Here is a 42,427-nt window from a genome sequence, read left to right as displayed (position 1 = left end):
GAAATCCCCCTTGGTGGAGCATCATTAAAATATCGGCCACCTCTTTGGGCAGGCCTAGGTAATAGTAACCAATATGGAATAGCACACCTGTGGCCGCAGTCATGACCTAGGGCGCGGCAAGCCTCGCCGTACCACTGCGCGAGAGCAAGCTAACAGGCCGGGGAGGATGTCAAAGGTTACTCACGGGACACTGAGTTTTGCAATTCAGTTCGCAGTTGCAAGGAAGCAGCCACCATATTTTTCAAAGCAGGGATGACTTCTTCCCAGCGGCGCGTTTTCAGGCCACAGTCGGGGTTGACCCAAATTTGCGCCGCCGGCAGATGTTCTAAAGCAGTTTTGAGCTGGCGGACGACTTGCTCCACAGTGGGTACAGCGGGACTGTGAACGTCATAGACACCGTTCCCCACTTGGTGGCGATAGCCCGCATCGGTAATTTCAAAGAGGGTTTCGTTGTTACTGCGGCTATTCTCAATTGAGAGGACATCGGCATCTAGACGCTCAATGTGTTCGATAATGTCTCCAAATTCCGAGTAGCACATGTGGGTGTGGATTTGGGTCTGCGGCTGCGCACCTCCTGCCGCCAAGCGAAAGGCATCCACTGCCCAACTGAGATAGTCTGACCAACGTTCAGTCTTGAGGGGGAGGCCTTCTCGCAGGGCCGGCTCGTCAATCTGGATGATTTTGGCGCCGGCTGCCTCTAAATCTGCAACTTCTTGGCGCAAAGCTAGGGCAATCTGAAAGGCTTGCTCTTGGCGGGGCAGATCACAGCGGGGGAATGACCAGTTGAGCATGGTCACTGGGCCTGTGAGCATCCCCTTGACCGGCTTGCCCGTGAGGGACTGGGCTACTTTGAATTCCCGCAGCGTCATGGGTTGAGGACGGAAGATGTCGCCGTAGATAATGGGGGGGCGCACACAGCGACTGCCGTAGCTTTGCACCCAGCCGTGCTCCGTCAAAGCAAAGCCGCTTAACTGCTGGGCAAAGAATTCCACCATGTCGGTGCGCTCAAATTCGCCGTGGACAAGGACATCAAGGTTAGCCTCCTCCTGAAGGCGAATACATTTGGCAATCTCGGCGTCAATGGCTGCCTCATAGGCCGCTTGGGAAATTTCTCCCCGCTTGAGTTTAACCCGCAGTTGGCGCACCTCCGCCGTCTGGGGAAAAGACCCAATTGTTGTGGTGGGCAGCAGGGGCAGTTGAATTTGTTGTTTTCGCCGTTCTTCATAGGGCAAAGAGCGCTCAAAATCCTTGGCGGTGAGTGCCTTGAGCTGGCTTTGAACCGTGGAGTTGGCGGGGCTAAAAGCGGAGAATGCAGTCCATTGGCTTGCCCGTTGCTGGAGAGCGTCAACAGCACCGGCTTGTCCTTTTAGATAATCCGCCAGCAAGCGCACCTCCTCGAGTTTTTGCTCGGCAAAACTGAGCACCCGGCGCAGGGGGGCGGCTAGCTTGGTTTCTCGGCGGACGTCGTAGGGGACAAATTGGAGGGAGGCGGAGGGCTGTAATTGGATTTGTGAGGTGACTTGGAGAATAGCCTCTAGGGTGGTCAAAACCGACTGGGGCTGCAAAGCCCAGACATTGCGGGCATCCACTATGCCTACGCCGAGGGTTTTGTCCGGCGGAAAGCCGTGCTGCTGTAGCAGGGCTAAATTGGTGCCACGGGTAAAGTCTAAGCTCAGACTGGCTACAGGCAAGCGCACTGCCCAGGGATAGGCGGCGCCGAGGTCATCGAAGTAGGTCACCAGATGCAGGGGCAGACCCACGGCACTCAATTGCTGATACAGACGTTCATAGAGGGATTGAAAATTCACCGCGTCGCTAAGAACCAGCGCTGGCTCATGGAATTGAACTCCCTTCACACCTAAGGATTGCAGGGTTTCTAGAAGAGCTTGGTAGCGATCGCCCAACTGGGCTGCCGCCTGCTCTAGGGGGATGGATAGGCGACTTAGGCGCAGAAAAGTGACCGGGCCAATGACAATGGGGCGAGCCGAATCCCCCAACAACTGCTGCGCCTGCTGCACTGTGGCAACAAAATCGCTAAAATCTGGCTCTTGCCAGCGATCGCCCACCTCAGGCACCAAGTAGTGGTAGTTGGTATCAAACCACTTTGTCATCTCCAGAGCCGGTATTCCCTCGTAACCGCGTGCCATGGCAAAGTAGCGCTCCCAGCCACTCAAGGCGGCAAAGCGCTCCGGCACAATGCCCAGCCGCAGACTCCAGTCCAGCATTGGGTCGTAGAGGCTCATGTCCCCAACGCCAATGTAGTCAATGCCCGCCGCCCGTTGAGTGTTCCAGTTTTCCTGGGCAATCATCTCTGCGGTTTGTTGCAGCCTATCTATCTCTAACTGACCCTGCCAGTAGGCCTCTAGGGCTTTTTTCAGTTCGCGGTTACGGCCAATGCGGGGAAAGCCAACCGTTGCCGTTGGCACAGATAGGCAGACTGTTGGTGCAGATAGGGGCTTGCTCATAGATTGTTGTCCTCTTGTGGTCTTCTAGGAATGGCTCTCAATTGCTCAAATGGGGTGCTGCCGTCTAGGGCAAGACGGCTAGGAAATATTCGGAAACCAAAGACTGTGCTTCCCTCGGAATGGCTCACGCCATTGGGGAAACTGGGGCTAGAGTTCTCTAGAGGGTTTTACAAAATTCCTTGGAGATGAGGGGGTGCGATCGCCCTTGCCCTGTGCCCTGACAAATCAATGCTCTGGCCGAGAGAGTATAGATACACCGGAAAATTGCTATTCATCCGTACCTCGCAGATGAAGTAAAAGGTGGACTATCACCTTCTGGCGGGCATCCTGACTGAGAAGAGGAGCCTCTTCATCACAGTTGCGGGACAGCGTCGGATTTGCACCGAACTTTCCCCCTTGCGTTTGTCGGCTGCTCCCCGACAAAACCAGAATTAGATAGAGTGTAGCACACGACCCACCTGTCCCAATGGTGCAAGGGGAACTCCATTGACCGGGCCTTACAGGTACCACTGGCCATCTTCAAGGAATACCCCCGCGGCTCCAGTTTTTCCCTAAGGCGGGCAGCTACCCTTTGAAATCAGTCGGGAAACCTTTCTACAAGTTGCCGACAAAAATACCAGTGTCGAAGACGCCCGTTGCATCCAACTGTTGCTTGAGCAACCGCATTAATTTGAAGGCATTGCCGCGATAGTCCCAGGCGTCCAGTTGCTGCTTGAGGCTCAGGGGTGCCCCCAGGACGGTGACATAGCCTTGGGGAATCCTTTGGCGCAGCCGCAGAATTAATTGGCGCAGGTGTTCCTCTTTCCCCTGAAGATAGACATAGCCGACGCCTGCGCTCATTTCACCCCGACACCCACAGGTCAATTCTGTTGCCAACCGGTGCAATTGGTTGAGCGTGGGCAACATCTCCTTAAGGGGTACGCCAATCTTAAGAATGACTTGTTCAGGGGTAGGGTTGAGGACAATCCCCGACGGGCTTTGGGATTCAAGGCGGAGGTTGTGGGTCCGCGCAATTTCACTTAGGCGATCGCCCAACATGCCCAGGGCAAGCACTTCCCGTAGGGTGTGAAACTCCAATTCCAGTAAAAGTCTTCCCGTGGGTTCAAGGCGCAGGACACAGCGGGCAGGGGCAAGGGAACTGCTTAAAATTGCCGCTAGGCCGCCCCCTAGGGCAGTGGTCTCTCCCTGGAGCTGCCAAATTTGCACTGCATCGGGTAGCGGATACACCCGCAGTGTCACTTCCGTTAGAATGCCCAGCGTGCCATAACTGCCAATGAGCAGTTTCATCAGGTCATAGCCGGCAACATTTTTAACCACGCGCCCCCCGGCTTTAACGATTTGGCCATCACTGCGAATGAACTTGACCCCCAAGAGTTGATCGCGCCATGACCCATACCGCTGCCGCAACGTACCATTACTTTGGGTTGCCAAGCAGCCACCAAGGGTGGCCGTTTCCCGAAAGAGGGGGTCTGCTGCAATCCACTGCCCCGCTGCTGCTAGGTGCTGCTGGAGTTGTTGAAAGGGAATGCCCACTTGGGTGGTGACGGTCATATCCGCTGCCGCATGATCTATGAGCTTGTGCCATGCGGTGGTGCGCAGAAAAATATCCGCCTTCGGGGTGTTCCCCAGCCAGTTGAGTTTGGTGCCTGCGCCAATGGGCAATACCCGCCAGCCTTCGCGCTGCGCACAGGCAACCACGGCTGCCCCCTCTGCAGGGGTGGGCGGAGTCACCAGCAGGGCACGCTCAGGGAGATAGGGGCGCAAGTGGGGGGCGCGATCGCCCAATTCCGCGAGGGAGTGAACCGCTGCCTCCCCCAACAGGGCGGTCAACGTTTGTTTCATGGATTACGGGTGGGCAGTTCAAAGACAAACCCTTCGTAGTATAAAAGTTGACCGTCCTCACTTTTGACAGGGCGGGCGCATTCACAAATCGTGGTGATTGTTTGATCAGCACGATACACTTTGGAGACCAAGTTGCGCACAACGCCGTGGGATTGAATTTGCTGTTGGAATTTTACCCAAGAGCTGTCGTCAACATAGGGACGTTTGTTGTGGTGTTCAATATCTGCTAGCCAGTCTTCAGCATCGGCATAGCCATAGATACGCGCCAAGGCATTGTTGACTTTGAAGTAAACCCCCTCCGGGGAACTTTGGTAAATCCCAACCACGGCTTCGTCAAACATCTGCCGATACTGCTCTTGAGCAGCTTGCAATGAGGAGACCAAGTCCCGCCGCTCTTCAGCAATTTCCTGCAACTGTTGGTTTTGCTTTTGTAACAGGGCATTCTTTTGCCGTAGCTTCCGCTGCAGGAGGGCAATCGTCAACTGGTTTTTTACCCGTGCGAGCACTTCTGCCTGCTGAAAAGGTTTGGTGATGTAGTCGGCGGCACCCATCTCAAAGGCCTTGACTTTGTCAAACACGTCATCGAGGGCACTAATGAAGATAATGGGGATATGCTTGGTCTTGGGATTCGCCTTGAGGGTTTGACAGACCTCGTAGCCATTCATATCGGGCATCATGATGTCCAGCAGGATTACATCTGGCGGTTCGGCCTCAATGCCCATAAGTGCCATTTGGCCACTGATGGCACCGCGCACATCGTAGCCCTCAAGTTGGAGCAGTGTGGTTAAAACTTCCACATTTTCGGGGGTATCATCGACAATTAAAATGCGACCAGCCCCTGAGTCAAAGAGGTCGGTGGTCATGCACGGGTCTCCCAATGTCAATCGTTCGTCAGCGCCCTGACATTCCCCATCCTATCAAAGTCTTTTCTGAGTGTAGGCGATCGCGGGTTCACTAGCTGTTGGCAAATTCTCAGCGCGGGATTCTCTTTTTTCTATAGGATGGGAAGGGGATTGCCGAGCAAGGGGAACAATGACAACCAACTGGGAAAACTTTCGCAAAAACCTTGGGGAGTGGCATGGCTCGTTTACGGCTGTCAGCCCTACGGGAGAAGTGGGAACCTCGGTGCCGTCAATTTTGATCCTTGCCGATACAGCGGACGGGCAGCGGGTGCGGTTTGAACTGCGACGCTTTGGCAATGGCCTCGATCAGCCCCCCACCAGTGAAACGGTGCAGGAGTATGCCACGATTGGCCGCCAAAATGTCTTTTTTCCCACGGGCGCCTTTTCTAAGGGGTCGTTACAGGTGGCGCCCTTTGCGGAGTTTGGGGCCGAATATGGATTTGTGATGGGCGATCGCCGACTGCGGTTTGTCCAACTCTTTGACAAAAATCAGCACCTGCAATCCATGACCCTGATTCGCGAGTTTCGTGCCCACAGTAATGCCGTTGAACGTCCCCCTTTAACCGTGGATCAACTCCTAGGCGAATGGCGCGGTACGGCCTACACCGTCTATGCCGACTGGCGATCGCCCACGGAAACTGCCACCCATCTTACCCTCTGGCGCGAAGGGGACTGTCTCCACCAAGTGCTGCAAACCCCCGACAATCGGGTGGAAACAACCGCCACAATTGCCGGCTCACGCCTTCTCTTTAAGGAGACGGATCAACCCAAGCAGCTTGTGTTGCTACCCGATGGCACCTCTAGCCTAACCCCGCTGCAAGTCTCCTTTCGTCAGTCCTTCTTTGTGGAGGTAGGCTGGTTGTGGGCGCAGGGGCAGCGGCAGCGCCTCATTCGTACCTATGGCGATCGCGGGGAGTGGGTGAGTGCCACGCTCGTTGTCGAAGAACAGATACACTGAGCATCCCCAGTAGGAGGGGAAGCAACCAATCCCCATAGCGGGTGTAGAGAGTTTGGGTCTGGCGACGGAAAATTCTTGCTGCATGAATCACAAATTCATCGGTATCTGAGAGCCAAACGGTCTCCCCCGTCGGTGCAATCACCGCAGAAAGGCCGGTATTGGTGGCACGGACTAGCCAGCGATCGCCCTCCACGGCGCGCAATACATCGTGGCCATGGTGTTGACTCATGAGTTGACGGCGGTAGGGGTCATTGTTGGCCAAACTGAGGATAAACTGTCCGCCGTGAACTAGTTGCCGGCGACTGCGGTGGGAAAAGGCGGATTCAAAGCAAATCAGGACAACGGCCTTGCCCCAAGGGGTGGCAAACACTTGCTCAGGGTTCCCCGGCAACAGGCGCGATCGCAACGTGGACAACCGCTGCACCACCCCTGAGAGCCAATCGGGAATGTATTCCCCTAACAGGACAAGGTTAACTTTGCTATAGCGACTGTAAATCTCACCGTTGCTATCGAGCGTTAAAAGCACCTGTTGATGTCCCCCCGCTGTCTCCATAAACGTCCCCAACCACAGGGGCACCCCTGCCTCCCGCACTGCGCCAGTGAGGGGATTCATTTGCCGGGGGCGCCAGAGAATTGGCAGTGCTCCCTCAGGGGTTAAAACGGCATCCACTCCCAAAGTTACCAGTTGGCGATAGCCACGGACATAGTCCTGCCAAGCACGGCGGATACCCTCTGGCGTGAGCTTTTGTCGGGTCGGGATGTTGCCTTGGATCAGACCCACCCGCAGCGGTTCCCCTTGATCTGCAATGACCCTAGCGCCTAGGACACTATTGAGGCCGATCGCCCCCGCAAGCGTAATCGCAAGCCAGACCCTTGCTCCTACTTGCCGCTGCAGACTGAGGGTGACCAAGCCATTCACGGTCATGATCACCGCTGTAATTGTGGTGGGTCCGCCAAGCCGACCCAGTTGCATTAGTCCCCTTGGACTTTGGGTCAAGGATAAACTAATCCACCACAGGGGCGAATAGCTCCAGAGGGCTTCGAGGGCACACCAGAGCGTTACCCCCCACAGGAGTTGCTGAAGCGTGGATTGCCGCCCACCATAGCGGGCCATCAAAAATGCCCAAAGACCACTGAGGATTCCCCCCCAAACGCTCAAGAAAAGCCAGATTCCCCGTGAGATTAACCAACTGGGCACAGGGGCAATGCCAATCCATGTCAGGGGATGCAGATCCCATACCCAGACTAAGCTGCTGCCGTAGAACCCCAGTCCCCAGCACAGTCCTGCGATCGCTGCCCCCAGGGGAGATAAGACTTGACACTGACACCACAGGGGCACAATTCCTAAAAAGGCTAAGAACCACCAACTCACCGGCGGTAGTGCCAACTGTGTGCCCCAACCCGCGATGCTTAAACCAACGAACAGCAGCCACCTAGGCAATACTTTGGCGTTTGCGTTGCTCTTTGGGGGAAGGAGCCACATGCCAGTGTCCTGCTTTAATGAGTTCCCGTTCCAGTAAAGCAAAAAAGCGCTGGCGATCGCTGCCGCGCACAACGGCTAAATTGTGGGCTTCCGCCAATGCCACAGGATAGCCGTGGCCTTTTGCAATCTGGGCTGCGGTCAATGAGACCGCCTGTTGCCACAGCTCTGCATCCTCCGCCACCCATTGGGGAACTTCCAAGCGCACCACTTCGGTGCCCCCATGGAGATAGGCAACACAGATGCGGTGTTCACCGTAGTGCTCCAGAATACGACTGCGGCTGCGCCAGAGGGGGCTGTACTGTTGTGGCTGCAGCTGAGCTTGCCAAAGGAGAACATCCCGCAATGGTTCAAAGACCTGACAGGGCAGGCGATCGCCCGCCGCCGGCGGACTGAGGGGATGGCTCTGACCACAGTGGCGACTACAGTTGGGTTCAGGGTAGGGGCAAACCCCCAAACGCAGAAAATTCACGGTTTCATGGCTGCGGGAGGCGCTGATATAGCCCACAAGGGGGATCCTTTGGGCGCGCAATTGATCCCACGCAGCCAAAATGGGAGTCAACAGTTCCTCGCGCCCCATTGGCGGCAGTGATTCCCACATCCAGAAAATGAGTGACCCATCCAGCAGGGCCAAACTAGGGGTGGTTGGGGGATGAGTTTGAATCAACTCCCCAAGGGCAAGAATTTCCGCTTGGGTGCGGCGGTAGCGTAACCAGTCCTCAATGGTGAGTCCCCAGCCCCGCGATCGCCCCAATTCATTGGGGTCGTAAATCAGTTGGGGCACGCTGTCTAAATGCGGCCGCTGTCCTTGGCCATAGGCGATCGCCACCCGTCCCACATTAATTAAATAGCAGTAGGCAATTTCATGGTGACTGGGGGCAATTTGCGAGCCATCAACTGCAAAGATAGTGTGCTGGCTGGGGGCAGGGGAAACAGTATGCCGAACCGTTAGGGGTTCAAGGGGTTCGGCCACACTAAAGGGAAAGGCCTCCCCCCACTGTTCAATTGCTTGGCAATAGGTGTCTAAAGTTTCGGCCATGGCTGTGAGCACCTCACGGGCATGGGTCTGTTTCTGTTGGCTGGCGATCGCCCCCTGACGGATAGCTTGACCCACCCTACCCATTTGGGCAGCAACTTTGACCAAGTCCAGCACTGTTTTCGTCTCTAGGAATACAGATGTACAAAAGCCTTATTCCAATACTAAACCTAGATAACATCCCAATAATTGCTTCCTGTCAGCAGTTTGGCTGACGCATTTTTCAGTACCGGCAGAGAATCTCTCTTTGTCTTTGCCCTTTTCCCCGCGGACTGACGAGCCAGAACTGATTCAGCGATCGCCCCAACAACTCAAGTCTCCGCAGTTTCAGCAGCAATTCTGGGGTTGTCTGTGGATGCTCAATCACAAGCCAAGTATTAACTAGGTGTTGATTTCCCATCGGCCTATGGGCTGGAGCAGTTCATTTATGTAAGTCAATTCTAAGATTTATTACAATTGGCAATTGTAAGGAAGTTTGGTGGTTGCGAGGGGTACACTCAACAGTAGCCCTCTATATTCACTACAGTCTTTTGACAAGAATTGAAGATGCTTAAAACTCCCATAGAGTAAGATTTAGATAGCCTACACCTTAGAAAGCTGCCCTATCCTTTCCGCAGGACATTAGACATTAAAATTCACCTATTAACGTCCCTTTATCATTGAAAGTTCAACCATTTTCTAACAGTAAGGGAAGTATGAAGATTGGCGAACTACTGCTGAAAGCAGCTCTAATTAACCTTGGTCAGCTTCAAGTGGCCTTGATGGAGAAAGACATCTACAGTCACCTGCGCCTCGGAGAAATTCTGGTTCTCCACGGTTGGCTTTCACAGAAAACCGTTGACTTTTTTGCTGAAGAATGGCCTAGGCTGATCCAAGATAAAGAAAAACATCCCATTGGTTTTTATCTCAAAAAGGCCGGTTTATTGACCGAGGAACAAATTCAGCAAATTCTCAAGGAACAGTGGCAGATCGGCTATCGCTTTGGCGCTTTGGCTGTCCTCAATGGCTGGGTAAAACAGGAAACGGTGAACTTTTTCCTGCAATATGTGAACCCCGCCGCTCTCCAAGAAAGCAGTCGCATCGAAAGGGCACGGCGGGAGAATCCAGGGAAATCGAAGGGGTCTTCGCAACTCCCTTCGTTGAAACCAGTTCATCAGCAACTGAAGCAGGAGTGGATTGATCCAGAGGATTTAGCGGAATTCGACCTACACTTTGATGAGAACCAGTGGTTAACTCCGACAGAAACACCACAGCGGCATCCAATAAAAACTCGCACGAGAGGTCAACCCATGCGAGGCTAATTAATTATTTTTTTAATCATTGTTGGAAGAGGACACCCATGGGTCTGCCTTAGCTCATTGTGGCAGGACTGCGGTCATAGCTTGTCCATAGCTGGGGCTTAATTTTGCCCTGAATTTGGTTCCAGTAATGACCTGCAGCTGCAGGTAATCCCATTTGGGCAATCATCCGTGTCAGGAGGGACTGTTCGCGGTTCTTGATCACTTGGTGGTGATGGGTGAGAATCACCCGCGAAAGTTGATTGAGATCAAGGGCTGGCATGTTCACTTCAGTAGCTGTGTGGGCACCGGGAGTTGACATGGTATTCTCTACTGCTGCTGGGTTGGTACGGTAGGCAACGCCACGATAGATCAAATCCTGCACGGGCTGCGCCGGGGGATTCACTGCATGGGTACAGTGGTAATTCCAACCCCGATACTTTGCAACAACATCGGTTGCTTCCGTGCGTACTGCCGGCGGAACGTAATCGTATTGAACGCCGCGATAGGTAAGTGTGGTTGTCATGGTTATCGCCCCAAATTGTTTACGAGGTGGTTTTTGTCCACTGAGGCGCGTTCCTTCGGGACAACTGCCCTACTTCCGTCTTCGCTCCTCCCCCAAATTTTGGGAAGCTCTTTAGCGAAGATGAACGATTTATTTCTGTATCCAATTTAACATTTTTGCCACTATGAATGCAAGTTTTTACAAAAATTTACACTAGCAACCCTCCCCTATGTTCGAGGGGGCCTAAATAGGGGGGATGGGGATGTACTCAAGTCTCAGCAGTGTTGATCAGAATGATGTGGCGATCGCGATCGTAGGTAAGCCACTGCTCCTCTTTGAGCTTGCCCAGCAGGCGAGTCATCGTCACCCGACTTGTCCCAATGGCCGTTGCCAGTTGCTGATGGGTCAGGCGAACACTGTAGCGCGTACCCAAGGGATGGGGTTGACCAATTTCTTGTTTCAACAGCAAAAGTAAATGGCGCAATCGATCCTCAATGCGACGATGGCTGGTAATTCCTAGGAGACCTTCTGCTTGAGATAGGCGACGGGCAAGACCGCGTACAAGACTTTGGGTCAAGTTGGGAGAGGATTCCACTTCCATTAGGGTAAAGAGCATCAGCTCTACTTTAGACAGTGCTTTGGCTTGGTAAGCGGTTAGACGGGTCAAGGGTAAACCAAAGGCGGTTCCCGGTGTAGCCAGCCCAACCACCACTTCCTCGCCCTCAGGATGCAGCAGATTTAACAGGACAACGCCACGGCTGACCAACCAAATTCGCTCCGGCTCCATCCAGATGCTCTCACCCATGCTAAAGGTGTGGACTCGCGCAGAGGAACGCCAGCGTTCCTCCACAGGGGGAGTGATTGCAGCAGTGGAGACGTTTGCCATGGCAGCAGAACCTCAAGCAAAGGAACCAATATCCGGGTGCAAACCCAAGAGATTGGTTGTTTTTCCAACATTCCCAGTGCCTGTGTTCTGGGTAACGTTAGTCGAAACTGCCTATTAGGCTAAGGGGCAAACGTAAAGATGAGATAATCCTTAGCTCAAGAGAGGGTTAAGGTTTTATTGCCAAGGCAGAAATTGCCTCCAGCACTCCCCGTGCTTTATTCAGGGTTTCTTCGTATTCCCGTTGGGGATCGGAGTCCGCCACAATGCCAGCACCCGCTTGCACGTGAATGAGATGTTCGTCCTCAGTAAGGGGTTGCACCACCATTGTGCGAATGGCAATGGCCGTGTTCAGCTGACCTTCAAAGTCATAGTAACCATAGGCACCCGAGTAGGGGCCACGGCGGCAGCCCTCCAATTCATGAATAATCTCCATCGCCCGAATTTTGGGGGCACCACTCACTGTCCCGGCGGGGAAACAGGCTTGAAGTAAGTCCCATGCCGTTTTGTGGGGGAGTAGCTCTCCCACCACATTGCTGACAATGTGCATGACATGGGAATAGCGCTCAATCACCATAAACTCTTCAACGGTGACACTCCCTTGACGACACACGCGCCCCAAATCATTGCGCCCCAAATCCACCAGCATGACGTGTTCAGCCACTTCTTTGGTGTCAGCGAGGAGTTCTGCGGCAAGTTGCTGATCTTCGGCGTGGGTGTGCCCCCGCCTACGAGTGCCGGCAATGGGACGCACAGTGGCAAGAAAAGACCCGGTTTTTTCAGGGTGGTGCTCGGCCTTGACCATTACTTCTGGGCTGGAGCCAATGATCTGCCATGGGCCAAACTGAAAGTAGGCCATGTAGGGAGAAGGGTTAATCAGGCGCAAGGAGCGATAGAGGGCAAAGGGATCCCCCCTATAGGTGGCACTGAGGCGTTGGGAGAGCACAACTTGGAAAATATCACCTGCCCGAATGTAGTCTTTGGCACGCTCCACGTTGGCACGGAAGGCTTCAGGGGTAATGTTGCTGGTGTAAGGGGGGGGTTGACGACTGGGCTGCCAGCGGAGTTGGGTCGCCTCGGCGGGAATGGGAGTTTGGAGTTTACTCAAAAGCCGCTCTAGGCGATCGCTGGCGTGGGTATAGGCCGTTTTCAAGTCCGTGTCGCGGGTATCGGCATAGACCACGGCCCAAATTTTCCGCTTTACCTGGTCAAAAATCAGGATTTGATCCACCTGCATCCAGACGCCATCGGGCAAATCCCTTGCGGTGGCAGGATGAATGGGCACCCGCGGCTCAATCCACTGAATGAGTTCATAGCCCCAAAAACCAAAAAGTCCGCCGATGCCCCCCGGCAGTTGGGGGAGCTTCACGGGCTGATAGGGGGCAAGACAATCGGCCAAAATCGTGAAGGGGTTGCCAGTAAATGTGGTTACGGAGCCATCGCGATGGGTTTGAGTAGTTTGGTTGCCCCGTGTTTCCAGTACCCACAACGGATCACAACTGAGGAGGCTATAGCGCGCTAGTTGTTCGCCCCCCTCAACGGACTCCAGCAAAAAGTTGTAGGGGCGATCGCGACAGACCCGGTACCAAGCCGATACGGGCGTATCCATATCCGCCACCCACTCCTCGTAAATAGGGATGAAATTCCCCTGCTTGGCAAGCTGACAAAAGGTCGAAAAATCGGGGTACATGGTTGCGTCAGTAAAAACCTTTTTATTCTCTCTCTAAAGGAGGGAAAGAGCAATCTCAACACCAAGGGTGAGGTGCTGCTGGAGTGGCACGTGCAGTAAATCAACCCCTGCGAAAAGCAAAGGGATACCTTTGGCGCGTGGTGGGCGTATCTTGCAGTCGCGGTTTCAAAAGATGTTCCTGTTGATCTGGCACCTGCCATGGCAAATCCCGCGCAAAGCCATGCTGCTTCAGCCGATAGGCTTGGCGATTGGAGTGGAACGTATCCTCGGCCAAATTGCCACGGGTGGGAAACAGGAGGGGAATACCGCCGCGAGCGCTCAACTGCGGGTCGGCAAAGCGTTCCCAATCCGAGTACACCAGTCCATGTCCTCGCCACTGCCAGCGACTAATCAAGCCGCCGCGCTCTGGGATGATTTCGAGGCGAATCCGTTCGGCGTGGAGAGTATAGGGCATTACCATCGCTCGATGGTGCGCTTACTTTTTAGGATACAGCCCCGCCTACGCTAGAATAGCGGCAATGCCCTTGGAGGGAGGCCAATGTCCCTGAGATTTACCCTAAACCCCACCCTACGCTTTTGGTTCAGTGTGTTGCTGGTCACTTGGTTGCTGGGGCTACTGGGGCTAGGCTGGTTAGTACAATCCTTTTTGGTGCTGTTTTTAATCTTAATGTTGACCCCTGTGCTCTTTTTTGTGGGGGTGCAACTTTGGTTGCGCTGGAAGCTGGTGACGGCGGCCTGTCCAGTGTGTGGTTTTGAATTTAGCGGTTTGAACAATACTCAAACCCAATGTCCCGCCTGTGGTGAAGTCTTGAGGGTGCGCGATCGCCAGTTTCAACGATTGGCTCCCCCCGGCACCATTGATGTTCAAGCAGTAGAAGTCAGTCACTCGGTGATTGAGGACTAGCCACAATGGTATGATTAGCCCAAGATTGTTGGTTGCCGGCAAGATGCCCGGTGCAACAATCCCTATCTATGACCAAATTTGTTACAGGATGCCCTATGCGACAACTTAACTTTGTCATGATATTTGTCATTGTCTTGGGCTTGGTTCTCTTTAGTATTCAAAATACAGATCCCGTTAGTATTAAGTTCTTTGAAGGAAAGGTGATTCAAGCCCCATTGTGCATTGAACTCATTGTGGCCATGGGCATTGGTGCTCTCTTTGCTTGGGTCTTTAACGTCTGGGTACAGGTGCAGCGCATCTTTACAATTCGGGTGGAAATGCAAGCCCGCGATGAGCAAATCGCCCACCTTGAGGAGGATGTGGAACGCTACAAAGCTGCCCTTGAGGAACAACAGCGCCTCTTGCCCAGTGTCAGCAGTGCCTCGACAGAAAAGTAGTCTAGAGCCTTAAAAATTCGTTAGGCTAGGAAGTGATTAACTTTTGTTATTTTGTGTTAACTCGGCGTGTCCTATGGCTGCATCTCTGGCTGTTGAAAAGAAAAAGTTAAAAAATCCGCCCCTCCAATTGCACTATTTGGGCGATCGCGTGCTGCGTCAGCCCGCCAAACGGGTCACCAAAGTTGATGAAAGTATTCGCGATACTGTGCGGAAAATGCTGCAAACCATGTACAGCGCCGATGGAATTGGCTTGGCAGCGCCACAAGTCGGCATCAATAAGCAGATTCTCGTCATTGACATCCATCCCGACGATCCCGAAGCAGCGCCATTAGTGATGATTAACCCCGTCATTAAGGACTTCAGTGAAGAGCTGGAGGTATGCCAAGAGGGGTGCTTGAGTATTCCGGGGGTTTACCTAGAGGTGCGGCGTCCAGCAATGGTGGAGGTGGCCTACAAAGATGAGTGGGGACGTCCCCAAGTGATCATGGCAGGGGGGCTGCTTGCCCGTGCCATCCAGCACGAGATTGATCACCTGATGGGCGTAATGTTCGTAGATCGCGTGGAAAACCAAGCGCTGCTGCGCCACGAACTCAAGGAGCATGGCTTTAACGCCAGTGCGGTGCGTCCCATTGCTGCATAAGAAACCTTGGGGGTCATCGTCTGTGGCCAAGAGTTATCTATACCTATTGGGTGCCTGTGTGGCAGCGATCGCCACGGTGGGGAGCCTTTTTGAACTGAGTTCTGGGGAGGCTCAGTTGGGCACTGTACCGACCACTGTGATTTTGCTCCTCAGTGCACCCCTTGGTTTAGCGGCCTTCATAACGGCTGTGCGCCTTGCCCGTGCCGGCGATCGCCCTTAAAACGTTAGTCCGTAGAACTTGCTATGACACTCATCTACCCTGACGATCTCCAATATCTCGACAGCCATGAGTACCTGCGCCTTGAGGGTGAGACGGCCACCCTCGGCATTAGTGCCTTTGCTGTCGATCAACTGGGAGACATTGTCTTTGTTGAGTTGCCCGCTGTTGGCGATACCCTAGAAACCGGTGAGCGCTTTGGCACGATTGAATCCGTCAAGGCCGTTGAAGATCTCTATGCGCCCTTAACGGGAACTGTAATTGCCGTCAATCAGGCGGTCATTGACAATCCAGAGCAAATTGCTGCCGATCCCTACGGCGAGGGGTGGTTGGTGAAGGTGCAAGTCAGTACCCCTCCCACAGGACTTCTCTCAGCAGCGGATTATCGTGCCCTTGTGGAAGGAGCTTAGGTGGCAACGAACGCTCTGCAAGGTCTTGTGGATGGACTGGCCACAGGCGGTGTTTATGCCATTTTTGCCCTCGGCTACACCCTTATCTTCTCAATTCTAGGCATCATTAACTTCGCCCATGGCGCCGTTTTTGCCATTGGGGCTTACCTCACCTATGCCCTTTTGGGAGAACGCTTTGGCTTTAATGGTCTTTTGGCCAATGCACAACTTCCCTTTGCCCTGCCCTTTGTTCCTGCGTTAGTGCTAAGTGCCCTTGGCTGTGGTCTGTTGGGAGTGGGCATGGATTGGGTGGTCTTTCGTCCTTTACGACAGCGGCAGGCGGATACCCTCTTGACGGTGGTGGCCAGTCTGGGGGCTGCTATTTTTCTCACTCACTTGATTCAATATTTGGTGGGAGCCGAAGTCTATACCTACCCCGATCAACTCTGGGGTGGGTTGCCCCTCACCCTAAAACTGGGAGATATTGCCCTGCGCACCAGCCAGTTAATTATCTTTACAGTAGCTGTGGCCTTGATGATTGCCCTGACCTATTGGGTGAAAGGGACGCGCCTGGGCAAGGGATTGCAAGCGGTGGCCGAAAATCCCACTGCTGCTACATTACTGGGGATTGATGGCGATCGCCTGATTCAAGTGACATTTTTTATCAGCAGTGCGCTGGCGGCTGTTGCCGGCACCCTTGTTGCCTTAAGTGTTGGCATTACAGGACCGCAGTTTGGGGTGATCTTTGGCCTCAAGGGATTAGCGGTGATTGTTCTCGGTGGTCTGGGGAGCTTGCCGGGGACAATGCTGGCAGGCTTTTTGCTGGGACTGGTGGAGGCAATGGTACCTGCGGCTGCATCGGGTTTTCGGGATGCTGTGGCCTTTGCAATTTTGTTTCTTGTGCTGCTTGTGCGCCCCCAAGGACTCCTGGGCCAGCCGCCGGTGGAGAAAGTCTAAGGGCAGCTAGCAATTCCCTGCGGTTGCTAACACAGGGCTACCAGAGGATACCAGCTCCACCTTCAAACTGACGCCAAATTGGGTTTCAAAGGGGTCTTTTTTGTAGTTAACGCTCCAAATTTCTAGCTCACAGCGATCGCTGGGATCCGCTGGATGCACCTGCACACAAAACTCCCGCTGGGGGGCACGCCACTCACAGCTAATGTGATCTACGGCTCCGATTTGCCGCCGATCCAACGCCGAAGCCAACCGCAGCATCGCACTCAGTTGCTCAACAATTTGCCGTTCTCGCCGTCCCACCAACTGGCGGAAGTTTTCATGTTTTTTCTTGGGGGGACTCTTGCGATGATAGCGACAGAGGTTGGCAATGATTTCAATTTCCGTATCGGTGTAGCCGAGCAGGCCGCCGTGGCGCACCAGGTAGTAGGAATGCTTGTGGTGTGCAGAATGGCTGACGTAGTGCCCCACATTGTGGAGAATAGCCGCTGCCCAGAGCAGCTCTCGCTCGACCTCTGTCCAGTGGTGGAGAATCCCTTGGGTGTAATCAAACAGAGTGAGGGCAAAATCGGCAACCCGTTCACTGCTGGGGAGATTGACGTGGAACTTTTGCGCCAGACTGTAGATACTGCGCTGCCGCACTGAGCTTTGATAGCGGAGGCGGTCTTCAATCAGGCCATGGGTGAGCATCCAGTCCACAATGATGCCTTCCCGCAGGGCGCGATCGCAGGTGATGAGGCTAGTTTGGCCAAGCATCTCCATTGCTTCAGCAAGAATCACTGCTCCCGCAACAATAATTTCTGCGCGTCGCTCCGACATCCCCAGGAGTTGACAGCGCTGGCTAAAGTTGAGCCGCCGCAATTTCGCCACCAACGCCTTTAAGTCCGTCAGTGTGAGTTCATAGCCCCGCAGTGAGGGGGGACAAGCGCCGAGACGATCGCAGGTGTGAATCATCATCAGACTTTCAATGGTGCCCGAGGTGCCTACCAATTGGGGCTTCTCATGGGGGCCAAGGTGCTGTCGCAGCTCTTCCACGGCCCGATCCAACATTCCCCGTACATAGGCGCGCAGGGCGGCGTAATCTTGATCGCTAATGGGATCACTCTTAACAAATAAATCTGTCAGGCGTACTGCCCCCACTTTGGTACTGCTGAGATAGCGGGGTTCGTGGCCATCCCCCAAGATTAACTCTGTGGACCCCCCTCCTATATCAATGATGATGTGGGGTTTGCCGTTAAATTCCAGCCCCGAAAGAACCCCCAAGTAGATGCGCCGCGCTTCCTCTTCCCCAGAGATTAAATCAATCGTAAGGCCAGTCTCCTTCTTAACCCGCTCTAAAAACTCGCGACCATTGGGGGCTTCGCGCACAGCACTGGTGGCTACGCCAATAATTTCTTCCGCCTTGAGACCCTTGGCCAGTTCACGACAGCGGCGCAGGGTGGCGATCGCTCGATTCATGGCCTCCTCTGTGAGCTGCCCCGTGATTTGGCAGCGCTCCCCCAACCGCACCATATCCTTTTCGGCGGCAATAATTTTGAAGCTGGGTAAACTGGGCTGAATTTGCACGACCACCATGTGAATTGAGTTTGTCCCAACATCAATTGCCGCCAGAATGCGCTCGCCGAGATGCACCGATCGCCACAGGTGGAGATGTTGTTCAGCCGTCATTGGACTTGTTATGAAGGGGACAAACACCCCCTATGGTACCCTAACTACAACCCTTTTCCCGAAGATGAAATAGACTCAAAAAGACTCAAAACAAGGAAAGCGGGTATCTCCCATTTCAAAAAAAGGCTGTATTTCCTGTTAAGTGATCCTTAATTTTGGCGGCAATCCGTGAGCCTAAATAATCGGGAATGACATTGCCATTGGGGCCGAGGAGATAAAGCAACAATCGCACCCGTCCCTGCCAAAGCATAAAGTTGATATTCACCACCAGCAGTTCCTCTTGCCAAACGGCGTGCATCACCTTGTAAAGTAGTGCGGGATGATTGGTGGACTCCACCAACAGCGCCGGCAGATGAAAGACCTGATCCTGATAAAAGCTGGTAGTAACTTGCGGTAGGCCTTCGTTGAGGTTAAACTCCATCGCCAGCATTTCCTCAACGGCAAACTCGCCACTGAGGGTCTGTTGCAGGGCACGGCGCACCCTTTCACTGCGTTTTTTGGTAAGGGCTTTGCCCTGCTCTGAGAGGATCAGTTTGACAAACACCAGCATCGGTGGTCGTACATGGCCGTAGAGTGAGACACTGTGAATCGTCAGCTTATAGGCGGCCATCACGCCAAAGAGATCACTGAGCAGATAGGAGTGATTGCGGTGGGCAAAGTGGAGAACAGAGCGATCGCCCTCAGGGACAATCTGAATCACTGCCTGATTGGTTTTGTGAATTTGAAACGCCAGTTTCAGGTTCTGCAATTGGACATCCCGACCTACAAATTGCTCATAAAACTCTGGAAAGGAGCGGTTAAACCGCTTCAGAACATCCAGGTTGCGCAGTTGAAAATCGGAAACCATGGTTGAGAGTCGCTATACTATAGCCTAGGCCGGGTTACACTGGGTCACTTTTCCATCTCCAGCATACTTGCATGAGCTTCTGGAAATCGCTGTTCAATTCGCAACCAACTGCGAGTGCCACCACTACGTCCCCTAGTGTAGGGTCTCAGGCAGAACGGGACAATGGCACAGAAAGTAAGATTATTTTTAGCAAAGAAAAAGACATTGACGTCTATGAGCTAGAAGAACTCTGTGATGCCGTGGGCTGGGCGCGCCGTCCCATTCGCAAGGTAAAAAAGGCAATTCAGCATAGCTTTTTGGTGCTCTCGATGTGGGAGCAGCGGGGTGCCTATCGTCGTCTCATTGGCTTTTCGCGTGCCACCTCTGACCATGCTTTTAATGCCACGATTTGGGATGTGGTGGTGCATCCAGAATTTCAGGGGCGGGGGCTAGGTAAAGAATTAATGCGACAGATTATCAAAGAACTCCGCAGTGAGGACATCAGCAACATTACCCTCTTTGCCGATCCCCATGTGGTGGACTTTTACCGTCAGTTGGGCTTTCGCCCCGATCCTGAGGGGATCAAGGGAATGTTTTGGTACCCCAATTCCCGCTAGAGCCGATAATCAGTAACGTAGCCGAATAATCCTTTGCCATGAGCCAAACGCCCCTCGTCACCGAGGCTGAGATTGCTGCCGAAGGTCTCAAGCCCCAAGAGTACAGCGAAATCGTCCGTCGCCTTGGCCGCCATCCCAACCGTACGGAATTGGGGATGTTTGGCGTGATGTGGTCAGAGCACTGTTGCTATAAGCACTCCCGTCCCCTGCTCAAGCAGTTTCCCACCCAAGGGCCACGGGTACTTGTCGGTCCCGGCGAAAATGCCGGCGTGGTGGATCTTGGGGATGGGTTGCGCCTTGCCTTTAAGATTGAGTCCCACAACCATCCCTCGGCCATTGAACCCTTTCAGGGGGCAGCAACTGGGGTCGGGGGGATTCTGCGGGATATTTTCACGATGGGGGCGCGCCCCATTGCCCTGTTAAACGCCCTGCGCTTTGGCGACCTCAAGGAGCCTAAAACCCAACAATTGGTCAAAGGCGTGGTGGCGGGGATTGCCCACTATGGCAACTGTGTGGGCGTGCCGACGGTGGGGGGTGAGGTGTATTTTGACCCTTGCTATCGGGGGAACCCCTTGGTAAATGTCATGGCTCTGGGACTCATGGAAACGCCGGAGATTGTCAAAGCCGCAGCCAGCGGTGTGGGAAATCCCGTCCTCTATGTGGGAGCCACAACGGGGCGTGATGGCATGGGAGGCGCTAGCTTTGCCAGTGCGGAGTTGACCGATGAATCCATTAGCGATCGCCCCGCTGTTCAAGTGGGGGATCCCTTTCTGGAAAAATGCCTCATTGAAGCTTGTCTTGAAGCCTTTCAAACCGGTGCTGTGGTGGCTGCCCAGGATATGGGGGCAGCGGGGTTGACCTGCTCCACATCGGAAATGGCCGCTAAAGGCGGTGTCGGTATTGAGCTGAACCTAGACAAGGTGCCCGTGCGGGAAGCGGGCATGGTGCCCTACGAGTTTCTGCTCTCGGAGTCCCAAGAACGGATGCTCTTTGTGGCGGCTCAAGGGCGGGAAGCGGAACTGATGGAGATTTTTCATCGTTGGGGCTTGCAGGCCGTGGTGGTGGGGCAGGTAATTGCAGAACCCGTGGTGCGGGTACTCTACCGAGGCGAGGTGGCCGCCGAGGTACCTGCCCGTGCCCTAGCGGAAGACACGCCTGTGTATGAACGGCAGTGCCCCGGTGAGCCGCCAGCCTATGTACAACAGGCACAGCAGTGGTCAGTGGAGCAATTGGCTCTCCCCTGCCAATCTCCCTCGGAGATCTTACTCACCCTCTTGGCCACCCCCAGCATTGCTTCCAAGGCATGGGTCTATCGCCAGTACGATCACGAAGTACAAAACAATACCCTGGTTTTTCCCGGCGATGCCGATGCTGCCGTGATTCGCCTGCGGGGCACTCAAAAGGGGATTGCCGCGACCGTAGATTGTCCCAGTCGTTACGTGTACCTAGATCCCTACGAGGGGGGCAAAGCAGCAGTGGCGGAGGCCGCCCGCAATCTGAGTTGTGTCGGGGCAGAGCCTCTAGCTGTCACCGATAATCTCAACTTTGGCAGTCCAGAAACCCCCGTGGGGTATTGGCAATTGGCTCAAGCCTGCCGCGGTCTTGCTGAGGCCTGTCGGGCGCTAGGGACTCCGGTGACTGGGGGGAACGTCTCCCTCTACAACGAAACCATTGATAGCAACGGCCAGCCGCGACCCATCTATCCCACGCCGGTGGTGGGGATGGTGGGGTTGGTTCCCAACTGGCAGCAGGTTGTGGGGCAGGGCTTTCGGGCAGTAGGAGATGCTATTTACCTATTGGGCTTGCCTCTGACAACGCCTCTAAGTGATCCGCGTATCAGCCTAGGCGGGTCGGAATACCTTGCCCAGATCCATGGCCTTGTGGCGGGTCGTCCGCCGCAAGTTGATTTAGACTTAGAGCGGCGGGTGCAATCAGTGTGCCGCTATGGCATTCAGGAGGGGTGGATTGCCAGTGCCCACGATTTGAGTGAGGGGGGCTTAGCCGTGGCCTTGGCGGAAAGCTGTCTCAGCGGCCAGCGGGGGGCGAAGATTCAATTGCCGGTGGGTACCTATCCCCGCTGGGATGTGCTGCTATTTGCAGAAGGGGGAGCGCGAATTCTGGTTTCGGTGCCGCCGACGAAACAGACAGCGTGGGAAGCCTATGTACAGGCGCAATTGCCCGACGCTTGGACACGCCTAGGGGTTGTTAATGGTGAACATACAGAACTGTGTATTGACACCTGTGACAATTCTCCGCTCATCAAGGTTACCATGGAAGAGTTAGCTCTTGCGTGGCGATCGCCCCTGCCAAAGTATTTGGACTAAATGACAGAACAACAATTTGCGGACAAGCCGGAAGAAGCCTGTGGGGTATTTGGGGTTTATGCCCCCGGCGCAGATGTGGCTCGCCTCGCCTACTTTGGTCTCTATGCCTTGCAACATCGAGGTCAGGAATCCGCAGGAATTGCCACATTTGCGGGTGACACGGTGCACTGCCACAAGGATATGGGTTTGGTGTCCCAAGTCTTTAACGAAGAGATTCTGGGACGGCTGGTGGGAGACTGGGCAGTCGGTCACAACCGCTACTCAACCACAGGGTCTAGTCGCATTGTCAATGCCCAACCCGTAGTGGTAGAAACTCGCCTAGGGTCTTTGGCCTTGGCCCACAATGGCAACTTGGTGAACACCTATGCCCTGCGGCAACAGGTGCTGGCCTGTGAGGCGCCGCCAGCGGTGTTGGCGAGTACAACGGATTCAGAACTGATTGCTTGGGCGATCGCCCAAGCGGTAGCCACGGGGCAATCGTGGTCAGAGGGCATCATTACTGCGGCTCAACAGTGCCAAGGAGCCTACAGCTTGGTGATCGGTACGCCGGCGGGATTGTTTGGACTGCGGGATGCCCACGGCATTCGTCCCCTGGTGATTGGCCGCCTGCTGACAGAGGGGAAGTCTCACTATGTCCTTGCTTCGGAGACCTGTGCCCTCGATATTATCGGCGCTGACTATGTGCGGGAGGTGGAGCCGGGGGAGTTGGTGCACATCAGTGCCAGTGGCATGGAGAGTGTGCAATGGGCAGAATCCCAACGGAAACTGTGCATCTTTGAGATGATTTACTTTGCCCGCCCCGACAGTGTCATGCAGGGAGAAAGCCTCTACAGCTACCGCCAGCGCCTAGGGCAGCAGTTGGGGCGTGAAGCGCCCGCCGATGCCGATGTCGTGATTGCTGTCCCCGATTCTGGGGTACCAGCGGCCATTGGCTTTTCCCAAGCAACGGGGGTGCCCTATGCCGAAGGCCTAATTAAAAATCGCTATGTGGGGCGCACGTTTATTCAGCCCACCCAGTCAATGCGGGAGGCAGGGATTCGGATGAAGCTGAATCCGCTGCGGGATGTGCTGATGGGACAGCGGGTAGTGATTGTGGATGACTCCATTGTGCGGGGCACTACTAGCCGCAAAATTGTCAAAGCCCTGCGCGATGCGGGTGCCGTCGAAGTTCACATGCGCATTTCTTCGCCCCCTGTCACTCATCCGTGCTTTTACGGCATTGATACCGACAGCCAAGATCAACTCATTGCCGCCACCAAGTCTGTGGCGGAGATTGCAGCGCAGATTGGCGTGGATTCTCTAAGTTACCTTAGTTGGCAGGGCATGATTGCGGCTACCTACGATACGGGCGATCGCTTTTGTTCCGCCTGTTTTACGGGCAAGTATCCGATTAATATCCCTGAGCCGGTGAAACGGCAAAAGTTGGTACTTGAGCAAATTCCCCAATGAGTCTGGACTACGGTGACTGGCCTTCCCTCCTCTCTGCTGACCAAGTTAGTGCAGCAACCACAAGTATCAGCGAATTGCGCTCGACTCCCCTTGGCCTAGCTTGGTTGGAGCGGCGTCCCCAGGAAAAGGGGCGAGTCGTACTGGTGCGCCAAGGGCAAGACCTGTTGGCGGCTCCCTGGAGTGTGCGATCGCGGGTGAATGAGTACGGCGGCGGCGCCTACTGGTGCCATGGTGATCAGATTTACTTTGTCAATGATGCCGATCAGGGCATCTATGCTCTGCGCGACGCTACCCCCCAGTTGATCTATCGGGCTGACAATTGCCGCTTTGCCGACGGCTGTGTCGATCCTGGGCGCGATCGCCTGCTGTGTGTTGAAGAAGTGCATCCGCCGACGGGGAGATCGCAGCAGTCCCTTGTTGCCATTTCCTTTGCGGGGAAACGGAGTCCTTTGGTTCAAGGCGCTGGTTTCTACGCTGCACCGCGGTTGAGTCCAGAAGGCAACACCCTGGTCTGGCTGCAATGGTCCGCGCCCCAGATGCCGTGGGATGGCTGCGAACTGTGGGGGGCAACGGTCAAGGGAGACGGCACGCTGGGAACCCCTTACCGCATTGCCGGCAGCAGCGAGGAATCCGTGCAACAGCCCCAGTGGCAGGGAGAGGCTCTCTACTACATTAGCGATCGCTCCGGCTGGTGGAATCTCTACCGTTACCGTAACGGTCACCATGAGGCCGTTTGGCAAGCTCCCTATGATGCCGGCGTGCCCCTGTGGGTCTTTGGCCAATCCACCTATGCTCTTGTAGATCCTGAAACTGCGGTGTTGACCTATAGCGATCGCGGGCTGTGGCGGCTGGCGGTGGTGTCTTTAGAAACAGGGGAATGGCAAACGGTGCCGACGGACTATACGGAAATCCATTCCCTAGTGCGCTTGAGCGATCGCGCCGTTGCTTTTATTGGCAGTTCACCCCTGTTGCCTCCCCATATTGTGCAGTTCAATCTGGATGACGGCACCCCCACACCGCTGCAACCCATTGCTGCTCCTCTGCCGCCGGCGTGGATCTCCCAGCCGGAGGTGATTGAATTTCCCACAAGTGACGGGGCAACGGCCTATGGCTTTTTCTACCCGCCCCAAAATCCTCAGGTACAATCCCCAGTAGGCTCACGCCCACCCTTGATCGTCAGATGTCATGGGGGGCCGACGGCTGCCAGTGGTACAGGGTTCGACCTACGCACCCAGTTTTGGACAAGTCGCGGCTTTGCTGTATTGGATGTCAACTATCGCGGCAGTACGGGTTACGGGCGCGCCTATCGCAATGCCCTGCGGGGACAGTGGGGCGTGATGGATGTGGCGGACTGTGCTGCTGGAGCACAGTATCTGGTGGCTCAAGGACGGGTAGCTAGCGATCGCCTAGCCATTCGCGGCAGCAGCGCCGGGGGCTACACTGCCCTTTGCGCCCTGACGTTTACCACGACCTTCCAGGGGGGGGCAAGTTACTACGGCATTGGCGATCTCATTAGCCTGCTTAAGGAAACCCATGCCTTTGAAGCCCATTATTTTGATCAACTGATTGCTCCCTATCCCGCAGGGGCAGACCTCTACCGCCAGCGATCGCCCTTCTACCATGCAGAACACCTCACCCGCCCGGTGATTTTCTTTCAGGGGTTAAAGGATGTGATCGTTCCCCCAAGCCAAGCGGAACAGATGGTGGCTGCCCTACAGGCCAAAGGCGTTCCTGTGGAATATTACACCTTTGCTGAAGAGGGTCATGGCTTTCGCCAAAGCAGTACGATCGCCACCGCCCTTGCGGCAGAGCTGAGATTTTATCAAAGACATTTACTGAAAGGTTAATAACAATGTTTACTGGTATTATTCAGGCGATCGGTATGCTCCAGCAGCGCTCCGAGTCCCAGTTGGTGATTACAGCCACGGATGCCCCTTTCCTTGGGGACGTGGCCGTTGGCGATAGTATCGCCGTTGATGGTGTCTGCCTCACAGTGGAAACCTTTGATGCCACGGGGTTTACGGTCAGTGTCTCCCCGGAAACGCTGCAGCGCACGACATTGGCAGCCAAAGCAGCAGCAGGAGCCATGGTGAACCTAGAACCTGCCCTGCGAGTCGGGGATAAAGTGGGTGGCCACTTTGTTACGGGTCATGTGGATGGTGTCGGCACCGTCCTGGCGATCGCCCCCACCGGTACCAGCTGGGAGTTCACCTTCTCCGCGCCTGAGTGTGTTGCTGCGTACATCATTCCCAAGGGGAGCATTGCCATCAATGGCATCAGTCTCACCGTTGCCCATTGCAATGAAAAAGGGGATGAATTCAGCATTGCTGTCATCCCCCACACCTACGCAGAGACCACATTGCAATTTCTCAGGCTTGGTGACGAAGTGAACCTAGAGGCGGATTTATTGGGTAAATATACCCATAAATTTCTCCGCTTTCCATCTACCTCACCGCCCGCAGAAATTGACCTCGCATTTCTCCAAGCCCATGGCTATGCCTAGGGGCATTACTTTTTCTTCTTGCTGGCACGGGATTTGCTACCCGCCTTTTTAGCGGCAGCACCGAATCCTTTACTCTCAGGAGCCGCTTCAGGCGGAGCTGTTTCTGCCGTCGTTTCAAGGGCTGCCTCTGTGGTGGTTTCAGGAGCTGCCTCTGCCGCAGTTTCAAGGGCTGCCTCTGTGGTAGTTTCAGGAGCTGCCTCTGCCGCAGTTTCAAGGACTGCCTCTGTGGTGGTTTCAGGAGCTGCCTCTGCCGTAGTTTGAGGGGTCGTCTCCGGCGTGGTTGCCGCTGTGGCTTCAGGGACACTGACAGTTTCGGTCGCTTCCCTTGGGGCTTCAGCCGCTTTTGCAGCGGTGCTCATGGCTTGGGTTTGGGCGGCCACCTCCTCAGCAAGGTTAGTTTCTTGCTTCTCAATTCCCTCACCGAGGACAAAGCGTTGAAAGCGGCGAATGCGGATATTTTCCCCCAGCTCGGCAATGTGCTCTTTGACCAACTCCTCAACGGTCTTGGACTGATCGCGGATAAAGGGCTGGTTGAGCAGACACAATTCTTTGAGGGTTTTTTCCAGTTTGCCCGCCACAATTTTCTCCTTGACTTCAGGAGGTTTCCCCTTCAGAGCATCGGAGCCGAGGGCAATCTGGCGCTCTTTTTCCTTATACTCAGGGGGAATATCGTCCATTGAGACAAATTCCACATTGGGACAGGCAGCAATTTGCTTGGCAATGTCCTGGACAAGGGCTTTGAATTTCTCGTTGCGAGCCACAAAGTCGGTTTCGCAGTTGACTTCCACAAGCACACCAATGCGCCCGCCGGTGTGAATGTAGCTATCCACTAGACCTTCAGCGGTGACCCGCCCGGCTTTTTTGCCGGCGGAGGCCAGACCCTTCTGCCGCAACCAGGCAATAGCGGCTTCCATATCGCCGTTGGATTCCTGCAAGGCTTTCTTGCAGTCCATCATGCCGGCACCGGTCTTTTCCCGCAGTTCTTTGACTAGTTTGGCTGAAATCTCTGCCATAATCTGTTCCTCAAGGATTAAGCATCAGAATCTTCTGGAATATCTAGAGCCTCAGCGTCGCCATCTTCGCTGGTGGTCATCCCCTCCTCGTCCTCCTCAGCGAGATCCGTTTCGAGTTCCTCCAACTGACCATGGCGGCCTTCGTAAATAGCATCGGCTAGTTTCCCCACAATCAGCTTAATCGAACGAATGGCATCATCGTTAGCCGGAATGGGAAGATCCACTTGGGTAGGGTCGCAGTTGGTATCCAGCAGGGCGACGATGGGAATGCCTAATTTGTGACACTCAGCAACGGCGTTGTATTCCCGCTTCACATCAACGATAATCGCCACATCGGGGAGTCGCCGCATCTGTTTGATCCCACCAAGGTATTTTTGCAGCCGTGCCAGCTCTCGCCGTAGGGTCGAAGCCTCCTTTTTGGGGCGCAGATCAATGAGGCCGCTTTCCTCCATACTTTCCAATTCTTTGAGGCGCTCCACACGGGTTTTAATGGTGCTCCAGTTGGTGAGCATCCCCCCCAGCCAGCGCTGGTTCACGTAGTAGCTGCCACAGCGGAGAGCTTCCTGTTCGATAATGCCGGCGGCTTGGCGCTTAGTACCAATAAACAAAAAGCGCTTGCCTTTTTCAGCGGCGTTGCGGACGTAGTTGTAGGCTTCATCCAGCAGTTGGGCGGTCTGGACAAGGTCAATGATGTGCACCCCATTGCGAACGGTGAAAATATAGGGTGCCATGCGGGGGTTCCAGCGGCGGGCTTGGTGGCCAAAGTGAACCCCTGCCTCTAGCATTTGGGCAAGGCTCAGAACTGCCATTAAGTTGTACTCCTATGGGTTCAACAACCATTCGTCCATCATCCGGTGAGGACACCCAAGGGGACGAATGTGAAAGATTTGCAGACTTATTATCATACTCAATGGGCAAGACCTTTGGGAAGTGCTCTTGACGCTCGGAGGGGGTCAACCCATTCTGAAAAATTCAAGACGGCTGGGTGGTGCTTGACAGTGGATATTTCCCGCTTGCGATCGCAATGGCAACAAATTCACAGTGATGAGACCTGTGCAGCCGTTGTTGAGCAGCACTTTGTGCAACCCCTGCTGAGTGTGTTGGGCTTTAGCGATCGCGATCGCCTCTCCTTTTTTGACACCGGTGCGGGCATTGCCGATGTGGCAGCACGTTTCCCCCGCGAGAATCAGCCTCCCTTTTGTCAAACTCAAGTTGACCCCGATTTAATCGTTGAGATTAAAACTCCCGCTCGTCGCTCCCGTAATACGCCGACTCAAACCGTGGCCTTGAACCTTGACAGTCGTTCTACCCATCAGAGTCGCGCTCTACAACAGCTACGGCAACTTCTCAGTGGTTGCCATTGTCAACGAACCACTTGGGGGCTGATCACGAATGCCCGCCATCTACAGCTTTTTCAACGCCATGGCCACTTGGTCTATCCAGCCACGCCCAATTATGAACTGACGGGCGATCGCCTTGAGGGAATTATCGAAGACCTCAAAACCTGCTTGCAATCTCGCCCCCGTGCCATCACCCTGTGTCTCTATAACCACAAGGGGGGAGTGGGCAAAACCACCACCACGATTAACCTAGGAGCCACCCTTGCCGTGGCGAATGCCGCGGTGTTGCTCATAGATTGCGATCCCCAAGGGGATCTCAGTCGTGCACTAGAATTAACGCCCACCAATACAACGCTCGCCAGTTGCCTGCAAAACCCTGAGGAGCCGATTACAGCCACGATTCGCCCCTTTCACTTGCGCATCCGCACCAGCAGCAGCATTCAGTCTGCCCACATCTTTGATGTCATTCCCGCTGCCCCTGACTTGCAAAGCATTCTGATTCAGGCAATGCAAACGCAAAATCCACCCATTACCCGCCTGCGGGAATGCCTCTTGCCGTTGCGCGATCGCTACGACTACATCCTCATTGATTGCCCTAGTGCGTGGCTTTTCTTAAGTAAGAGTGCCGTATATGCCAGTGATGCTGTTTTGATTCCCACCCGGCACACGGATTTATCTTCGCTCAACAACGCCGCTCAGGTTATTCATCAGTTTCTTTTTGGTGAGATTCACACCCTTCGCCGCGAAGGGGGGCCCCTTCCTTTGCCCATTTTCTTTAATGGTGCCCCTACCACAGACAAGGCGATGGCCGTTGCCCAAGCAGAAATTGAAAGGATTCTGCAGAAACTCCCCCACCTCACCCCCTACTTTTGGCCACAGTATCAAGCCAATGACACAAGTGTATTTGCCATCCCTGAATATGCCATTATTTCCCGTGCTGCCTTTGCCCGTGTCCCTGCGGTGTTCAAAGATAAGCGTGTCTTAGGCTTCTATCAGACATTGGTGCAGACCTATCTTCAGCCTTTGACGTAACAGACAACCTTTTTAGCAGAATTCATAAAAAATCTGATAGCGCTCTTTTTGTTGGTGGCAGGGCTTCTGGCAAAGAGGACACTGTTTGACCAAGTGTGAATATCCATTTATTTCATCGCTTCTGGCCGAAAAAAGAAACACTGGGGAGCAGTTGGCGCTAGCACAACAACACTGGCAATGGCGCGATCGCCCACCGGAAAACTGGCTGCCCAATGTTCTAAAGGCTGGGCTGCTGTCCGCTGCCATACCCCTATCCCCTGAGCTTTGAGCCATGCTTCGTAGTAGGTCCAGGCCTGCAGAAACAGGCAATCGCCCTCCCCTAATATCCTTTCTTGCAGAGCAGCGCCAAAAAACCGCCGACTAATGGCCAGACGCTGAGGACAGGAGCGCAAGATTTCCACATCTACCCCCACAGCGGCTCCGCCACTGACGGCCAACACAGCTAAGCGACCACTATGGCTCCAGTTAAATTCCAACGCATCCAAATAGGGCTTACCCCCGGCAGCACGTGGTAGGGGCTTCTCCCCAAGATTCGGTTGATAGCAACGTAGATAGGTGCGCAGGACAACCTCACTGGGAACCTCAGGGGGAAGCGTTAGCCACCAAAGATGCAGCGTATGGGAATCTAGGGTGAGATCGGGGTGTGGCGTCTGCCATTGAGGGGCAATAACTGGGGGTAAGGACGCATCCCACACATTAAAAACTGAGGCGTTCTTTTAGCAACAATAGGTGAGTACGGGGATTAATTGGGCTGCGGGGCAGCGGTAACTCCAAGTTGGGCCAATTGGGGAGACTCGCACAGGGACAGTGCACAGGGGGCAACCCATGGTAGGGTAGGGGCACAGGCATTTGGCAGCGGGCACAGGGGGTAATGTCCCAAGAGTCGCTGAGGAGTTGGGCAATCGTCTCCGTCGTGTCCTCAAGAAAGCATTCTCCTGCTTGACCGGAGAGCACATAGGCCCAGCAGGCCTCAAAGGCCTGACTGTAGCGATCGCCCTGAAGGACAGGTTGCGGCAGCACAGTATGCTCTCCACCCCAGATACACAGTCGTTTGCCCAACTGAAACCAGTAGGCGAGATAGGACTTTACCTTGGCTTGGGCAGCCAAAAAGGCACAGCCTTCCAACTCCATCATTGACACAACCCTCGCTGCTGTACTTACTACCCTAGCGCAAGAAAACGAGGGCGATAGAGCCTAATGAATCGCCGCCAAAGAGGCATCCAACTGCCCCCAACTGTGGCCATCAAGGGCCAACTGCTCAATGAGACTGGCCAAGCGCAATGCTTTGAGGGCTTGCTCCCCACCCACCGAGGGGGGATGACCGCCCCGCACACAGTTGACGAAGTGCTCCAACTCTGCATGGAGGGGTTCAATATTGCTGGTATAAACCTTCTCGATCAGGCCGTCTTGGCGGTAGAGGACTTGGCCGTGATCAGTGCTGCAGGAGGCGGTGGTTTTGCGGTGAATGAGAATCTCGTTTTTTAGGAAATCCGCCTCCGTCAGGGAATTTTTGCAGTGGGCAGCTATGCGCCGTTGCTTGCGGTGGGTGACTTTACTGGCGGTGAGGGTGGCAATAATGCCGTTGGCAAACCCCAAGGTAGCGGTCACGTAGTCCAGATACCCGGAATTGGCAGAGCGACTGCCTGCCGCTGTCAGGCGTACCACAGGGGAATTGGTGAGTTCCAGTAGCAGGTCAATGTCGTGGATCATTAAATCGAGAACGACTGAGACATCATTGGCGCGATCGGAGTAGGGACTCATGCGATCGGCCTCAAGGGCAAGGATTTCCTCCGTGCGTAGGACTTTGCTCAATTCTTGAAACGCAGGGTTAAATCGCTCAATATGCCCCACTTGGAGAATGCACTGACACTCCGCTGCCGTATTCACGAGGGATTCTGCTTCACTGATACTGGCGGCAATGGGTTTTTCCACCAAAACATGCACCCCGTGGCGCAAGCAGGTAATGCCCACTTCGTGGTGGAGACGGGTGGGTACGGCAATACACACCGCCTCAACATGGGGCAGCAAATCCACATAGTTTTCAAAGAATTTCACCCGATATTTGCTGGCGGTATCAATGCCCCGCTCCAGATTCACATCAGAGATGCCCACAAGTTCGACATCTTTAAGTAAACTCAAAACACGGGTGTGGTGCTGACCCATATTGCCAACACCAATAACGCCAATGCGCAGTGGTTCGGGCTGGGGACGGACGGCAAAGCTCATGTTTAGTTCTTTCACTCCTCTACGCAACCGGGGAAAGGTTTGGTGTTGGCGATCGCCCGCCGTAAGTAGTAGGTAAATATCCACAGGATGAACATTTTCAGAAAGATGCTACCACAGCATTGCCAAATGTAAAGTTTTTGATAGACAGGTAAGATGACGACACAAAAGGCCGTTGTGTTGCTCTCAGGCGGGTTAGACTCCAGCACCGTCTTATTTCGTGCCAAAGCGCTGGGCTATGCCTGCTATGCCCTCTCCTTTGACTATGGACAACGCCATCGGCGGGAGTTAGAAGCAGCGATCGCCATTGCTAAGGCAGCAGGCGTTCTTGAGCATCAAATTCTCTCCCTCAATTTACGGTTGTGGGGTGGCTCTGCATTGACGGACTCAACCATTGACCTGCCCTGCGATCGCGATCTGGCCACCATGAGTCAAGAGATTCCCGTCACCTATGTTCCCGCCCGCAATACGATTTTCTTGAGTGTTGCCCTCGCCTATGCCGAAGCCCTAGGAGCGCAAACGGTGCATATTGGCGTCAATGCCCTTGATTATTCTGGCTATCCCGACTGCCGCCCCGACTATATTGCCGCCATGCAGGAGGTCTATCGCCTTGGCACCAAGCAGGGGCGTGAAGGTCAGCCCATTGAAATTGTGACGCCCCTCCTCGAACTTCATAAAAAAGACATTATTCGTCTTGGCAATGAATACGGCGTACCTTGGGAAAAAACATGGTCGTGTTATGGTGAGGGTGAACAGGCCTGTGGTCGCTGTGATGCCTGTCGCTTGCGTCTAGCCGCCTTTGCCGAATTGGGGCTTGTAGATCCTTTACCTTACGCGGTTGACCACCCGTTGTAGGTTCGGTAAATCCCCCTTTTGCTTCCAGTAGGAGCGATCGCACTATAGGTAAAGAGAGAGGGTTAAGCCCAATATGGGTGCTGTGCCCCGCATCAAAGTTAGCCTGCAAAGGGAGTTTTCGTCGCTATGGCAAAAGTTGTTGGAATTGATCTGGGGACCACCAACTCCTGTGTGGCCGTCATGGAAGGGGGCAAGCCCACGGTTATTGCCAATGCTGAAGGGTTTCGGACAACGCCCTCCGTTGTTGCCTACACCAAAAATGGCGATCGCCTCGTGGGTCAAATTGCCAAACGGCAAGCAGTGATGAACCCCGAAAATACCTTTTATTCTGTGAAGCGCTTTATTGGCCGTCGCTTCGATGAGGTGACCCACGAAGCCACTGAGGTCTCCTACAAAGTTTTGAACGTCAATGGCAATGTCAAGCTGGATTGCCCTGCCCTTGGCAAACAGTTTGCCCCCGAAGAAATCTCTGCTCAGGTTCTGCGCAAACTCAAAGAAGATGCCAGCAAATACCTTGGCGAGGAAGTCACCCAAGCGGTGATTACCGTGCCTGCCTATTTCAACGACTCGCAGCGCCAAGCCACCAAAGATGCTGGCAAAATTGCCGGTCTGGAAGTGCTGCGGATCATTAACGAACCCACCGCCGCCTCCTTGGCCTATGGCCTTGACAAAAAAGCCAATGAAACCATCCTCGTTTTCGACCTTGGGGGTGGTACCTTCGATGTGTCCATTCTCGAAGTGGGTGATGGCGTGTTTGAAGTGCTCGCCACCTCTGGAGACACCCACTTGGGCGGTGACGACTTCGATAAAAAAATTGTTGACTACTTGGCTGAGTCCTTCCGTGCCCAAGAAGGCATTGACCTGCGCAAAGACAGACAAGCACTGCAACGGCTCACGGAAGCGGCAGAAAAAGCCAAGATTGAACTCTCCAGCGTCATGCAAACGGAAATTAACCTGCCCTTTATCACCGCAACGCAGGATGGTCCGAAGCACCTTGACATGACGCTCACCCGCGCTAAATTTGAGGAACTCTGCTCTGATCTGATTGATCGTTGCCGTGTCCCCGTCGAGCAAGCCCTCAGGGATGCCAAACTCACTAAAGAGCAGATTGACGAAGTGGTTTTGGTGGGAGGTTCCACCCGTATTCCCGCGATCCAAGAGCTGGTCAAACGGCTATTGGGCAAAGACCCTAACCAGAGTGTGAACCCCGATGAAGTGGTGGCTGTGGGTGCTGCCATCCAAGCTGGGGTGCTGGCAGGGGAAGTGAAGGATATTCTCCTTCTGGATGTTACGCCTCTGTCCCTAGGGGTGGAAACCCTTGGTGGTGTGATGACCAAAATCATTCCCCGCAACACCACGATTCCGACGAAGAAATCCGAGATCTTCTCCACTGCTGTTGATGGTCAAACCAATGTGGAAATCCACGTCCTGCAAGGGGAGCGGGAAATGGCTGCCGACAACAAGAGCCTCGGTACCTTCCGGTTAGACGGCATTCCTCCGGCACCCCGTGGCGTCCCCCAAATCGAAGTCACGTTTGATATTGATGCCAACGGCATCCTCAATGTGACCGCTCGCGACAAAGGCACCGGCAAACAGCAGTCGATTAGCATCACAGGCGCCTCAACGCTGCCTAAAGAGGAAGTGGAACGCATGGTGCGCGAAGCGGAAGCAAACGCCGCCGCCGACAAAGCCAAACGTGAGAAAGTTGAAACCAAAAACCAAGCCGAGCAACTCTGCTATCAGGCTGAGAAACAGCTGAATGAGCTGGGGGATAAAGTCTCAACCAGTGATAAAGACCGTCTCACCTCCCTCATTGCCAACCTGCGTTCGGAAATCGGCACTGAAGCTGAGAAGAAGCCCATTGAGTCCATTAACTTTGAACGGGTGAAATCCCTGATGCAGGATCTGCAACAAACCCTCTACAGTGTCGGCTCCAGTGTCTACCAAAGTGCTCAGTCCAGTGATGGAACTGGCTCCGGCAGCAGCGGTAGCAGTGGTAGTAGCGGTGACGACGAAGTGATTGACGCTGAGTTCTCGGAAACTAAATAGTCCCGCCCATTGGCAACTTTCTGCCAGAACAAGGCTCCTCCTCCCCCTAGGTCAAGGCTTAGGGGGGTTCTCATTTCCTTTGGTGCAGTATGCTTGCAGCTTTTGCGAGGGGAGACTTCTTGTCCTCAGGGAAAAATTACGATATAATATTATTCCTGTACTTAATTTTTGTTGAATGCTGAGACCACCCCTACCATCGAGGTAAGCATGGCCAAACGCCGCAATCCCAAGAAAGAAAAAGCCCTTCGTAACCAAGCCTATGCTCGCAAGTTTCGCAAGCGTTCTTCGGGTCGCTACAGCCGCCGCCTAAATACAGAAAATCGCCCAGAGACGAAGACCACTGAAACTGTTGAGGAAATGACGGACGCCTAGAGGGCAGTCGGTGATTAAGCGCGCGTTGCCATGGCGAGAGTTCGGAGTTGCGTTTTTAACCGTCTTTTGGGCTGAATTTGCCGATAAGACTCAAATTGCTGTATTTTTCATGGCTGCCCGCGCTGCTTCTCCTTGGCTAGTATTTTTGGGAGCAGCTTTAGCCTTAGTGACGACTAGTTTAATTGGGGTATTGATTGGTCGCTGGTTGTCACGGTACCTCTCAGAACAGCGATTACAAACACTGACGGGCAGCAGCCTGTTAGCGATCGCCCTTTGGCTATTGTGGGATATGTTGCACCCAAGCCTCTGATGACCGAGATCACAAATCATCACTGAAGGGATCGAGGGAGAGAGTTTCTTCAGTTGACAGTTGCCCCCTGCTAAAGTGAGGGGATAAACTTGGGCACGCTGATTATCTTAGGCACTGTCTAAGTGGGTGGACACCTGAGGAGACTGTGGAGAATCCCATCCCAAGTCATTGAACTGTGGTCGTTCTTCACGAGTGTTGCCGATGCACCTTTGTTTCGCCTTGAGCGGGAAACCATTTCCCGGCGTTGGCTGTTTCAAGTGGTGCTACTTCTTATCCTTGTTGCAATTCTGGCGCGCTTTTTTAAGGGAGTGCTGAAAGATCAGCTCCTACCCCGCTTGGGCTTGGATTTAGGTAACCGCGAAGCCATTTCCACCGTTGTCAGTGGTGCCGAGGGGCACTGGGTTCCATTATTGTTCTACAAGCAGTGGGGATTAACCTTAATGATGGCCATGACGGCTACGGTGTTGTTTGTTTTGCCCAGGGAGGGATTTGAACAGTTGCTAAAAGAACACCCTGATATTGCAGGGGCGATCGCCCGCCGTCAGGATGTGCTGGTGCAACCTCAACAGGAGCTGCGGCAGCTGAGTGGCCAAGAGGAGGATCAAAGTTGTCCCATTCAGTGGATTCGCGATCGCTTGCAAAAGCTACTCAATTGGTGAAATCCAGTGTAAATGCGTGCTCCAAGTATCGGTGCAGCCGGTAGGTACCTGCCCGGTATCGCACCAAGGCGACATCGAAGCAACAGGGACGATCTTGCCACTGGGGTTGACATTCTAGGAATGCTTGGGCGGCCAAGATGAGTCTTCGTTGCTTGCTGGGGGAAATAGCACCGAGGCCATCGCTATCCCAGTTGTGGGAACGGCGGGTTTTCACTTCAACAAAGTGTACCGCTCCCTCCGAATCACAGGCAACAATATCCAGCTCTCCCCAAGGGCAAGACCAGTTCTGAGCCAAAATTTGACACCGCTGGGTTTGCAGCCATGCGGCGACCACCGCTTCTCCGCGATCGCCCACGTGGCGCATAGACCTTAAGCTTCAATGGGTTCGAGATTAAACAGGTTTTGGAGGGTTTGCATAGCGCGTTGACGACTCTCTAAATCCCGTTGAGATTGTAGTTGCACTGTCGGGTCATGGAGAATTTTGTTGATAATTGTGCGCGTCATCGCTTCAATGACCCCTTGGTGCTTTTCGGCAAACTCACTACCCAAGCGTGAGAGGGCTTTTTCCAGTTCTTGAGTGCGGATGGCCTCCATTTTTTGGCGCAGACTGCGGATGGTCGGAATCGTTTCTAGGGCGTGCCACCAAGCCAAAAAGGTCTCTAATTCCTCCTCAAGGATACCCTCGGCCTCTTGAGCCAATTGGCGCCGCGCCTCTTGGTTTTGGGCAACAACAGCTTCGAGATCATCCACGTTAAAAAGCTGCACACTGCCCAATTCCGTCACGTTGGCATGGACATTGCGGGGCACGGAAATATCAATGATGGACAGGGGGCGATCGCCTGTGAGCACTGACCCTAAATTTTCCCGATCCAAGAGGGGTTGTGTCGCTGCTGTGCCCGTAAAGACCAAATCCATGGCGGCCACAATCGGCAGGAGATCCGTCATGGTAAAGAGTTCAAAGCGCACTTCGGGAAACTGCTGCGCGAGTTCCTGTGCTCGCTCCAGGGAGCGGTTGATAATACTGATTTCCTTGACGCCACGGGCAATTAGGTGCTGCACCAGCAAGCGGGACATTTTGCCCGCACCGACAATGGCAATACGGCAATTCTGGAGATTCTTTAAGTGCAGATCTGCCAGTTCCACCGCCGCTGAACTAATAGAGACTGCGCCCGTCCCAATACTGGTTTCGGTGCGAACCCGCTTGCCGGCCGCGATCGCCGCCGTAAAGAGGCGATTGAGAATCGAACCAATGGACTTGTACTGCTGCCCCAACTGATGACAGCGTTTCACTTGGGAGAGAATTTGTCCCTCGCCAATCACCAAGCTATCCAGACCCGATGCCACCCGCATGAGGTGCATGACTGCATCCTGATGCAGCAGGATAAAGAGATAGGGACGCAGTTGGGGCAGGGGAATGTGGCTCCGCTCACTGAGAAACTGATGCACTTCCCGCACCCCCACCTCAGTGTCACTGGTAACAATGTAAACTTCTAGGCGGTTACAGGTGCTGAGGATGGTGGCTTCCTGAATATGGGCGTAGCCGCATAGATGTTGTAGTGCCCGCTCCCGCACATCCTCTGGCACACTCAATTTTTCGCGCACATCCACGGGGGCGGTTTTGTGACTCAGGCCAATGACAGCAATATTCATAGGAATCGGTTGACGTTCGGCTACAACTCCATCAATTGTTGTATCAAGATTCTTGAGCTTCCTTCACGCTTGTTTGCAAGTCTTTACCAAAGGCTCCCGCTGCCCCAAGAGTCGCACTCCCGTCAGTGCTTGTCTCCTTGGGATTAGCCTGCCCCTCAGGTTGTTGCTGCCGCCCTCTTCAAAACCCTACAGGGGGGAACTCCAGAAAATCTGCCGAGGCCTATCTAACAAATCGCTGTTTGGCGGCTCCCCAACTTTAGGCAAGGACATCGGAATAGGAGCGGCTAGGGGATTCTTGATAGACTTGGGTAATGGTGGCAGCCAGTCGCTGCATGCCTAGGACAATGTCCTCATCACTGGCGGTAAGACTAATGCGCAAGCACTCCTGTTTGTGGCGCCACGGCTCGTTCAAACCGGGGAAAAAGGAACTGCCGGGGACGACAATCACCCCTGCTCGCTTCAAGTGTTGATACAATTCCCAATCGGTCATGGGTAAGTCCCGCAACCACAGCCATGCGAAAATCGCCCCCTCACCGCGATGCAAAAACCAAGGAATGTTGTCGGGCAAGGCAGTGCGCAGGGTTTCTTCGAGAACGGTAAACTTGCGCTGATAGAAGGGACGAATGACATTGACAGACACTTCGGCTAGGGCACCATTGGCAATGGCCAAAGCCGCGATCGCCTGACCGTAGCGCGAGGCATGAATACAGGCATTGGTTTGAAAGGCTTCCAGAGCACTCAAGATTTCGCGATCGCCGATGGCAATTCCCACCCGTTCCCCCGGCAACCCTGCTTTGGAGAGGCTGAGGCAGTGGACAATATTGCCACCAAAGATAGGGGCGAGTTCCGTAAAGTTCAAACTGGGATAGGGGGGGCCATAGGCAGCATCAATGAGGACAGGAACCCCGTAGGGTACCGCCAGATCCGCAATTTGCCGCACTTCCACATCGGTGAGCACATTCCCCGTGGGATTGCAGGGGCGAGAGAAGATGACGCAGCCGGTTGTCTCGTCAATGTGCAATTGTTGAAAGTCGGGACGATACTTAAATGTGTGATCTGTTTCAAAAATCTCAAGGCGGGGGCGATAGGCAACAACGGTATCGGGGCTGAGGCTGACGCCGCCGTAACCGGTATATTCTGGACTTAAGGGAAGAACGACTTTTTTGAGTTCGCCGTTAGCACTAGGGCCGCCAAAGGCATTGGCTGCAAAAAAGTAAATGGCCTGACTGCCGGGCGTAACCAAAACATTGCGCTCCGTCAGATTTAAGCCATAGCGGCGATTAAAATCATCCACCACAGCGGCAATCAGTGGCTCATACCCCTGGCTTGTGCCGTAGCGGCAGACCACTTGGCCGAATTCTGGACTGGCCATTAGCTCGTGGGTACAGTCGCGCCACAGTTGCTCCACTTCAGGGAGAATCAGGGGATTGCCTGCACTCAAGTTAATTAGGTCTTGACCGCGGTTGAGGCGCAGTGTCTCGATAATATCCTTCATAATTGCCCGAACTCCCGTCAGCTGGGACATTTGCTGGCCAATCTGGGAGAGTGCAGGATTCATAGGCAAAGGACATAGACAGTACTGGTTAGGATAGCATCTGCACTTCTATTGAGGGAGAGATGGAACCCATAGATACCGCCAATACAGTCATTCGGCTGGGGGACTGTAACATAACGTTAGAATAGGGCAAGAATTGTAAAGCATTCATGGCGGCGTTTATTCCCTTTGTCGGTAAACCTTCTTCCCTTTGGCGATCGCTGGTGATTGGGGTGATTGCTGCCGGTGTGATTGGCAGTGGTGGACTGCTGTGGTGGCGATCGCGGCAAACGCCCCTTGATCTGGATCGCTACACCGTACCGGTTCAAGACAGTCGCGATTTGGTGGCTCGGATTGCTGCCACCGGCAAAGTGGTGCCGGTGCAAACGGTAAACATTAGTCCAAAACGGGCAGGGTTGCTGGCGGAACTCTACGTTGAGCAGGGAGATCGGGTCAAAGCGGGTCAAATCATTGCCCGCATGGATAACCGCGATGAGCAGGCGCAACTTGCCCAGGCTCAGGCCAATCTGGCCGACGCCATTGCCCGTCGCGATCGCGTGGTTGCCGGCAATCGGGCCGAGGAAATTGCCCAAGCGGCAGCTCAAGTGCAAGCAGCGGCTACCCGTGCCCAATTGGCTGAAGAACGCCTGAAACGCAATGAATTGCTCGCGGCTGAAGGCGCGATTCCCCGCGATACCCTTGACGAACTAAAAGCGAATCGGGAGAGCGCGATCGCCAACCTGAATGAAGCGCAAAAGCGGCTACAACTCCTGCAGCGTGGTGCCCGCAGCGAGGAGATCCGCCAAGCAGAGGCCGCTGTGGCGGCGGCCCAAGCCCAAGTCCAAGCTGCCCGTGCTGCCCTTGAAGATACAGTGATTCGCGCACCGTTTACGGGAATCATTACCCAGAAGTATGCGAATCCGGGGGCATTTGTTACGCCAACAACCACCGCTTCGGCGACCACCTCTGCCACTTCCACCTCCATTGTGGCGATCGCTAAGGGCTTAGAAATTCTTGCCGAAGTGCCGGAAGTGGATATTGGCCAAGTACGGGTGGGGCAACCCGTTGAAATCCGAGCCGATGCCTATCCAGGAGAAACATTTAAGGGGCAAGTGCGCCTAGTGGCACCCGAAGCCGTTGTCGAGCAAAATGTCACCTTTTTTCAAGTGCGGGTTTCCTTGGTTAGCGGGCTGGATAAACTGCGCTCCGGCATGAATGTGGATTTAGATTTTCTAGGGCAAGAAATTAACAATGCCCTTTTGGTGCCGACAGTGGCCATTGCCGTTGAGCGCGGCCAAACGGGGGTTTACGTGGTGGGAGAAAACCAGCGGCCAACATTCCGCCCGGTCACCATTGGCAGTAGTTGGCAAGACAAAACCCAGATTATCCGCGGTGTCCGTGCCGGTGAGCGCGTCTTTATTGACTTTCCTGAGCGGCTGCGTCCAAAACCAGAGTAATTATGGCCTTGCACCATGTGTCCATTCGCACCGCCAATATTCAGCGGGCGATCGCCTTCTATGAATGCCTGGGTTTTACCATGGAGGTCCGCTTTACCACAGGCTATACCCTTGCCTGTTGGCTCAAGGGCTGGCACAGCCGCCTCGAACTGCTGCAGGTGCCTGAACCCCAGCCGCCTGCGGATCCTTTTCACAATGAACACTACGTCGGCTACTACCATCTCTCCTTTGATCTGAGTGACTATCCTGATCCCCTTGAAACATGGCTCAATCAGGTGGCACAAACCCTGAAGGCACAGGGTTTACCCTTTGAGCTATTGCTGAAGCCCACTCAGCAGGTGATTGGTTCTCACCTCTATCACGTTGCCTTTATTCGTGACTGCGATGGCTTGCCCCTTGAATTTTTGCAGTGTCTCGGTTCCTGTTAGGGCCTAAACGCCGATAAAATAAAGGAGTTAAGAGATTTTTGGGTCGTCCATAGGCATGCAGCTGCAAACAACCACTACAGCAATTTCCGACTGGTCGGGGGATTTACTGGCGATCGCTGTCTTTCAAACGGAAGACACCCTTATCCTCACCGACCCCTACACGACCCTCGATCAACGGCTCAACGGTCTATTGCAAGACCTGATCACCGAAGGGGAATTTCAAGGCAAATCTGGCACCTCCCTGCTGATGCGCCTATTGCCTAACTTCCCCATCAAGAAACTGCTGCTTGTGGGGCTAGGCAATCGCGATGAATTTAATCTCGAAACCCTCCGCCGTACCGCTGCCACCATTGCCCGCACTGCCCGTCGCGAAAAAGCCAAAACCGTGGCAATGGCCCTGCCCCATGAGACCCTAGATGCAGCCGATGTTGCCCAAGCCATTGCCGAAGGGACGCTCCTTGCCCTCCACAGCGATGTCCGCTTCAAGTCTGATCCCGAAGCCCGCAAGTTACTCCCCTATCCCGAATCCGTGACTCTGTTGGGTCTAGGGGAACAAGCAGCGGCGCTGAACCGTGCCCAGCAAATTTGCGACGGCGTGATTTTGGCTCGCGAACTGGTGAATGCACCCGCCAACCAAGTGACCCCCGTTACCCTGGCGGAAACAGCTCAGCAGCTGGCAGCTACCTACGGCTTGAGCGCAAAGATTTTAGAGCGGGAGGAATGTGCCGCCCTTGGCATGGGCGCCTTTTTGGGGGTGGCTCAGGCGTCAGATTTGCCGCCGAAATTTATTCACCTCACCTATACGCCGGGGGGCACGGTGCAGAAGAAAATCGCCCTGGTGGGTAAGGGTTTAACGTTTGATTCGGGTGGCCTCAACCTCAAGACCCAAGGGGGCATTGAAACCATGAAAATGGACATGGGGGGAGCCGCCGCCGTTTTAGGTACTGCCAAGGTCATCGGTCAACTCAAACCCCCCGGCATTGAGGTGCACTTTATTATTGCCGCTACTGAAAACATGATCAGTGGGCGTGCCATGCATCCGGGGGATATTCTGACGGCCGCCAACGGTAAAACCATTGAGGTCAACAACACTGATGCGGAGGGTCGCCTCACCCTTGCTGATGCCCTGGTCTATGCTGAGAAATTGGGGGTAGATGCCATTGTGGATTTGGCCACGCTGACTGGAGCCTGTATTGTGGCTTTGGGAGATAACATTGCCGGTCTTTGGAGCAATAACTCAGAATTGGCGCAAGCCCTACAACAGGCTGGCGATCGCTCCGGCGAGAAGTTCTGGCAAATGCCCCTTGAAAACAAATACTTTGAGGGCATGAAATCCCAAGTGGCGGACATGAAAAACACCGGTCCGCGATCCGCAGGTTCAATTACCGCAGCCCTATTTTTACAACAGTTTGTGGATCACACCCCTTGGGCTCATCTTGACATTGCCGGTCCCGTTTGGACGGAAAAAGAGGATGGCTACAATAATCCCTGTGGAACAGGCTATCCTGTGCGCACGCTAGTGGAGTGGCTATGCAGTCT

General features: G+C 54.2%; 41 protein-coding genes, 1 pseudogene and 2 riboswitches. Of the genes and pseudogenes, 23 read left to right on the top strand and 19 right to left on the bottom strand.

Annotated elements, in window-relative coordinates:
• Positions 1 to 176: 176 nt before the first annotated feature.
• The 3 genes from metE to Q0711_RS04150 all read right to left on the bottom strand — a co-directional run bounded on the left by metE (position 177) and on the right by Q0711_RS04150 (position 5,170).
• Positions 177 to 2,465 carry a 5-methyltetrahydropteroyltriglutamate--homocysteine S-methyltransferase gene (gene metE / locus Q0711_RS04160; RefSeq protein ID WP_298611585.1) on the bottom strand — a complete coding sequence of 763 codons (2,289 nt, stop codon included), beginning with the start codon at positions 2,463 to 2,465 and terminating at the stop codon, positions 177 to 179.
• 299 nt (positions 2,466 to 2,764) lie between these two features.
• Positions 2,765 to 2,910: riboswitch (cobalamin riboswitch) on the bottom strand.
• Between the two features lie 149 nt (positions 2,911 to 3,059).
• Complete coding sequence (locus tag Q0711_RS04155; protein ID WP_298611582.1) at positions 3,060 to 4,307, bottom strand: FAD-binding oxidoreductase; 1,248 nt, start codon at positions 4,305 to 4,307, stop codon at positions 3,060 to 3,062.
• Positions 4,304 to 5,170 (bottom strand): response regulator, encoded by an 867-nt coding sequence (locus tag Q0711_RS04150; protein WP_298611579.1) that lies wholly within the window; start codon positions 5,168 to 5,170, stop codon positions 4,304 to 4,306. Before Q0711_RS04150 ends, Q0711_RS04155 begins: the two co-directional genes overlap by 4 nt.
• A 169-nt stretch (positions 5,171 to 5,339) precedes the next feature.
• Here Q0711_RS04150 and Q0711_RS04145 point away from each other — a divergent pair, with 169 nt between their 5' ends.
• Positions 5,340 to 6,167 (top strand): DUF3598 family protein, encoded by an 828-nt coding sequence (locus Q0711_RS04145; protein WP_298611250.1) that lies wholly within the window; start codon positions 5,340 to 5,342, stop codon positions 6,165 to 6,167.
• Here the strand turns inward: Q0711_RS04145 and lnt are convergent.
• The gene (gene lnt / locus Q0711_RS04140; RefSeq protein ID WP_298616985.1) at positions 6,097 to 7,650 is read right to left on the bottom strand and encodes an apolipoprotein N-acyltransferase; all 1,554 of its coding nucleotides are present in this window, start codon (positions 7,648 to 7,650) and stop codon (positions 6,097 to 6,099) included. The genes Q0711_RS04145 and lnt overlap by 71 nt on opposite strands.
• A complete protein-coding gene (locus tag Q0711_RS04135) occupies positions 7,601 to 8,800 on the bottom strand; it encodes a DNA double-strand break repair nuclease NurA (RefSeq protein WP_298611256.1) in 1,200 nt (399 codons plus the stop codon). The genes lnt and Q0711_RS04135 overlap by 50 nt, the downstream gene beginning before the upstream one ends.
• 130 nt (positions 8,801 to 8,930) lie before the next feature.
• Here Q0711_RS04135 and Q0711_RS04130 point away from each other — a divergent pair, with 130 nt between their 5' ends.
• The gene (locus Q0711_RS04130; protein ID WP_298611259.1) at positions 8,931 to 9,068 is read left to right on the top strand and encodes a hypothetical protein; all 138 of its coding nucleotides are present in this window, start codon (positions 8,931 to 8,933) and stop codon (positions 9,066 to 9,068) included.
• A 310-nt stretch (positions 9,069 to 9,378) separates the two neighbouring features.
• Positions 9,379 to 9,984 carry a hypothetical protein gene (locus Q0711_RS04125; protein WP_299041716.1) on the top strand — a complete coding sequence of 202 codons (606 nt, stop codon included), beginning with the start codon at positions 9,379 to 9,381 and terminating at the stop codon, positions 9,982 to 9,984.
• A 49-nt stretch (positions 9,985 to 10,033) separates the two neighbouring features.
• Here Q0711_RS04125 and Q0711_RS04120 read toward each other — a convergent pair whose 3' ends face one another.
• The 4 genes from Q0711_RS04120 to Q0711_RS04105 all read right to left on the bottom strand — a co-directional run bounded on the left by Q0711_RS04120 (position 10,034) and on the right by Q0711_RS04105 (position 13,492).
• Positions 10,034 to 10,486, bottom strand: coding sequence for a DUF4278 domain-containing protein (locus Q0711_RS04120; protein ID WP_298611264.1), 453 nt, complete (start codon positions 10,484 to 10,486; stop codon positions 10,034 to 10,036).
• Between the two features lie 44 nt (positions 10,487 to 10,530).
• Positions 10,531 to 10,615: riboswitch (Glutamine riboswitch) on the bottom strand.
• A gap of 118 nt (positions 10,616 to 10,733) precedes the next feature.
• Positions 10,734 to 11,351 carry a Crp/Fnr family transcriptional regulator gene (locus Q0711_RS04115; RefSeq protein WP_298616986.1) on the bottom strand — a complete coding sequence of 206 codons (618 nt, stop codon included), beginning with the start codon at positions 11,349 to 11,351 and terminating at the stop codon, positions 10,734 to 10,736.
• 166 nt (positions 11,352 to 11,517) lie between these two features.
• Entirely contained in the window at positions 11,518 to 13,038 is a 1,521-nt protein-coding gene (gene trpE, locus Q0711_RS04110; protein WP_298611269.1) for an anthranilate synthase component I, read from the bottom strand.
• Positions 13,039 to 13,138: 100 nt separating this feature from the next.
• Positions 13,139 to 13,492, bottom strand: a complete 354-nt coding sequence (locus tag Q0711_RS04105) for a hypothetical protein (RefSeq protein ID WP_298611272.1) — start codon at positions 13,490 to 13,492, stop codon at positions 13,139 to 13,141.
• An 84-nt stretch (positions 13,493 to 13,576) separates the two neighbouring features.
• On the opposite strand from Q0711_RS04105, the gene Q0711_RS04100 reads away from it, so the two are divergent.
• From Q0711_RS04100 to Q0711_RS04075, 6 genes are all read left to right on the top strand, one after another.
• A complete protein-coding gene (locus Q0711_RS04100) occupies positions 13,577 to 13,942 on the top strand; it encodes a hypothetical protein (RefSeq protein ID WP_298611275.1) in 366 nt (121 codons plus the stop codon).
• Positions 13,943 to 14,037: 95 nt separating this feature from the next.
• Positions 14,038 to 14,379 carry a LapA family protein gene (locus Q0711_RS04095; protein ID WP_298611279.1) on the top strand — a complete coding sequence of 114 codons (342 nt, stop codon included), beginning with the start codon at positions 14,038 to 14,040 and terminating at the stop codon, positions 14,377 to 14,379.
• A 73-nt stretch (positions 14,380 to 14,452) separates the two neighbouring features.
• Positions 14,453 to 15,019 carry a peptide deformylase gene (gene def / locus Q0711_RS04090; protein WP_298611282.1) on the top strand — a complete coding sequence of 189 codons (567 nt, stop codon included), beginning with the start codon at positions 14,453 to 14,455 and terminating at the stop codon, positions 15,017 to 15,019.
• A gap of 22 nt (positions 15,020 to 15,041) precedes the next feature.
• Positions 15,042 to 15,239, top strand: a complete 198-nt coding sequence (locus Q0711_RS04085) for a hypothetical protein (RefSeq protein WP_298616987.1) — start codon at positions 15,042 to 15,044, stop codon at positions 15,237 to 15,239.
• 23 nt (positions 15,240 to 15,262) lie between these two features.
• Positions 15,263 to 15,646: a glycine cleavage system protein GcvH gene (gene gcvH / locus Q0711_RS04080; RefSeq protein WP_298611288.1), complete on the top strand. Its 384-nt coding sequence runs from the start codon at positions 15,263 to 15,265 to the stop codon at positions 15,644 to 15,646.
• The gene (locus Q0711_RS04075; RefSeq protein WP_298611291.1) at positions 15,647 to 16,582 is read left to right on the top strand and encodes a branched-chain amino acid ABC transporter permease; all 936 of its coding nucleotides are present in this window, start codon (positions 15,647 to 15,649) and stop codon (positions 16,580 to 16,582) included. It abuts the gene before it with no gap.
• 6 nt (positions 16,583 to 16,588) lie between these two features.
• Here Q0711_RS04075 and Q0711_RS04070 read toward each other — a convergent pair whose 3' ends face one another.
• Both Q0711_RS04070 and Q0711_RS04065 read right to left on the bottom strand, forming a co-directional pair.
• Positions 16,589 to 18,247, bottom strand: a complete 1,659-nt coding sequence (locus tag Q0711_RS04070; protein WP_298611295.1) for a Ppx/GppA phosphatase family protein — start codon at positions 18,245 to 18,247, stop codon at positions 16,589 to 16,591.
• A 115-nt stretch (positions 18,248 to 18,362) separates the two neighbouring features.
• Positions 18,363 to 19,094 carry a hypothetical protein gene (locus Q0711_RS04065; RefSeq protein ID WP_299041710.1) on the bottom strand — a complete coding sequence of 244 codons (732 nt, stop codon included), beginning with the start codon at positions 19,092 to 19,094 and terminating at the stop codon, positions 18,363 to 18,365.
• Between the two features lie 71 nt (positions 19,095 to 19,165).
• Between Q0711_RS04065 and Q0711_RS04060 the strand changes: the two genes are divergently transcribed.
• Genes Q0711_RS04060 through Q0711_RS04040 form a run of 5 tightly spaced genes read left to right on the top strand, consistent with a single transcriptional unit; the run spans position 19,166 to position 25,966 of the window.
• Complete coding sequence (locus Q0711_RS04060) at positions 19,166 to 19,690, top strand: GNAT family N-acetyltransferase (RefSeq protein WP_298611300.1); 525 nt, start codon at positions 19,166 to 19,168, stop codon at positions 19,688 to 19,690.
• A 38-nt stretch (positions 19,691 to 19,728) separates the two neighbouring features.
• Positions 19,729 to 22,014 carry a phosphoribosylformylglycinamidine synthase subunit PurL gene (gene purL / locus Q0711_RS04055; RefSeq protein ID WP_298611301.1) on the top strand — a complete coding sequence of 762 codons (2,286 nt, stop codon included), beginning with the start codon at positions 19,729 to 19,731 and terminating at the stop codon, positions 22,012 to 22,014.
• A complete protein-coding gene (gene purF / locus Q0711_RS04050; RefSeq protein ID WP_298611303.1) occupies positions 22,015 to 23,463 on the top strand; it encodes an amidophosphoribosyltransferase in 1,449 nt (482 codons plus the stop codon).
• Entirely contained in the window at positions 23,460 to 25,310 is a 1,851-nt protein-coding gene (locus tag Q0711_RS04045) for a S9 family peptidase (protein ID WP_299041705.1), read from the top strand. The genes purF and Q0711_RS04045 overlap by 4 nt, the downstream gene beginning before the upstream one ends.
• 5 nt (positions 25,311 to 25,315) lie before the next feature.
• Positions 25,316 to 25,966: a riboflavin synthase gene (locus tag Q0711_RS04040; RefSeq protein WP_298614050.1), complete on the top strand. Its 651-nt coding sequence runs from the start codon at positions 25,316 to 25,318 to the stop codon at positions 25,964 to 25,966.
• Between the two features lie 368 nt (positions 25,967 to 26,334).
• On the opposite strand, the pseudogene tsf reads toward Q0711_RS04040, so the two are convergent.
• Both tsf and rpsB read right to left on the bottom strand, forming a co-directional pair.
• Positions 26,335 to 26,979 (bottom strand): annotated as a pseudogene (tsf, locus tag Q0711_RS11650) (translation elongation factor Ts); the annotation flags it as partial.
• Positions 26,980 to 26,996: 17 nt separating this feature from the next.
• Positions 26,997 to 27,788 carry a 30S ribosomal protein S2 gene (rpsB, locus tag Q0711_RS04030; protein ID WP_298614054.1) on the bottom strand — a complete coding sequence of 264 codons (792 nt, stop codon included), beginning with the start codon at positions 27,786 to 27,788 and terminating at the stop codon, positions 26,997 to 26,999.
• A 189-nt stretch (positions 27,789 to 27,977) separates the two neighbouring features.
• Between rpsB and Q0711_RS04025 the strand changes: the two genes are divergently transcribed.
• Complete coding sequence (locus tag Q0711_RS04025) at positions 27,978 to 29,351, top strand: ParA family protein (RefSeq protein WP_298614056.1); 1,374 nt, start codon at positions 27,978 to 27,980, stop codon at positions 29,349 to 29,351.
• 107 nt (positions 29,352 to 29,458) lie between these two features.
• On the opposite strand, the gene Q0711_RS04020 is transcribed toward Q0711_RS04025, so the two are convergent.
• From Q0711_RS04020 to Q0711_RS04010, 3 genes are read right to left on the bottom strand one after another with little or no spacing between them, the layout of a single operon-like run.
• On the bottom strand, positions 29,459 to 30,046 hold the full coding sequence (locus Q0711_RS04020; RefSeq protein WP_298614058.1) for a 4'-phosphopantetheinyl transferase superfamily protein: 588 nt from the start codon (positions 30,044 to 30,046) through the stop codon (positions 29,459 to 29,461).
• A gap of 1 nt (position 30,047) precedes the next feature.
• Positions 30,048 to 30,485 carry a hypothetical protein gene (locus tag Q0711_RS04015; RefSeq protein WP_298614060.1) on the bottom strand — a complete coding sequence of 146 codons (438 nt, stop codon included), beginning with the start codon at positions 30,483 to 30,485 and terminating at the stop codon, positions 30,048 to 30,050.
• A gap of 60 nt (positions 30,486 to 30,545) precedes the next feature.
• Positions 30,546 to 31,577 carry a Gfo/Idh/MocA family oxidoreductase gene (locus tag Q0711_RS04010; protein ID WP_298614104.1) on the bottom strand — a complete coding sequence of 344 codons (1,032 nt, stop codon included), beginning with the start codon at positions 31,575 to 31,577 and terminating at the stop codon, positions 30,546 to 30,548.
• 153 nt (positions 31,578 to 31,730) lie between these two features.
• On the opposite strand from Q0711_RS04010, the gene queC reads away from it, so the two are divergent.
• From queC to Q0711_RS03985, 5 genes are all read left to right on the top strand, one after another.
• Positions 31,731 to 32,429, top strand: a complete 699-nt coding sequence (gene queC / locus Q0711_RS04005; protein WP_298614062.1) for a 7-cyano-7-deazaguanine synthase QueC — start codon at positions 31,731 to 31,733, stop codon at positions 32,427 to 32,429.
• 126 nt (positions 32,430 to 32,555) lie between these two features.
• On the top strand, positions 32,556 to 34,478 hold the full coding sequence (gene dnaK / locus Q0711_RS04000) for a molecular chaperone DnaK (protein ID WP_298614064.1): 1,923 nt from the start codon (positions 32,556 to 32,558) through the stop codon (positions 34,476 to 34,478).
• 207 nt (positions 34,479 to 34,685) lie between these two features.
• A complete protein-coding gene (locus Q0711_RS03995) occupies positions 34,686 to 34,850 on the top strand; it encodes a hypothetical protein (RefSeq protein WP_011057571.1) in 165 nt (54 codons plus the stop codon).
• 10 nt (positions 34,851 to 34,860) lie between these two features.
• Complete coding sequence (locus Q0711_RS03990) at positions 34,861 to 35,160, top strand: TMEM165/GDT1 family protein (protein WP_298614067.1); 300 nt, start codon at positions 34,861 to 34,863, stop codon at positions 35,158 to 35,160.
• A 122-nt stretch (positions 35,161 to 35,282) separates the two neighbouring features.
• Complete coding sequence (locus Q0711_RS03985; protein ID WP_298617278.1) at positions 35,283 to 35,819, top strand: hypothetical protein; 537 nt, start codon at positions 35,283 to 35,285, stop codon at positions 35,817 to 35,819.
• Here Q0711_RS03985 and Q0711_RS03980 read toward each other — a convergent pair.
• The 3 genes from Q0711_RS03980 to Q0711_RS03970 form a co-directional block, all read right to left on the bottom strand.
• Positions 35,809 to 36,183 (bottom strand): YraN family protein, encoded by a 375-nt coding sequence (locus Q0711_RS03980; protein WP_298614074.1) that lies wholly within the window; start codon positions 36,181 to 36,183, stop codon positions 35,809 to 35,811. The genes Q0711_RS03985 and Q0711_RS03980 overlap by 11 nt on opposite strands.
• A 5-nt stretch (positions 36,184 to 36,188) precedes the next feature.
• Entirely contained in the window at positions 36,189 to 37,469 is a 1,281-nt protein-coding gene (locus tag Q0711_RS03975) for a glutamyl-tRNA reductase (RefSeq protein ID WP_298614076.1), read from the bottom strand.
• Positions 37,470 to 37,725: 256 nt separating this feature from the next.
• Positions 37,726 to 39,027 carry a valine--pyruvate transaminase gene (locus Q0711_RS03970; RefSeq protein WP_298614078.1) on the bottom strand — a complete coding sequence of 434 codons (1,302 nt, stop codon included), beginning with the start codon at positions 39,025 to 39,027 and terminating at the stop codon, positions 37,726 to 37,728.
• A gap of 146 nt (positions 39,028 to 39,173) precedes the next feature.
• Between Q0711_RS03970 and Q0711_RS03965 the strand changes: the two genes are divergently transcribed.
• The 3 genes from Q0711_RS03965 to Q0711_RS03955 form a co-directional block, all read left to right on the top strand.
• On the top strand, positions 39,174 to 40,460 hold the full coding sequence (locus Q0711_RS03965; RefSeq protein WP_298617276.1) for an efflux RND transporter periplasmic adaptor subunit: 1,287 nt from the start codon (positions 39,174 to 39,176) through the stop codon (positions 40,458 to 40,460).
• 8 nt (positions 40,461 to 40,468) lie between these two features.
• The gene (locus Q0711_RS03960) at positions 40,469 to 40,888 is read left to right on the top strand and encodes a VOC family protein (protein WP_366519084.1); all 420 of its coding nucleotides are present in this window, start codon (positions 40,469 to 40,471) and stop codon (positions 40,886 to 40,888) included.
• Between the two features lie 55 nt (positions 40,889 to 40,943).
• A partial coding sequence (locus Q0711_RS03955; RefSeq protein WP_298617273.1) for a leucyl aminopeptidase occupies positions 40,944 to 42,427 on the top strand: 1,484 nt, incomplete at its 3' end.

Origin of the sequence: uncultured Thermosynechococcus sp. (assembly GCF_937958135.1) — a bacterium.
Lineage (GTDB): Bacteria > Cyanobacteriota > Cyanobacteriia > Thermosynechococcales > Thermosynechococcaceae > Thermosynechococcus.
Note: the sequence above shows the minus strand (reverse complement) of the source record. Positions and strands in the feature narration are given on the sequence as shown.

Bases quoted from the DNA above. Each gene is read 5' to 3' on its own strand.
- rpsB (WP_298614054.1), bottom strand. From the start codon at position 27,788: ATGGCAGTTCTGAGCCTTGCCCAAATGCTAGAGGCAGGGGTTCACTTT.
- Q0711_RS04040 (WP_298614050.1), top strand. From the start codon at position 25,316: ATGTTTACTGGTATTATTCAGGCGATCGGTATGCTCCAGCAGCGCTCC.
- Q0711_RS04045 (WP_299041705.1), top strand. From the start codon at position 23,460: ATGAGTCTGGACTACGGTGACTGGCCTTCCCTCCTCTCTGCTGACCAA.
- Q0711_RS03975 (WP_298614076.1), bottom strand. From the start codon at position 37,469: ATGAATATTGCTGTCATTGGCCTGAGTCACAAAACCGCCCCCGTGGAT.
- Q0711_RS04105 (WP_298611272.1), bottom strand. From the start codon at position 13,492: ATGCCCTATACTCTCCACGCCGAACGGATTCGCCTCGAAATCATCCCA.
- Q0711_RS04125 (WP_299041716.1), top strand. From the start codon at position 9,379: ATGAAGATTGGCGAACTACTGCTGAAAGCAGCTCTAATTAACCTTGGT.
- Q0711_RS03970 (WP_298614078.1), bottom strand. From the start codon at position 39,027: ATGAATCCTGCACTCTCCCAGATTGGCCAGCAAATGTCCCAGCTGACG.
- Q0711_RS03995 (WP_011057571.1), top strand. From the start codon at position 34,686: ATGGCCAAACGCCGCAATCCCAAGAAAGAAAAAGCCCTTCGTAACCAA.
- Q0711_RS04065 (WP_299041710.1), bottom strand. From the start codon at position 19,094: ATGGTTTCCGATTTTCAACTGCGCAACCTGGATGTTCTGAAGCGGTTT.
- Q0711_RS04010 (WP_298614104.1), bottom strand. From the start codon at position 31,577: ATGAGCTTTGCCGTCCGTCCCCAGCCCGAACCACTGCGCATTGGCGTT.
- Q0711_RS04115 (WP_298616986.1), bottom strand. From the start codon at position 11,351: ATGGCAAACGTCTCCACTGCTGCAATCACTCCCCCTGTGGAGGAACGC.
- Q0711_RS04145 (WP_298611250.1), top strand. From the start codon at position 5,340: ATGACAACCAACTGGGAAAACTTTCGCAAAAACCTTGGGGAGTGGCAT.
- Q0711_RS04150 (WP_298611579.1), bottom strand. From the start codon at position 5,170: ATGACCACCGACCTCTTTGACTCAGGGGCTGGTCGCATTTTAATTGTC.
- lnt (WP_298616985.1), bottom strand. From the start codon at position 7,650: ATGTGGCTCCTTCCCCCAAAGAGCAACGCAAACGCCAAAGTATTGCCT.
- Q0711_RS04015 (WP_298614060.1), bottom strand. From the start codon at position 30,485: ATGATGGAGTTGGAAGGCTGTGCCTTTTTGGCTGCCCAAGCCAAGGTA.
- Q0711_RS03965 (WP_298617276.1), top strand. From the start codon at position 39,174: ATGGCGGCGTTTATTCCCTTTGTCGGTAAACCTTCTTCCCTTTGGCGA.
- purL (WP_298611301.1), top strand. From the start codon at position 19,729: ATGAGCCAAACGCCCCTCGTCACCGAGGCTGAGATTGCTGCCGAAGGT.
- trpE (WP_298611269.1), bottom strand. From the start codon at position 13,038: ATGTACCCCGATTTTTCGACCTTTTGTCAGCTTGCCAAGCAGGGGAAT.
- Q0711_RS04100 (WP_298611275.1), top strand. From the start codon at position 13,577: ATGTCCCTGAGATTTACCCTAAACCCCACCCTACGCTTTTGGTTCAGT.
- Q0711_RS04120 (WP_298611264.1), bottom strand. From the start codon at position 10,486: ATGACAACCACACTTACCTATCGCGGCGTTCAATACGATTACGTTCCG.
- gcvH (WP_298611288.1), top strand. From the start codon at position 15,263: ATGACACTCATCTACCCTGACGATCTCCAATATCTCGACAGCCATGAG.
- Q0711_RS04070 (WP_298611295.1), bottom strand. From the start codon at position 18,247: ATGACGGCTGAACAACATCTCCACCTGTGGCGATCGGTGCATCTCGGC.
- metE (WP_298611585.1), bottom strand. From the start codon at position 2,465: ATGAGCAAGCCCCTATCTGCACCAACAGTCTGCCTATCTGTGCCAACG.
- dnaK (WP_298614064.1), top strand. From the start codon at position 32,556: ATGGCAAAAGTTGTTGGAATTGATCTGGGGACCACCAACTCCTGTGTG.
- Q0711_RS04060 (WP_298611300.1), top strand. From the start codon at position 19,166: ATGAGCTTCTGGAAATCGCTGTTCAATTCGCAACCAACTGCGAGTGCC.
- purF (WP_298611303.1), top strand. From the start codon at position 22,015: ATGACAGAACAACAATTTGCGGACAAGCCGGAAGAAGCCTGTGGGGTA.
- Q0711_RS04095 (WP_298611279.1), top strand. From the start codon at position 14,038: ATGCGACAACTTAACTTTGTCATGATATTTGTCATTGTCTTGGGCTTG.
- def (WP_298611282.1), top strand. From the start codon at position 14,453: ATGGCTGCATCTCTGGCTGTTGAAAAGAAAAAGTTAAAAAATCCGCCC.
- queC (WP_298614062.1), top strand. From the start codon at position 31,731: ATGACGACACAAAAGGCCGTTGTGTTGCTCTCAGGCGGGTTAGACTCC.
- Q0711_RS03980 (WP_298614074.1), bottom strand. From the start codon at position 36,183: ATGCGCCACGTGGGCGATCGCGGAGAAGCGGTGGTCGCCGCATGGCTG.
- Q0711_RS04155 (WP_298611582.1), bottom strand. From the start codon at position 4,307: ATGAAACAAACGTTGACCGCCCTGTTGGGGGAGGCAGCGGTTCACTCC.